Below are 57,671 nucleotides of genomic sequence, written 5' to 3' on the forward strand. Positions count from 1 at the left end.
AGATGTTTACTTACTGTATGAATCAATACACCCTCAATCTAGGGATGGTGAGTTTAAAGATTATCGAGAATATTATGCTTATATTGATAGAGTTAGAAAATATTTAATAAGAGCATCCAACTCCTATGCTTCTAATAGTAAATCGAAATCAGTAACATTTGATTACGGAAAGCACCAAGATAAAGTGATTTTATTTTTTAGAGAAATAGGGATAAAGCTTGAAAAGCAACATAAAAATGACTTTTACTTAATTGAAGAGGAGCTATTCACTTTTATTGATAGTGTTTCACTCGCTTTTACTAATATTAAAAAATCGGATAAGGGGCGTTTGCTGCGTGGCGTAGATATTCATTATCGTTAACTAATATTTGGGCCAAACCTAATAGCATCTTCTAAATGACTTGGTGCAAAGTGCGCGTAAACCATGGTTTGTTCAATCTTTGCATGACCTAATATTTGTTGCAAGACTAAAATATTACCTCCGTTCATCATAAAATGACTCGCAAAAGTATGCCGTAAAACATGGTTACACTGCCCTTTTGGCAAGTTAGTATTCGTTTTATTCACAGCCCTTTCAAACGCTTTTCTGCAACTTGTTACTAACTTTATAACAAAGATAATATGTAGATCCCTACATTTTAAACTCAACTGTACTTACCTTGCCTGATAACTCATCTTGTACTGTTTTAAATAATTTAATAAGCGTTGAAGTTAAATACACCTGAAATTTATCCAGTGCTAAGGTGCGATCAAAAACATCGGTGGGTAAGAAGCGTTTCATCTCCGCTATAAATACTGCACTTTTAATAAGTGCTGATAGGCGTTCAATTAAATTAGCAAGCAACACATCAAATTGCTCGAGTTTATAATCTGCGATCTTGCTTTTTACTAAATCCATTTGCAAGGTAGCGCCTTGCTGCTGTAACCAAGCTAGATCCCAAATATCTCGATGCCGAACATATTTTTTTGTTGCTGGTAGAGAGATAATTTTATCCGCCATCACTTCGTCTAAAGTCTCGGTTAAAATCAGTGTGTCACTATAGCCATCCGGTAAAAAGTCATAATTTGCTTGCAGAGGTAATGGCTCCTTTGTATAAGCAGGGATATTAGCAACTTCAAGTTTAATTTTTTGTTTAGGTATATCTTTTCTCTCAGGAAAAGTAACAACTGCAATCTGCCATTTATCAATGCTTAATTCGGCATATTTAGGATCTTCTCTTAACTCTTTAGGTTCTTTAACACTGACTTCAAGTCCGTATCTTCCGCCGATATATTTTTCAATACAGGCTTTCATATCAGCCAGCATTACCGAGCTGAAATCTTTGCCACCAGCAAAATCTAAATCTTCACTGAAGCGATTGCCGCCATAACATAACCGTAAACATGTACCTCCTTGAAAAGTTAACTTATCAAGCAGCCCTGCCTTTTCTAAAGCAAATAAAATATCGTAATGTAGAAGCTCTTTTTCTATAACTGCGCGCATGTGCGAAACATTGTCACTTTGCATTGCTTGATTTACTAACTTTGCGAAGTTCTGTTGGTCAATTTTCATAAAGTACGATCCTCCAATTCATCTATATTGACCAAATGCGTATTGCGGCCAACACGTTTTAAATCTCTATAAGCGACTTGTTTGGTGGCTAATCTAAGCGGTCTACCAATTAAATTTGTACCTTCCAGAATATCCATAGGAGCACGTTTTGTATGGGTAAATTCAATGGTCCCAAACGGGGTTTTATACTCTGCCGAGCGCCCTGTTGTCATTACCGTTAAGCGATCAACTAGAATTTGTGAGATAGCTCCAAACTCAGAAAGTGCCGATTCCAAACTGACGTAATTATATTCGCCACGCCTAATCGTTTTGGCAATCTGCTCTAACGTATCACTCCCCTTAGATTGCGCTAGAGTATAGAGGTACACACCATTAATAATACGTACAAGCAAACCATCATCTAACAAACGTTTGATGCCCGCTCGTAGAGTTCGCTCATTGTCTTGATGGAAAATTTTCGAAAGATCTGAATTAGTGAAGATATAACGACCTCGCTTATCGTATTCAGTAAACTTTTTAATAGCTTCAGACTTCTTCAATTCACACCTCAAGTTATCATTATAAACACATAAAAGTGTCATAATTGTAAACTTAAAAACCCGCCATTACAAGTATACAAAAAAGACAAATAATAAGGTCATAATTGTAGACTTAATTATGATAGCTAGAGAAACCTGTACTCGCAAAAGTATGCCGTAAAGCATAGCTACACTGCCCTTTTAGTAAATTAATATCGGTTTTATTTACAGCAGTTTATTTGTTCTGGATGTTAGCGGTTAACCTGCCAATACCCCGTTTTTTTAGCGCCAATTCGTTTTATCAACTCTGCTTCTTTTAGAATTTTAATGCGCCTTTCAATTGTTCTTACTGATTTACTAAGCTCATCTGACAATTGCATATGTGTAATATGCGTATTGTTAGTTATTAGCTTAATAATTTCCTTGTCTAGAGCTGTGAGCTTTAAACCGTCATTTAAACCGTCATTTAAACCGTCATTTAAACCATCATTTGATGTCGTGTTATTCGCTTCTAAGATTGCGTCATAAATCATCTGCAGCATAAACTCTATAAAAGGAGCGCTATTGGTTTGGTGAGTACTTTGGCGAATCGCTAAATAGTAGGTATCTTGATGTTGGTACACCATGCTTTCTACAGGAATATTCACAAACACCTCATGCCACTTAGACAAGATCAATGTTTGCCATAAACGCCCCATTCGTCCGTTACCATCAGAAAAGGGATGAATAAACTCAAATTCATAATGAAATACACAACTAGCAATGAGTGGGTGCACATCACTTTGTTCTAGCCATTGCAGTAAATCTGCCATTAACTTTGCTACACGTTCAGCTTGCGGTGCCATGTGGACAACTTGCTCACCGGACATCACCCCTACGCCTTCTTGACGATACATGCCAGCGTCTTTAACTAAACCTTTCATCATCAGCCTATGCGCTGCTAGTAGGTGTTTACTATTTTCAGGTTGCCATTGAGCAAGTGTATCGTAAGTGCTGATTGCATTATATGCTTCTTGTACTTCTTTAGGTGGTGCAATTACTCGTTTGCCATTGAGTATCGCGGTAATTTGCTGTTGTGTTAGGGTGCTACCTTCAATGGCTAGCGAGCCCTGTACTGTGCGCATTCGATTAACTTTACGCAACCGCAGCAGTTTCTCTTGCTCTTGTTGTATGGTTAACCTTCCTATTTGCTCGCTAATTTGCGCAACTAGGATCAATATTTTGTTGCTGAGGGTAAAAGGCGGTGTGTATTTAGACATTATTTATATTCATTACTTAGGTAGTTAAATTGACCTGCGGTTATTAAAATAGCACTTTAAAACTTTATTTGTACAGAAAACCCACTGTTTTATATAAATAAAACCCATAAAAAAACCCACCAACTTGATTGCTCAAATTGGTGGGTTTTTTAGGGTTTTTAAACAAACGAATTTAAAAACCGTTATTGGTGGAGCTGGGGGGATTTGAACCCCCGTCCGAAAAGCCTCGACCGTCGGTACTACATGTTTAGTATCGTCATTTAATTAACCTTTAAGTCCCGGACGAACACGGTAAATAAAGGCGAGGCCGCTTAGTTTTAACGCTTCAACCCCGGCCAGGGTTTCCGTCGCGATCAGGTGTTAGGGTGACACTCCAAAATCCAGTCCACAAGAATACATGGAAGGAGCGCTAGCTAGCCTAAGCTGCTAGAGAGTAGTTATCGTCGTTTGCGATTACTTTAAATTGCGGCTTTTTTACGAGGCAAACCGCACCTCGACATGCACCTTGGGCTTCATGAATTCCGTCGAATCCTAATCAGCCCCTGAATTAGTTAAACTCATTCAGAGCGTGCAAGCAGTATAACTGAGTAACACGCTGATACTCAAGGGTCTTCGTTAGTTTATTTTGTTTTTCTGTTTAACCGTACAATTATCAATCAAACAAATGTTAATTAAAAACAACACAGGCAGAAACATTTACTTAACATGCGCTGAAAGTTGTGTTCAAATAGCTGCTGTTTTGAAAATACCGAATTTAGTATTAGCTAAACAACAACCAATAAAAAAATAATAAGAACAGGCATATTACATAGGAAGTCTATAAATGTCGTTGTTTATACATGACTCTAAAACGGGTTTTGTATCACTATTTGAGCACCCTAAAAATAGTGGTTACCCTGTGACTAGTTCACAGCTCATTGAATTAATTGAACAGTCACAATTCGCAGAATTTGAAATAGTCAGTGCTAATATTGGCAAACTATTTTCACCCAACAAAAACTATCACGCCGATTCTTTGATCATTGCCCGCGCGCTTGATGCGTCTATACTCATTCACGTTGATGAAAAGAATATGGTCGTAGAAGCCACCTTAACCACTGCAAAAGGTGGAGCGCTGATGTCGATCGAAAAAGCCCGTGAAGTATTGGTTGATGCAGGTGTTTTGCAAGGGGTTAGTTGCCGTGCATTGGATAATTTTTTAGGCCAACAATTTGAAACACCCGCTGGTATTGCTTATAAAGCCATTGTTGCTCATGGCCGCAGGCCAAAAGAAGGCAGTGATGCGAAATTTGTTCGTTTATGTTCCACCGCACAAGATCGTGTTCTAAGCCCGCAAGCAAAAGAAGGCGGTAAGGTCGATATGCGAGACTTAGGTGCCATCATCACAGTCAAACCTGGGACTCCTTTAATGCAGCGCATTGCGGCTACCGCTGGCGAAGATGGCTACACAGTGTTTGGTGAAGTACTGCCTGCAATACCGGGAAAAGATTTACCCTTACAACCGTTTGAAGGCACTAAACTCGATCCTGCAAACCCTAATTTATTGATTGCTGATAGTAAAGGTGTGCCCGTTGCCCTGCCCCGAGGCATGCGTGTTGACGATGTATTGTGCTTTGATAATGTTGATATTGGCACCGGCCATGTTAATTTTGATGGTAGTGTGATCATCAGCGGTGATATCAAAGATGGCATGCGCGTGCATGCCAGCGGTGATGTTACTGTGTTAGGTTTTGTTGAATCCGGCGAAATAAACAGCGCCAGTGCCGTTACAGTCATGCTTGGTGCGATTGGTCGAAAACGTGAAAATGATGAGGCGTTCACTTGTACAATCAAAGCTGCCCGTACTATTTCTATCGGCTACGCCCAATATTGCCATATCCAAAGTGAGCAAGACTTATTTATTGAACGCCAAGCGCTGCATTGTAATTTAAGTGCACGTCGGTTAATTCGCGTCGGCAAAGCCAATGATCCGCGCGGTAAAATTATCGGTGGCAATATTTTAGATGCAATGCGAATTGAAACCGGTGAGCTAGGTGCGCCGTCTGGCACTAAAACACGCGTTTCCATCGCACAAAATTGGCATGATTTGCGCCAAAAACAATTACAAATTGCTGACTTTGAAAAACTTTTAGCCACTAAATCAGCGGCATTAAAGCAAGCTCGTAAAAAAGCGGTAAAAATTCCAGTACCAGCAAAGCGGCAGTTGTTTTTAGATAAGATAGGGGCAAGTGAGCAGCAAATTGATATACGTATCGCTAACACTAAACGTAAAAAGTATTTAGTTAAACAAAGGATCGCGCAGCTTTTAGCGACAAGTCGCTTAAAAATTAATGAGCTAATGCATCCTGGTGTGGAGCTTAAAATCGCAAAAGATTCAAAACATTTTTCACGTATTTATCCGCCCCACTCAGTGAAAATGAGCGAAGGTAAAATTACTCAGTCGTTTTAGCGGCTGAGTCTTCGCTGTCATCATTTTGGTCTATTTCTTCAGGCACTTCTTCAGCCAGCGGCCAGCCACCTAGTTGCTGCCAGCGATTAACGATTAAGCAATATAGCTCTGCGGTGCGCTCTGTATCATACAAAGCTGAATGCGCTTGTTTGTTGTCAAATTCAATTCCCGCTGCACGGCATGCCTTTGCCAGTACCGTTTGGCCAAGCGCTAAGCCCGCCAAAGAGGTGGTATCAAAGCTTACAAAAGGATGAAATGGCGTGCGCTTAATATTATTACGTTCGATAACAGCATTTAAAAACCCGTGATCAAACGCGGCATTATGAGCAACAACCACAGAACGCTGACACCCCGCTGCTTTTTGTGCCTTACGCACTACTTTGCAAATTTCTTTGATCGCTTCTTCTTCTGAAACTGCACCACGTAATGGTGAGAAAGGATCGATACCATTAAAATCGATTGCAGCTTGTTCAATGTTTGCACCCTCAAATGGCTCAACATGAAAGTGCACAGTATGATCAATACTGAGTAAGCCTTCGTCATCCATTTTTAATACTGACACCGCAATTTCTAACAGCGCGTCGGTTGCTTTATTAAAGCCCGCCGTTTCAACGTCAATAACCACCGGAAAAAAGCCACGAAAGCGTTTTGCGAAAAGAGTTTGTTCAGTATTTGCCATAGTATTCTAGGTTTGCCAGTATTAGCTGGTTATTATGACAAAATTGATGCCCTCTCGGCTAGGGGCTTTCAGGATTAATTATTTCATAAATTGTAGGCATATAAATTGCTTTAATTTAAATTAGCGTCACAATTGCAGTTGCTAGACGTGTTTGATGTTTAGCTCGCCAATTAATTGGCTCTGCTTAGTTTGATTAAAGTAAACCCTGTTGGAGAGTTCCGTGGTGAAGTTGTCATTGTTATCTATAAGCCTCACAGCAATTGGTCTATTAACTTATAATGCCAATGCCGCCATGCGTCAGTACACTGCAACAGCGGATAACTCACAATGGCAAATGGTCACAACGACTCGCTTACAATGTCAGTTAAATCATGAAGTTCCCTACTATGGCGAAGCTATTTTTAGTGCCACTGCCAGTAAAAACAAAAACGTGCTATTTAATTTAGATATGGTTGTGCGCCCCGATAATTACAGTATTGCAGGTTTAAAAGCCGTGCCACCACCATGGCGAGCAGGCTTACCTGCACGTGATATTGCTAATATGAAATTACTTCGCAAATTTGACGGTGAACTTGGTAATAATACCGCTTGGGAAATGTTGACCGAGCTTGAAAAAGGCTATCAACCCACCTTTTATTATCAAGACTGGCAAAATAGTGCCGATAAAATTGCCGTCGGATTATCTAGCATTAACTTTAAACAAGCCTATTGGGCATTTTTACAGTGCCGCGATGCATTATTACCATACAGTTTTGAAGATATCTCGTTCACAGTAATGAACTACCAGCCGAACACCAGTAAGCTAACCAAGTCATCGCAACAACGCTTAGATAAAATTGCCGAATATTTAAAATACGATACCAGTATTGCCGCGATTTCCATTGCCTCGTATACAGATAGCTACGGCGGACGTTGGAATAACTTAGAGTTATCAAAAAAACGTGCGCAAGCAATTAAAGAATATATGGTGAGCTTGGGGATTGATGAGAGCAAAGTTGAAACCGAAGGGTTTGGTGAGAAACGCCATGTAGCAACTAACGACAATATATTAGGCCGCGATAAAAACCGCCGCTTAGTGATCCAAATAGAAAAAATGTAGCCAGTACTTGCTAGCTACATTTTACCAATATTAAGGGTTAAGTTTAGTAAACTTAGCCTTTTTTTTTAACCAACCATCACCAAACTGAAATACCGCTAAACTCAGTAAGATAATACCAGCCCCTATAAACAATTGCTGATCTACGGCTTCATTATTTAGCCATGCACCTAAACCTAGCGCAAAACTTGGGGTGATCAAGGTCGTCAAAGCGACCGTACTTGCCGGTAATTTTTGTAACACATGAAAATAAGCCAATGCACCTACCAGTGAACCAAATACCCCTAAATAGCCAATTGACCATAACGATTTTGCACTCCACGCACTGCTGTTAAGCTCACCATCGACCAGCCACCAAGTAATAAAAAACAACGGCGTCACAAATACCAATGCACCGAATGTGGTTGCCATTGGATGAATGGCAATTTTTACTCGCTTGATCATGACGCCACTTAAACTAAAAAAGCACACGGCCATAAATACGTAGGCTAAGCCTTGTATCTGCATTAATGAGCCTTGCATGTGTTTTTCACTTACCAAGAATAACCCCAATAATGCAAACGCTAACGCAATTAGTTTAACAACGCTGAATTTTGGCTCGTTGAGTAGTCGCTGTGCTAATAGACCAGATAAAATAGGCGCTAAGCCAAACATCAAAGAAATAAGCCCTGAAGGGACTGTTTTAGCAGCCATATAACTCAATAACATGCCACCATACATGCCTATGCTTGAGTAACCATACAAAAAGCACGCGCGACGATGCCAAGGAACGCGGATATTAGCAATTGCTACAACCAATGCAGCCAACACTAAACCTATCGACATACGTAATAACACTGCGAGCGTTGGCGAGACCGACTCACTACTCCAGACAATGCCCAATGGGGTGGTTGACCAAATTAAAACCATTAAAAAATACGATGCTTTCACGCTCACACGCTTATTCCTTTAGCAAGGCGGCGATAACAAAGAGGAAGGAGTACAACACTAACCGCTTTGAAATCGCGGTTAGTAAAAACAACTTAACCGCAGCGCAGCAATGGACGCACAACTGATGGATTCAGCCATGGGCGCATTGTTAGGGCTCGGTTTATGTGTTGCATATAAATAGAATTTTTAATAATAAAGTGAAGTTATAGAAATAGCAGACCTGCACAATAAGTCAACACATTGCATGATTTTTATAGTAAAAACAGCCTTCACTAGCTTAGCTTGTAAATCATAAGTTACATTTATTTTCTTTGATTTATAACAAAACTATTTAAGTTTGTGCCAACTAGTTATATCTTGCCTGCCTCTCACGAAGTTTTAGGGGCAAAAAGTGCTTAAAAATAAAACAATCGGCAGCATGTTAATTGTTGCAGGTACTACTATCGGCGCAGGGATGCTAGCACTACCAATCGCATCTGCTGGGCTGGGTTTTACAACCGCATTAGCGTTAATTATTTCAACATGGGCGTTAATGACTTATACCGCGTTATTAATGCTTGAACTACATCAACATGCTGATCGCGATGCCACGCTAAATACATTAGCAAAATCATGGCTTGGTAAGCGTGGCCAATATTTGGCTAACTTTTCAGTGATGTTTTTATTCTATGCGCTTTGTGCGGCTTATATTGCAGGCGGTGGTGCGCAGCTCCAAGAAAAAATAAACACTGGCTTTAACCTCGATATCGCTCCACAAGTCGGCTCTGTCATTTTAGCTATTGTAATTGGCACCGTTGTGACATTAGGCACCAGTAAAGTCGATAAGCTAAATCGGGTGCTATTTAGCATTAAAATTGTAGTATTGGCGAGCTTATTTTATATGTTAACGCCTTATGTTCACGGTCAACACTTACTCGAAATGCCGATTGAACAAGGGCTTATTCTATCCGCTATTCCTGTGGTATTTACCTCATTTGGTTTTCATGGCTCTATTCCATCGATTGTTAAGTATGTGGGCCTTGATATTAAAACATTGCGTCGTGTGATGATCACTGGTGCTGCCCTGCCCTTAGTAATTTATATTTTTTGGCAATTAATTAGCCAAGGTATGATGAGCCAAGCCGAATTACTAACAAGTACTGGCCTACCGGGTTTTGTAGCAAGCATTGCCAATATTGCCAACAACTCAGCGGTCGCCACTGCGGTTAACTTGTTTGCTGATCTAGCACTAGCCACTTCTTTTTTAGGGGTAAGCTTAGGGTTATTTGATTTTTTTGCAGATGCCTTTAAAACAGGTGATGGCAATAAAGATAGGATCAAAACAGCGCTGATCACTTTTATTCCACCATTAGGGTTTGCACTCTTTTATCCACAAGGCTTTATAATGGCTTTAGGGTACGCAGCTATCGCCTTGGTGATACTGGCTGTATTTTTACCCGTTGCGATGGTTTATAAGCAACGTAACAGCGATAAAAGCGGCTATACAGTGCGAGGTGGCAATATTGGCTTAGCAGTTGCTGCGCTTTGTGGTGTGCTTATTATCGGCGCTCAGGGCCTACAAATGGCCGGCTTTATCCCTGCTATTGGTTAATACCAACCGACTTAAATATTTAACCATTCTAGCGAGCTAAATAAAGCGCTAACTGCGTTATAAATTTTTCCTGTAGAACAAAAAAAGGCACCCAGGTGCCTTTTTTATTGCTCAATGAACGTAATATTATGGGGAGAGTTCAACCCGATCATTGAGCTTTTCAAACAAGCTTGATAACTCACTCTCGGCAATCGGCGCACTGTAATAATAGCCTTGCACGATATAGCAATTATTGTTTTGTAAAAACTCCACTTGCTCTATGGTCTCAACACCTTCTGCAACAACATTTAATTTTAGCTTTTGTGCCATCGCTATAATTGCAGCTGTGATCTCCATGTCATTAGGATCATCAGGAATATCTTTAACAAACGAGCGATCAACTTTTAAAATATCGACAGGGAAACGCTTTAAGTAACTCAATGACGAATAACCGGTCCCAAAGTCATCAATAGAGATGGAGACCCCTAGTGCTTTGAGCTGGTGCAACTGTGCAATCGCCGCTTCTACATTGCCCATTAGCATACTTTCAGTCAATTCAAGGTGCAGGCATTTAGCTGGCACTCTGGTTTTCTTAATGATCGATGCTAATAGCGGCACAAGTTTGGCATCTTTAAATTGTCGTGCTGACAGGTTAATAGAAATATTATTCTCTCGCCCTTGCAGCGCTAATCGAGCCGCAAACTCGCAGGCTTCTTGGAGTACCCACGCACCTAACTCAACAATTAAACCCGTCGCCTCAGCGATAGGAATAAACTTGGTTGGAGGGATCATCCCCTCTGTTGGGTGGAACCAACGGATCAAGGCTTCATAGCCCACTACATGCTGAGTGCGACTATCAACTTGCGGTTGGTAGTAAAGAGCAAACTGCTGCGCCTTAATGGCTAAACGTAGCTCATTCTCAATAAACAAGCGTTCATTAGCTGCAGCGTTAAGCTCTTGGCTATAAAAGTGGTAAGTATTACGTCCTTTTGCTTTTGCCTCATACATTGCTAGATCAGCATGTTTTAGTAGCTGATCTTCTTCTTTACTATCGTACGGTGCCATAGTAATACCAATGCTGGCACTAATAATAACCTCGTTATTACCAAGCATAATGGGGGCATTTAAGGTTTGTTGGATGGTATTCGCTACATCCATGGCGTGTTCTTGGCGTTCAATTCCGCTTAGTAGCACGGCAAACTCATCACCACCTAAACGGGCAATTGTGTCTTCAGCGCGAAGTCGTTTCTTTAAGCGATCCGCAACTTCAATCAATAACTGATCACCCGCATCATGGCCTAGTGTATCGTTAATGCGTTTAAATTCGTCCAAGTCAAAATAGAATAAGGCAAACGCATAATGGCCGCGCTCCACAAGCGCCATGGATTTGCGTAACTGCATTCTAAAGAAGGTACGATTAGCAAGCCCAGTTAAGGTATCAAAATAGGCTAATTGCTCCATTTTACGTTGGCTTTCTTTTACAAACGAAATATCTTGCGCAGAAGCAACATAACTGGTGATGCTGCCACCTTCTTCACGAATAGGTGAAATACTCAACGACACCCAGATTGGTTTTTTATCTAAACCTTGGAGCAAGGTATCGCCACGCCAATAATTTCGACTACGTAAATCAATATCAATGTCATCAACTAAAATAGCCATTTCGCTGGCAATAATGCTTAATAATGGCGACTGCATAAAGTGATTTTCATCAAAGCCAGTCATTTCAAGCATTTTTGGATTGACGTATTCAATAACAAAGTGTTGATCGGTGATCACCACCCCAGTACCTGAGAAAGCCACCGCTTTTGATAATCGATTAGCGGCTTTTTCAGCAATTTCTTTTTCGGTAATACGTTGGTTTAAACCATCAATAAGCTTACGTATTTCAATCGCCATATCGCGAAAAGAGCCATTTAAAGTACCAATTTCATCTTTATTTTCTTTTGGAAACTCGATTTGCAAGTGGCCTTTACCAAAGCTAGTTACCGCATGCACAAGTGAATGAATACGACGAAGCACCAATTGATACAATGCTTGATGTAACAATAGCGCCACCAAAATAGCGTATAAAATAAACAGCCCAAAAAACTTTACTTTTAGCTCTTCAAGGGCAGAAAGTGCTGATGAGCGTTTTTTATAAATGCCAATATACCAATCTAAATGTTGAACTTTACGAATATTTATAATGTGGGTTTCACCATCTTGCACAAAAGAGTCTGCGTATTCCGGCAAGTTCATTTTTATGGTTTGCTTGATCAATTCTTGCAGATCGCCATTAACAAAATCATGGCTGCGCAGTGGCTTATTTGCTTGGCCGTAGACTTCATACAGGTTTTTAGTCAAATTTGGATGAGCAAGTAATTGCCCTTGGCTATCAAACACAAACAAGTGCTGTTCGTTATCGCCAATTGGCAATTGTGAGATCAATGAATCTAGCGCTAAATCACTGCCTGTCACCCCTAAAAATTCATTTTCAATATAAATTGGCACCAGCACGCTAACCAGCCACTTATGCCAAATTTTATCGTAATAAACTTTAGACCAGACTGCTGAGCGGGTGGGGTTAAGCGCTTCTTGCGCATAATTAAAACTTTGGTTATCGATAAATGTATGTGAACCCGCAACATTCAAGGCCCAATTAGGAGGCGCAATACGGATAAAGTTATCTTTGGTAATTAAATAGAAGTTAAAGAAATCTTGGATCAAAGTAGGCGCGACTATTTTCCAAAGCGATTCGGAATCATTAATCAGTTTTTTATAAAAAGGTGAATACTTGTCTTGTTGCATAAAAGCCGCTGATAAACCGTCTTCAGAAGCGCTACGGATACTGCCATCAGGCTCAAAACTCAGTTGCGCACTGTGATTGCTCACCAATTGCGATGAATTATGGAATAACTGACCAGAAACTACATTATTGGCTTGCTCGGCAATATTAATTTTAGTTTTCACTAAATTATTAAATTGCCGGATCAAACGCTCACTGGAATGTTTGAGCATTTCATGCTCTTCAAATACCAGCTGTTTTTCTTCTGATTTGAGCATCAACACCGCAGCGCAAATCCCAGCAATTAAACAGATAGCTGAAATCAGCAATGAGAGTTTCATACTTAACGAATTTACACCAAAACGTGATGGTGGGCGTCTATACACCACAGGACAACCTTATTTTTTAATAATTATTTTTATTTAAATTCACCTACAGAAATATACCAGATCCCTATTTAGATTTATAAATTTTTCGTTAATATTGCTGAAAAAAACCAATATCGAAAATAAACCATCTTTTCATGGTCATAAAACCCGCTAGAGTGTTGACTTTATAGCCCACTCTCCATACATTAAGGCTATGAATATAAAATTCTCGCAGTTACACTTTTCATTTTTTAGCTTCTTTAGATAGGAGAGGCTTACCTGTTTGCGAGATTAAATCAACCGAATAGCAAAGCCTCCCAACTGGGAGGCTTTTTTGTTTTTATTACCCAAAAGGTAATTTTTTGGAATGAGGAACCCAAAAATGACAAATGATGTACTAAATTCACTCAGACACGATATCAATGAAATCGACTCTGACTTATTGGTTTTATTGGCTAAGCGTCGGCGAATTAGCCATGGCGTAGTAGAGTATAAAATCGCTAATAATAAACCAATACGAGACGAAGCCCGTGAGCTCGCTTTATTAGAGAAGTTAATTGGCTACGGTAAATCACTCGGCCTAGATGCCTATTATGTGAATAATGTTTTTCAAACAATTTTAGAAGATTCAGTACTAAACCAACAAGCTATGCTACAAAAGAACTTGAACCCTGATGCAATGAGTGAAACGCATCGCGTGGCGTATTTAGGTGGTCAAGGTTCTTATAGCCAACTTGCTTGCCATAAATATTTTAGTCGTCGCCCTGGTAAACTTGTTGAAATGGGTTGCTCCAGTTTTGAGCAGATCACCGGTAAAGTTGAGAATGGCCAAGCTGACTTTGGTTTATTACCGATTGAAAACACCAGTTCCGGTAGTATTAACGAAGTATTTGATTTATTACAACACGCGCAAGTATCTATTGTCGGTGAAGTAACCCACAGTGTAGAACACTGCTTACTCGCTACACCGGATACTGAGCTGAGTCAGATCAGCAAAATTTTTGCTCACCCACAACCATTTGCACAATGTAGCCGCTTTTTACAAGGCTTAGGCGATATTCAACACGAAACCTGTGACTCAACATCAAGTGCACTGCAATCAGCGCTTGATACTCCTAACAGCGCGGCAATTGGCTCAGCACAAGCGGGTAAAAATGTCGGGTTAGAAGTGATTAAATCAGGGCTTGCCAATCAGCGCGAAAACCACAGCCGTTTTATTGTTGTCGCACGTAAGCCATTACATGTATCAAAACAAATCCCAACTAAAACGAGTTTAATCATGGCGACTAAGCAGCAAGCTGGTTCTTTAGCTGATGCATTGATGATTTTCAAAGAGCATAATATTAACTTAGTAAAACTAGAATCACGTCCTGTTCCTGGCAATCCATGGGAAGAAGTGTTTTATGTTGATTTAGAAGCGAACCTGGTTGATAACCATGTTAAGCAAGCATTGGAAGAGCTTAAAGAGCACACTCAATATGTGCGCGTGTTAGGTTGTTACCAAAGCGAATCTCTGCAGGCCGTGAGTGTAGAAAGTTAAACACTAAATAAAATATAAAAAAGGGCTAAAATTAGCCCTTTTTTATTGATACAGTTATTTTTTAATCTAGCACTTTGGCGTCATTGGCTTTATTTAATAAACTGCGGCTTTGCGTTAAAAAGTGCGCGGTAGAATCAGAGAAGTACGCTTTCGCATCTGCAAACGAATCAATCAAAGCAGCTTTATCTCCAGCCTTAAGTTTTGCTAAAGTACTTGCAAACGTATCTTGATACTGCGCTAGTAGCTCTTCGACATTATCAAATTGTGCCAGCATGATGTCTGAATAAAGCTCTGGTGATTGTGCGAATAAACGGCCAACCATCATCAACTCTAACTGATATATAGGTGATGAGCAACTGCGTAGCTCTTCAAGAGTGTGGCTTTGCTTTGCTAAAAACTGGCCATATACAAACGTGGTTAAATGGCGCATCACCTGAATAATTTGCATCGCTTCGTCGTGCTTTTTCGCATCGAGTTCAACAAGCTGACAGCCCCACACTTGCAACTGGGATAACAAGCCTTGTGCTACCTCATGGTTACGGCCTTCACAGACCACCACAGTTTGTTTTACCCAATGAGAGATATCTGGACCAAACATCGGATGCAAGCCAACTACGGGCCCCTTATGCACCGCTTTTAATACTTTTAACGGCGCTTGCTTAACCGATGTAATATCAACTAATAAGCACTCATCATCGAGCTTAGGTAAGGCAGTGACCACTGTTTCTAAGGCATTAATAGGCACACTGATCATCACCAGTTTCGCACCTGCTAATATTTCTTGCGCGTTACTTTGCTGTTCTTTGTCGAGTATTCTAACTTCATACCCTGAGCGAATAAATTGCTGAGCAAATAACTGCCCCATCGCGCCTTGACCACCCACAATAACAATAGGTGATAATTGCGGTGCACTACATGCAAGTTTCGCTTGTTGGTTTTGGTATGCTTCACGCATCATACGACGTAGGATATCTTCGACTAATTCAGGGTTAACACCTTGGTTGATTGCTTCTTGGCGACGAGCTGCTAATAACGTAGCTTCGCGATCAGGTGCATGCAGTGGCGCCCCAGTTTGTTGTTTAATTGCGCCGATCTGCTCAGTAATACTATTACGTCTAGCCAACAGAGCAACCAACTGGGCATCGCATTCATCAATGCCCTCTCTTAACTTATCTAACTCTTTTATATCCGCCACGCGACTACCACCTTGAAAACTGCAATTTCGTACATTTAAATTTACATAAAAGTAAACTAATCAATACGATAAATACTAACAGGATCAGGTAGCTGTTAAAAGGCTAAATAGTAAAGAATCAGCGTTGTGTAGTTAATAAGGCTTAGTTGAAGCTCTAGCTCGCAATATAAAGTACTCGTGGCTGTTTCAGGAAATATAATTATTCCACCTGAACTGCTATTTTATTTATGCAATCAATATTTTATGCTTAAGTTTAACTATATACTTTACTAATAAAAATTAGCTATTGGCCAACAAGATACTATATGGATATTACATTTACCCCGTTGCAAGTTATTGAACTGTTCTTTCGCTTTGCTACAGTTGGCCAGCTCAGCCTACTTATTGTTTTTTATCTAAAACCGCAGGAAAAATTCCCAGCACCTAAAATCGCTTTAATTAGCAGTATTATAGGTTATATTTTACTAACCGCTCCAATTGAAGATCACCATTATGGCGGGCTCCGACATGTATTATTACTTATTACCGATCTCACACCTTTTGTTATTTTGTGGTTTACACTAACCCAACTTGATGGCAATTTTAAAATAACCAGAACCCCTAAATGGATACTGATGCCAAGCATTGCATGGCTATTAATTTTAATTTATTTATTCTTAGTGCTGGGTGGGGCAGGCATACTTCACGATTTTAATCACGGCCTTGGGATAATCGTGTTACTTACTGTTATGTATTTATGCCTGTCTGAATTTATTGATGATTTAGATAATCGCAGACGCAATGTAAGGTTACTTTTAGTGACCCTTTGCTCATTTTATATGCTAACACTCGTCTCCTTTGAATTTGTATATCAAGGAATTCGTAATACTTGGCAATTTAGCTTCTTTAATGCTGTTATTATTTTTATGTTGGCCGCATCCATTACAACTCATATTATTTTCAAACAAAATAAACCAATCACAAACGCTCAAGCTGGTAATGAGCAACTTAGTACTTTAAATAGCACGCAAATTAACGCACTCAATGAATTAATGACTCAAGGTGTGTATTTACAACCGGAGCTAACAATTGGTAAGTTAGCAACCTTAGTATCTATGCCCGCGCATCAACTCAGACAGCTTATTAACCAACAGCTCGGATTTAGTAATTTCTCCCACTATCTCAATAGTTATCGAATTCCATGGGTGTGTGAACAATTACGTGATCCCACAAAACAAAAGCTCCCTATCTTAACCATAGCGTTAGAAGCTGGTTATGGCTCCATAGCGCCTTTCAATCGAGCATTTAAAGCGCAAATGGCACAAACACCGAAGGAATACCGTAGTCAATTTCAAAAATGATCCGTTTTTTTCAATATCAATAAGCAATTAAAAATCTATTAGGTTGCAATGACCTTTCACTTTTAATTGGAACTTAATAATGAAAAAAATAGCTACGTTACTCTTGGTACTCATTCTGTCTTACCTTTGCTGGCCGCTGTATCAAGGGTTAGCTTATAAGGATATGCTACCTTTAATTGGCTTCAACTTTGTGGCTTGGCCGACAGAGCAACCCAGCTCTAGTCAACTTTTTGCTATGCAATTTGAACACGCTGAACATAAAGCCATTACAGCACTAAAAAAACAACAAGCTAAAGTTGCCGCCCCAGGATATACCGCGGCAGTCGCCATTGATGGAGCAATGATATGGGCTGGCAGCGTTGGTTGGGCGGACATTTCACAACATAAAAAAATGACAACCGACACTCAACTAAGGATTGGCAGTACATCAAAAGCTCTCACAGCAACTGGATTAGCACGATTAGTAGCAGATGATAAACTAGATTTAGATGCACCTCTGTCTTCTTACTTTAAGGTATTACCAAATCAGGCTTGGGCAAATATCACCGCCCGTCAACTAGCTTCACACATGGCAGGCATTCCTCACTACCAAGACAACACCGAACTTTTAGGTGTTTTAGAAACAATCACGGCACAAACTTACTACCCAGATGTAATGGAAGCAATTACATTATTTGATGAAAGTGAGACATTATTTAAACCTGGTGAGCAGTTTAGTTATTCTAGTTTGGGGAGCGTATTATTAAGTGCACTAATGCAAGTTAAAGCCCAACAAACATACCAAGATTATATGCAGCAAGCCGTTTTCAAGCCCCTTAAGATGACTGCAACATTTACAGAAACACCGACAAGCAATCGTGATAACTTGGCCACTTTTTACTGGCAAAATAGTAAACAATTAACCGAGCTTAAAGCTTGGTATAAAGTAGACCTAAGTCACCGTTTGGCTGGTGGAGGCTGGGTTTCCACCTCAACAGACTTAGCGAAATTGGGGCAAGGCTTTATGGATGACACTTATATTCCCCAGTCCGTTAGAGAGGAGTTTTGGACGCCGCAAGTGTTAAGTAATGGGGATATAAATGCACAGAAATACGGCTTAGGTTGGCGCGTACATAACTTAGAGTTAGGGGAAAGCTTTACCAGCATGAAATATATGCACCATGGCGGTGTATCAGCAGGCGCACAGAGCTTCCTAATGGTGATACCAGAATACAAACTTTCGATTGCGGTTAATGCCAATGTCAGAACTGCAGTCTTTTCAGATTTTGCAAACGTATCCTTTGATTTAGCTCGGATATTTATACAAGAAATAGAAACGCAATGAGGACTGTGGCGTTAAAGTAACTTGCGATGAACGCTTGAACGGCGAGTAACTCTTAATCTTTTAACTTTACTCTTTAAGCTCACTAACTCGCTCACTTTACTCAAGTTAATCTACTCGCTATAAAAACCAAAACGGGTTGCAACCCGAAGGCTGCAACCCGTTTTTTTTGCGTTGCTAAACAGCGCGTATTAGTTAAGTTTTTCTCTAATACGTGCAGATTTACCAGAACGCTCACGTAGATAGTAAAGTTTCGCACGGCGAACTGCACCGCGACGCTTAACTGCTACGCTATCGATAAGAGGGCTGTGCGTTTGGAATACACGCTCAACACCTTCACCGTTCGAAATTTTACGAACTGTGAATGCTGAGTGAAGACCACGATTACGCTTAGCGATTACAACACCTTCAAAGGCCTGTAGACGCTCTTTAGCACCTTCTTTTACTTTTACCTGTACAACCACTGTATCACCAGGGCCAAATGCAGGTACGTCTGTTTTAAGCTGCTCATCTTCAAGCGCTTTAATAATATTTTGGTTTACTTTTGCCATTATGTTTCTCACTTTCCTAGGTGTAACTGTCTTCTAGCCACAAGCTTTTTGGTACTCTTGCTGAAATTTCGCGAGTAATACCGCTTGCTCCTCAGTCAGAGCTAGGTTATGCAACAAGTCAGGACGTCGTAACCAAGTTCTGCCTAATGACTGCATTTGCCGCCATTTTGCTATCTCTTGGTGGTTACCACTGAGTAATACAGCAGGCACCTGTTTGTCGTCCAATGTTTCTGGCCGTGTATAGTGAGGACAATCTAGCAAGCCATCCGAAAATGAATCTTGCTCCGCTGATTGATTGTGTCCTAACACGCCTGGCACTAATCGCGCTACTGCGTCAATTAGTGTCATGGCAGGTAGTTCACCACCACTCAAAATAAAATCACCAATTGACCATTCTTCGTCAACGTATGATTCTATTATTCTCTCGTCTATACCTTCATAGCGACCGGCAATCAAAATCAGTTTTTTAGAGCTGGCGAGTTCGCTTGCCCCTTGCTGATCTAATTTGCGCCCTTGCGGGGACATATAAATTACTTTTGCACCATCACCTGCCGCCTGTTTGGCGTCAAGAATGGCTTGTTTCAATGGTTCAACCATCATTAACATACCTGGACCGCCCCCGTAAGGACGATCATCCACGGTTCTATGCTTATCAGTAGCATAGTCACGTGGGTTCCAGCAGTTAAAATCGATTAAACCATTTTTTACTGCGCGACCAGTTACACCTTGCGTTGTAATTGCATCAAACATGTCCGGGAAAAGGCTAATCACCCCTACCCACAACGAACTCGTTTGACTCATTAAAAGCCAGGATCCCAGTCTACGGTAATTTCTCTCGCATCGTGTTTAACTTCTTTAATAACTGAATCAGTTAAAAATGGAATTAAACGCTCTGCTTGGCCAAATGCATCTTTATTATTTGCTTTCACAACTAATACGTCATTTGAGCCTGTCTCCATCAGGTCATCAACTATGCCTAAGTTATAACCTTTATCAGTTACAACCGACATACCAATGAGATCTCGCCAATAGAACTCGCCTTGCGGCAGTTCTGGTAATTGCGCTGCATCCACAGAAATTTCTGCATGGGTATAAGCCATTGCTTCGTCTCGGTCGTTTACTTGCGCAATTTTAGCGATAAAGCCTTTGTTGTGGCGACGCCAGTCGACCACTTCTAAGGTCTGCCATTTACCTTGTTGCCCTATCAACCACGGGCTGAAATCGAAGATCCCTTGGGGATCATCAGTAAATGAATGTACCTTAAGCCAGCCCTTTATACCATACGGGGCACCGAGCTTTCCTACGACAATTATTGATGAGGTGTTCTCTTGACTCATGGTTACACTTACGCCTATTAAGCCGCTTTACGAGCGTCTTTTACTAACTTACTTACGCGATCTGAAAGAGATGCGCCCTGACCTACCCAGTGTTCTACACGAGATAAATCTAAACGTACTTTTTCTTCTTGACCACTAGCAATTGGGTTAAAAAAGCCTACTTTCTCGATGAAGCGACCGTCACGCGAGAAACGGCTATCCGCAACCACAATTTGATAGAAAGGGCGTTTTTTAGCGCCACCACGTTGCAAACGAATAGTTACCATACCGTCCTCTAAATAGATTGACTGTTTTCATTAATAAGATTTACTCCCCAGTATGGGGAGCTGGGGAATTGTACGAGTTTTTAGCAACAATGCAAGTAAGAAGTGACTCGAAATGAGTGTTAAGTTGATTAAACTATGATCTACGCGTTAATTCAGACTATATCGCGCTTTCACTGCATAATTTATCCACAAAAAAAGAGGCTATTTACCTCTTTTTCATTAACTAAATGACGCTTTCATCGAATGTTAGCCAAAAACTTAGAATTTAGAGCCACCGCCACCCATCATTCCTGGCGGTAACATGCCTTTCATGCCACGCATCATTTTTTGCATACCGCCTTTGCCTTTCATTTTTTTCATCATCTTTTGCATTTGCGTAAACTGTTTTAGCAATTTATTGATCTCTTGTACTTGCGTACCAGAGCCTGCTGCAATACGTTTTTTACGCGAGCCTTTAATGATCTCTGGACGCGCACGTTCTTTTTTGGTCATTGAACTGATGATCGCTTCCATTTGAATAAAGGTTTTATCACCCATTTGCCCTTTTACTGCATCAGGCAAGTTGGCCATACCTGGAAGTTTATCAAGCATTGACATCATGCCACCCATGTTTTTCATTTGCTTTAGCTGCTCGGCAAAATCATCTAGGGTAAAGCCATCACCTTTAAATACTTTTTCAGCAACTTTTGCAGCTTGCTCTTTATCGACTTTCATTTCGACTTCTTCGATCAATGAAAGTACATCACCCATGCCAAGTATGCGCGATGCGATACGATCGGGGTGGAAAGGTTCTAACGCATCAGTGCGCTCACCCACACCCATAAACTTAATTGGCTTGCCGGTAATATGGCGAATAGATAAGGCAGCACCACCACGAGCATCACCATCTGTCTTGGTGAGGATCACACCTGTGAGCGGTAATGCTTCATCGAATGCTTTGGCTGTATTCGCCGCATCTTGACCTGTCATTGCATCAACGACAAATAAGGTTTCGATTGGGTTGATTGCATGATGCAGATTTTTTATTTCGTCCATCATGTCACTATCAACATGTAAACGACCTGCGGTATCAACTAATACAACGTCGATAAATTTCTTTTTGGCATGAGAAATAGCCGCTGTTGCAATATCAACAGGCTGTTGTGAAATATCACTTGGGAAAAACTCAACGCCAACTTCATCGGCCAGTGTTTCTAACTGTTTGATCGCTGCAGGGCGATAAACGTCGGCACTAACAACTAGTACTGATTTCTTTTTGCGCTCTTTTAAAAACTTAGCAAGCTTAGCTACACTGGTCGTTTTACCCGCGCCTTGCAGGCCCGCCATCATTACAACGGCTGGCGGTTGTGCATTTAAGCTCAGCTCTTCATTTGCTTCGCCCATGGCCTTTTCAAGTTCTTCGCGAACAATTTTTATGAATACTTGCCCTGGGCTTAGGCTTTTAGTGACTTCAATACCTACTGCGCGCTCTTTAACTTGTTTAACAAACTCGCGAACAACAGGCAAAGCAACGTCGGCTTCTAAAAAGGCCATACGCACTTCGCGTAGCGTGTCTTTTATATTGTCTTCTGTAAGGCGCCCACGGCCGCTAATATTTTTTAAGGTTTTACCTAATCGTTCTTGGAGGTTCTCAAACATGTAAAGGTTCCGATCAAACGTGATATACCAATTTTCCCATCAAGGTTATTACTGCAAGTTTACCACTTGGCGTAAATAGCGCGATTTCTAGAATCAGTATTATTAAAATTTTAATTAAAAACAGTATACCGTAAATGGTGGCGCACAATACAGTGTTCAAGTGCGCTGTTTGAGTTTCTTTTTACAAACTCTATGCAATTGCCTTGCTATAAAATACAATGTCCTTACTCTAACAAGGAATATTTGACTCAAATTGAGTGGCCCAAGCACTATGCTGATTATTAGTTTAACTATTATTGCCAGTTTATTTTATATCTTAGCAACGTCTCACGTGTTGTCTCGGTTATTTCACCAACAAGGGCCGAGCCAAAAGCTGACGATTATTCTCAGTACAGTGGCGATCTTAGCGCACATGTTATTATTGGTGAATTCAGTATTTCGCACCGATGGCCAAGATTTAAGTATTGTTAATGTGGCACTACTAACCTGCTGGGTAATTGTAGTGTCGGTCACTACTGTGTCATTAAAGTTTCCTGCAACCTTACTCCTGCCTGTGGTGTATGGCTTTGCAGCCTTACTTACTATAGCCAGCTTATTTATTCCACATCATATTTTATTGCAAAGTATTAATGTCGAAATCGGCTTAGTCACTCATATTTCACTTTCATTACTTGCCTACTGCGTATTAATTATTGCTACTTTATATGGCGTGCAATTTTACTTTATCGACAAACGTTTAAAGCGCAAAGATTTAGCCATAGTACACAGCCACCTGCCACCTTTAATGGTAGTTGAGCGTCAGCTTTATCACTTATTAACGTTAGGCACCGTGTTATTGACGATGGCGCTGTTATCTGGGTTTGTGTTCCTAGATGGCATGTTTGCAACAGAGTTTATTCATAAAACCGTTTTATCACTGATTGCTTGGGCCATGTTCGCAACTGTAACTGTAGGTCACTTAACGCAAGGCTGGCGTGGTAAACCCGTTGTACTGGCTATCATGGCTGCTGCTTTTGTTTTAACGTTGGCTTATTTTGGTAGCCGTTTTGTGCAAGAGGTGATCCTGAATAAGTTTTAACTTGACTCAGGCAGCTCACTCCCGCTTAATACACATTGGTTAAATAAAAAAGGATCCTTCTTTGGACAGCATCTCTACAAGTGTTTTGTTTATAATACTTGGAATACTTATACTTTGTTCTGCATATTTTTCTGGTTCTGAAACAGGCATTATGTCAATTAACAGAATCCGCTTACGTCACCTTGCTAAAGAAAACCATCGCGCAGCAAAGCGTGTCAACAAACTGTTGAGCCGCCCTGATAGACTGATAGGCCTTATCCTAATCGGTAATAACTTGGTAAACATTGCTGCCGCACAGGTTGCAACCATCATAGGTATTCGCTTATACGGTGATTTAGGTATCGCTATTGCTACCGGTGCATTGACCCTAGTAGTATTAATTTTTGCTGAAGTAACGCCAAAAACGTTAGCCGCCCTTTACCCTGAGCGAGTTGCCTTTCCAAGTTCGATAGTACTTAAAGGATTACTCAAAATTCTGTTTCCATTTGTCGTCATTGTAAACTGGATGACCAACGGGATATTACGGTTATTTGGTATTAGTGCTGCACAAATTGAAGAGCACAGCATGAGTAAAGAAGAATTAAAAACCGTGCTGAATGAATCTGGTGCACTGATCCCCGCTCGCCACCAAAGTATGTTGACCTCTATTTTAGATTTAGAACAAGTCACCGTCGAAGATATTATGATCCCACGTAATGAAATAGTGGCGATTGATATTAACGATGACTGGAAGCTGATCAGTAAGCAGTTAACTCACGCACAACATACACGTGTATTACTTTACCGTGATCAAATTGATGATGCGGTTGGTTTTATTCATTCGCGTGATGCGCTGCGGTTATTAACGAAAGAGCAGTTTGATAAGCCATCACTACTTCGCGCAGTGCGTGAGATTTATTTTATCCCTGAAGGCACGTCATTAAATACCCAGCTATTTAAATTTCAACAATCGAAAGAACGTATTGGTCTAGTAGTTGATGAATATGGTGATATTCAAGGGCTTGTAACCTTAGAAGATATCCTAGAGGAAGTGGTCGGTGACTTTACTACCACACAAACTCGTACGCCAAGCGAAGAAGTCGTTCCACAAGATGATGGTTCATTTTTAGTTGATGGCGGCGCGAACGTACGTGATCTGAATAAAGAAATGGATTGGGAATTCCCACTTGATGGGCCAAAAACATTAAGCGGTTTGATTGTCGAATACTTAGAAGATATTCCAGATGCGAATTTAAGTTTACGTATTGCAGGTTACCCTATAGAAGTAGTTGAAGTGAAAGAAAACATGATCAAACTAGTTCGTATCCAAGCCAATAAACGTAGAATATAAATCTTTAAGTAGAGTAGTACTTCACTACTCTACTACTACCCCTCATCATTTACTTTCTGCAATTGTCTGCTGCTATTACTCATTTAATCTTAAATATTAAGTTATTATATACCCTACTAACTTTATAGTTTATAAGAAAAGTTTTATTACTGAACTCAGTCGCCCCTATAAAAGAAAATATCACCACCCCATTTCCACAACGCGATATGCATATACATCAATTTCCTGGAAAATAAACCGAATACTAAAAAGCCCGCAATGCGGGCTGTTCAAATAATCAAAGTTCAGGTTAACTAAATAACCTTTCTAGCCAACTTTTATCTAGATCTGCTTCGCACTTTTTAAGTTGTGCACCATAGCGACTGGCGCGGTATTTAACTTTATTTGCCACCGCCATTAGCCATTGTTTCTTTTTATAGGTGCCACGTTTGTAGCCGCCCCAACCCTCATGATAATTAAGGTATTGCGCATAAGCATCCCACTTCGACACACCATTTACTTTATGGGTTTTATAGACAAACCACCCCATAAAGTCGATCGCATCATCAAAATCATCTCGATCTGCACCGCTGTTACCCGTCTCACGAATGTAATCAGCCCAAGTGGGAGTTTTCGCTTGTGAGTAACCATAGGCTGAACTTGCTCTGCCAGTGGGAATGATCCATAAAAAATATTCCATAGGTGGCGCAGCATCATGTCTAAAAGAACTTTCTTGGTACATCATGCTCATTAGTACATGTTTAGGCGATCCCCACTTTTCTTGAGCATCTCTTGCGTCATAATACCAATCATTTTTTTCTTCAAAAATCTTACATATATCATTAGGTTGCTTTGGAGGAGCAGTTGCGCAGCCTGTTAACGCAGCCCCCAGCGATAAAATAATTAAATTTTTTTTCATTTTTTTTGATTCTCGCTGAACTTTTTATAAAAGCGTAAGTCCTACTTTATGAATGCGCAGTTTAGCATTGTTTATCCCTGAAGAATCTTTACGCAGCCAACTTGGGCTGCGTTTTTTTTGCCTGTTTAGTTTGCGTTAAAATACGCATCTAAAAACGCATTAAATGTCACATTATCAGCTGCTTTCAAGGTTTGCTCAGCAACAAAGGATTGCTCGGCCTGCTGCTTTAAGTAACTATCTGAGTACACATGATAAGGTGTATCCACGTGACTTTGCTGATAGTTTCTTGCAAGTGCTAATGCAAAATGACCATTATCAAGACCCGACTCTTTAAGTTGCTTAACATACCGCCCAGAATACGTTAACTCAGGATCTGCAACCCATTGGCTTAATCGCGTGATGGTTTCACTGTAGTAACTCACCCCATACGCTTCATCCATATATGCTGCAACATGGTTTAACTGGCTAAAAATATCTGAGCCCCACGTAGCTAAGCTACATGCTTCTCCAGAACGATTTAACATCACCTGCACGGCACGGCCATCACTGACTACGGTATCTAAATTCTCAGTGCTGCGTTGTTGCGAATCCCAATCCATCGTTGGTGAGTCTTTTAATAAGCAATAAGTTAAAAACACATCTAAAAAGTGAATTTGCTCAATATCGATTCCTGTCGCTGTAAATGGGTTTACATCCAAAGCACGAATTTCGATGTACTCAATGCCCCCACGTAGTAATGCATCTGTTGGCGTTTCGCCACTGTTCGCATTACGTTTCGGGCGAATTGGCGAGTAAAATTCATTTTCAATCTGTAACACATTCTTATTCAGTTGCTTTGGCTGGGCATCTCTATAATCCGCAAGCTGACCATAAATATCAGACGGTGAATTGATTGCCGCTTTTAGCCCCGCAATGTACTCTTCTAATGAGTTATACATTACTTTTAATGAAGACTGGGCGCTATTAGTGTAGCCTAAATTACCTAAGCGTAACGCGGTGCCAGTTTCAAGATACAGTGTGCCTTTACCAAGTTTCTTAAAAGGAAGGTCGGTACTGCGGCCTTGTAAAAAAGAATTACATAATGCCGGTGAAGCGCCAAATAAATAGCTGATCAGCCACAGTTCACGCTTAAAGTTACGGATCAAACCTAAATAGCCTGACGAAATAAAATCTTGTAATGGCCCTGTATCGCCTTTAATCGTTTGTAGGCTTTGCCAAAAAGTAGTTGGAAATGAAATATTAAAATGCACGCCAGCGATTGCTTGCATCATACTACCATAACGGTTTTTAAGGCCTTCACGGTACAGTGTTTTCATACGACCAATATTAGAGTCGCCAAACTGAGCTAATGCGATGTCATCTTGATGCTCGATAAAACACGGCATACTAATAGGCCATAATAATTCATCACCCATTTGCGAAAGGGTGAACTTTTGCAAATCATGTAGCTGATTTAACGTTTCTTCAGCTGAGCCGCTAACAGGCGTAATAAACTCTAATAATGACTCTGAAAAATCAGTGGTGATATGCCCATTCGTTAATGCACAACCAACCCCTTTTGGATGCGGCTGTTGTGAAATCGTACCATTGGGTTGGATCCTTAACGCTTCCCTTTCAATACCACGTTGAATGCCTTTAATTGCGAATTTATGCTGTTCTGGGGCGAGCGCTGTTAACGCTTTAGTTAAATCATGTGTTGTCAAAAATGCTTCCTCGAGCCACGTGGCTTAATCCTAAGTCAATGGGGGCAAATTGATAATACTCAAGGTTTAATAATGGCATAACTGAAATTTCCACTATTTACCATGAAGGTCACCGTGTATTTATTAAGCACACTCGCTGCGGGCAGCTTAGTCCATACCCATATGTTTACTAATCTTGCCATTGTGAGCGCTAATATACAATTGCTTTAATTGCACTACAGTGATGCAATTTAATAGGATTCGCCTGCAGCCAACAATAATCAATTCATAGCACTAGACCGATGATAGCAATTTATATATTCAGTTATTAAAAGATTGTTCATTAGCATTTTTATATTTCTTTGTTTTAGATCATAAAAAAGTAAATTAACAATCGTTTTATAGCCGATAGCACTGAAGCTGCTATCTTTACATTGGTATGAACTTTATAATTATCACTAATAATAAAGCATGTTTAAGGACTACCTATGCGTCGGGGTCAGCAACTACTAAACGAAGAAGTTACTTTTTCACAGCAACAAGAACTTGTCTCTACCACGGACTTACGCGGTGTTATCACTTATGCAAATAAGGAATTTTGTACCATCGCAGGCTACAGTTTAGAAGAGCTGGTTGGCAAAAATCATAATATTGTCCGTCACCCTGATATGCCTAAAGCGGCATTTAAAGAATTGTGGGAAAAACTTAAACAAGGGCACTCGTGGCGCGGCATGGTTAAAAACCGTTGTAAAGATGGCCGTTACTATTGGGTTGATGCATTTGTTACGCCTATTTTTGAACATGGTCAACTGGTTGGCTATCAGTCCGTACGGACAAAACCCAGCGAACAACAAAAACGCCAAGCACAACAGCTATACGCTAAAATAAATGCAGGAAAATCCCTGTCATCTTGGCGTGAATGGGTGACGATACGCCAAACTCTGGCACTACTGATAGCTCTACTTGGTTTAGGACTGTTGGCCGCGTTTGTATCTGTTACTGCTGCACTGATCGCGGCGTTATTTTGCTTAGCTGTTGTTGCCTTAAATTACGACGAATTAATCGTAACGCCAAGTGCCTTAAAACAGCAAAAGTTACTCCATGATTCAGTGTCTCGCTATGTCTATGTTGGCCATCATCCGTTTAGCATCAGTGAATATAATATACAGATGCTGAACGCTAAATTACGGACAGTATTGGGGCGAGTAAAAGACACCACGAGCACTTTTACGGGTATAGCGGCTGATTTAGATGAACAATCCACCCTAACCGAACAAGGGATTGCATCACAAGGACAGCGTCTTAGCCAAATAGCCACTGCCATGTCACAAATGAGCGCAACTATCGGTGAGATATCGGGCAATACTCACGATACCGCTGGGAAAGTGAACCTTACTTATCAAAGTTGTACCGATATAAAACTTCACATTGCTGATAATAGCGCGATGGTCTCTGATCTTGCGCTGCAAGTTGAGCAAGCTGCAAGTACAGCTAACTCACTTGCCACCGAGGCTGATAAAATTGGCCAAGTAATGACTGAAATTGAAGGTATAGCTGAACAAACCAATTTGCTGGCTTTAAATGCCGCGATTGAAGCCGCGCGAGCAGGAGAACACGGTCGTGGTTTTGCCGTGGTTGCTGATGAAGTACGTGCATTATCATCTCGGACACAGCGTGCTACTGCACAAATCCATAGTTCTATTAAAGAAATTCAAGATACCCTGTTTAGCTGGTCTACGGTGATGAAAAACACTAAAGCGCAAGCCGACGAGTGTGTAAATACCACAGGTCATACGCAAACTGAACTGGATAGTATTTTCGCGCAAATCAGTGAAATATCGCAACTTGCCACACAAATATCTTCGGCTGCAGAGCAGCAGCAAGCGGTCAGCCTTGATATTAGCGATAACATTACGCAAATAAAAAGTTACAGTGATGAAAACTTAACATTGAGTTTTAATGTCGCTAGTGGCGCTGCACAACTAGTTGAAGGCTCTCGAAAAGTAAACGATATCCTGCTTACTTTTAAAGTGTAACGACTTTAGCCCATAAAAAAACCGCTAAGTTATGAACACTAGCGGTTTTTTTATAGGCATAAATTGATTAGCGACAGCTAAATATTAAGCCACTTTCATCAGCATCGATGACTATCATGTCACCACTTTGATATTCACCAGCGAGTAACTTCTGCGATAATGGGTTTTCAATGGTATGTTGAATAGCCCGTTTGAGTGGTCGTGCACCATAAACCGGGTCAAAACCACTGGCTGCAATTCGATCAAGAGCTGCATCACTTATTTGTAACAAGTAACCCATTGCTGTTAAACGCTCACGTAACTTGCTTAACTGAATATCTGCAATCTCTTTGATATGTTCATTAGCAAGTGGGTGGAATACTACGGTTTCATCAATACGGTTAATAAATTCAGGTCTAAACTCATTAACCAAAACGCCCATCACTTTTTCTTTCAACGCTGCGTAATCGTTATTACCTGTTTGCTCTTGAATAATATCCGAGCCTAAATTTGAGGTCATAATGATCACCGTATTTTTAAAATCAACGGTGCGACCTTGGCCATCGGTTAAGCGGCCATCATCCAATACTTGCAGTAGAATATTAAACACATCAGGGTGCGCTTTTTCAATTTCATCAAGTAAAATGACTGAATAAGGACGACGACGTACGGCTTCGGTTAAATAGCCACCTTCTTCGTAGCCAACATAGCCCGGCGGTGCGCCGACTAAGCGCGCAACTGAGTGTTTCTCCATAAACTCAGACATATCAATGCGCACCATCGCGCTTTCAGTGTCAAACATATAGCCCGCGAGCGCTTTCGTCAGCTCAGTTTTACCCACCCCAGTTGGGCCTAAGAATAAAAACGAGCCAATTGGACGGTTAGGATCTGCAAGTCCTGCGCGCGAGCGACGGATCGCATTGGCCACTGCCACTACAGCTTCGTCTTGACCAATGACTTTATGATGTAGTTGTTCTTCCATTTGCAGCAGTTTTTCTCGCTCACCTTGCAGCATTTTCGACACCGGAATACCGGTCCAACGAGAAAGTATCTCGGCGATTTCGTCTTCACCGACTTGGTTTTTCAATAAACTCATTTCTTGCATTTCGGCTTGTGAGGCCAAATCAAGTTTACGCTCCAAATCAGGAATACGACCATATTGCAATTCTGACATCCGCTGTAAGTCAGTGGCACGACGGGCAACATCTAAATCTAAGCGCGCTTGCTCAAGCTCCGCTTTGATCACTTGCGTGCCTTGTAAAGATGCTTTTTCAGCAGTCCATACTTCATCAAGCTCACGATATTGTGCTTCAAGTTCAGTGATCAGCTCTTGCATTTCGCTGCGGCGCTTTTGACTAGCGTCATCTTTTTCTTTAGCTAGCGCATTATCTTCAAGTTTTAGCTGAATAATACGGCGCTCTAATTTATCTAGCGACTCTGGCTTTGAATCAATTTGCAGGCGAATAGACGAGCCCGCTTCATCAATTAGATCAATTGCTTTATCTGGCAGCTGCCGGTCGCTAATATAACGGTGTGACAAGTGCGCAGCTGCTACAATTGCCGGATCGGTAATTTCAACACTGTGATGTAGCTCATAACGCTCTTTTAAGCCACGTAAAATAGCAATGGTGTCTTCAACCGACGGCTCTTCCACCAGCACCTTTTGGAAACGACGCTCTAGAGCGGCATCTTTTTCGATGTATTTACGGTACTCATCTAAGGTAGTTGCGCCGACACAATGCAGCTCACCACGTGCTAATGCGGGTTTGAGCATATTGCCCGCATCCATCGCACCATCGCTCTTACCAGCGCCAACCATAGTATGAATTTCATCAATAAATAAAATCACTTGGCCTTCTTCTTTGGCCAGCTCATTGAGCACCGATTTTAACCGCTCTTCAAACTCACCACGGTATTTAGCACCGGCTACCAAGGCACCTAAATCAAGCGATAACACACGTTTGTTTTTCAAGCCTTCAGGCACTTCACCATTAATAATTCGCTGCGCGAGCCCTTCTGCAATCGCGGTTTTACCCACACCAGGTTCGCCAATTAATACTGGGTTATTTTTGGTGCGTCGCTGCAGAACTTGAATTGTACGGCGAATTTCGTCATCACGACCGATAACTGGATCAAGTTTGCCTTGCTCTGCACGTTCCGTTAAATCGATGGTGAATTTTTTTAGTGCTTGACGAGTATCCTCCGCATTTGGGTCATCCACCTTTTGACCACCACGAATGGCTTTGATAGCGGCTTCTATTTTTGTGCTGGTCATATTTAGCGCGCGAAAAATATCACCTAGCGGGCCTTTATCTTCACAGGCAGCTAATACAAACAGTTCGCTGGAGATATATTTATCTTTACGTTTTTGTGCGTATTTATCGCATAAGTTGATCAGTGAAACCATATTGTTTGACAACTGCACGTCGCCACCAACACCTTCCACTTTAAATAGCTTTTCTATCTCTTGCGATAACTTGGTATTGAGTTCATCGGCACTTACACTGGCTTGAGCCAATAACGCACGCACACTTGAGCCACTTTGTTGCAAGAGTGAATACATTAAATGTACCGGTTCAATAAATTGATGATCACGACCAAGCGCTAATGACTGTGCATCAGAGAGCGCAGATTGAAATTTACTGGTAAATCGATCTAAACGCATAAGGGGTTACCTATTAAAAAAACTAATTACTTAATTAATGGGTATGCTCGGCACTTTGATCAAGGCTTAGGAGAAAATATACTCACTGAATAGACTATTACTTGCGCCAGATCAAAGAAGCCATACGCCCTGTTTGACCATCGCGACGATATGAAAAGAATTGTTCACTATTGCTAACTGTACAGTACTCACCACCACTAATATTTCTTATTCCTAGGTTAATAAGCTCTGTGGTTGCAAGCAGATAAATATCTGCTAAATATTTACCATCCGCTTGTGCCACAAATGCAGTGTGATGAGTTGCTGATTGCTCACAGAAAAGTGCTTTTACTTCACTGCCGACCTCAAACTTTGCAGCACCTATGGCAGGACCTAACCACGCTCTGATCTGTGCTGGAGGGCAGCTAAAGTGACGCAAAGTATTGGCGATAATACCCGCATGCAAACCGCGCCAGCCACCATGAATAGCAGCCACCTCTTCACCACTTTCACTGGTAAGCAAAATCGGCAGGCAATCTGCTGTCATAATTGCCAGCGGTTGATTTTTTAATCGGGTATATAGTGCATCCGCATCATAATTAGCATGTGGGTCAAAATACTCATCCACAACAACAACTTCACTACTATGGACTTGATTAAGCCACACAGGTGCTTGAGGAAGCTGAGCAGCTAAAAGCGCGCGATTCGTTAATACCGCGTGCTGATCATCGCCCACATGTAGGCCTAAGTTTAAACTCGCAAAAGGCGCATCAGATACACCGCCCTGACGAGTTGTACTGAGAGCCCCAACATTGGGTGGCGCTGTCCAATTAGGATAAAGCATTATTAAAGCAGCTTAAAAATCGATATTTGGGTTAGCTTTAGTATCTTCACGCAGTACATGCGTCATGGCAACCATATCATCTGGAATTGGCGCTTGCCATGTCATCATTTCACCCGTAATTGGGTGAGCTATACTTAGCTTTACTGCGTGCAATGCTTGACGATTAAATTCACGTAACATTTGGAACAATTCAGGTGTTGCACCTTTTGGTGGACGTGGACGACCGCCATAGGCTTTATCACCAATCAATGGGTGATTGATAAATGCCATATGCACACGAATTTGGTGAGTTCGGCCAGTTTCTAAACGAAGACGTAATCGCGTATGCGCACGGAATTTTTCAGCGACACGGTAATGCGTAATCGCGGGTTTACCCTGCTCATGCACAGCCATGTGTGTTCGCTGCGTAGGATGGCGGCCAATTGGTTTTTCAACCATGCCACCCGCTGTCATTGTGCCATTACAAATTGCTTCATATTCACGCGTGAAGTTTTCACGCTTTTGTAATGCTTTAACTAAATGTGTTTGCGCCTGAATTGTTTTAGCTACCACCATCAAACCGGTAGTATCTTTATCTAGACGATGCACAATCCCTGCGCGCGGTACATTAATGATATCTGGATAATGATGCAACAATGCATTGAGCACTGTGCCATCAGGATTACCTGCACCTGGGTGTACAACTAACCCCATAGGTTTGTTAATAACCAAAATATCATCATCTTCATAAACGATGTTTAATTTGATATCTTGTGCTAGGTATTCACGTGGTGCTTCAATACTTGTTTCAACATTTACAACTTCACCACCAAAGAGTTTTTCTCTTGGCGTGTTGAAAATTTCACCATCTACGGTGATTTTATCATCCAAAATCCACGTTTTTATACGTGAACGCGAATAATCCGGGAACAATTGTGCTAATACTTGGTCTAGACGTTTACCGCCTAACTCAGTTGGCACATCGGCTTGAAGAGAAATTTGCTCTGTCATTAGTAACTTTACCCAATTTACCAGTGCAAGCTGTGCTCGACTGGGTTAGAATCGCTTTTAATAAAAGCATTATATAATAAGCATAGTTTACTCGGTTTTACCCACTTGGCCTAGCCGAAGACATCGAAGGTAACAAATAAAATGATAAATAGAATAGGGAAACGTGCATTTGCCATTGTTTTTACAGTTTCATTACTTGGTTTAGGTGCATGTTCGTCAGCGCCAGATGAAGAAGATATCCAACGCGTTCCTAATAAATCTGCGCAAGCATTGTATGACGATGCTAAACAAACGCTTGATTCAGGCTTATATGCGCGAGCAATTGAGCTTTTAAGTGCAATAGATTCACGCTACCCATTTGGCCCTATGTCAAAACAAGTACAAATGGACTTGGTTTACGCACATTACCAAGCAGGTAATACTGAGCAAGCATTAGCAACTATTGATCGTTTTATACGCTTAAATCCAAATCACAAAGATTTAGACTATATGTACTACATGCGTGGTTTAGTAAATATTAAAGCCGATGAAAATGCATTTCAGGAATATTTTGGTGTTGACCGCGCCGACCGCGATGCAAATCGTACGCGTGTTGCCTTTACTGATTTATCAACCTTAGTAAATCGCTTTCCTGACAGTGGCTATGCCCCTGAAGCAAAAAGACGCTTAGTTTGGTTGCTCAATAAAATGGCTCGTTACGAATTAAAAGTAGCTGATTATTACTATGAGCGTGAAGCTTATTTAGCTGCAGCAAATCGCGGTAAGTACGTTGTTGAACATTATTCGCAAAGTAGTTATTTAGATGCAGCACTCGAAATGATGGAAAAAAGCTATACTAAGCTTGGGCTACCTGAATTGAGTGAACACGCTAAAATGACGCGTGAGCTAAATAAACAGAAGTAAATTTCAAATATAAAAAAAGGCGCTGCTTATAAGTAGCGCCTTTTTTATATACCTGACTTTTTAATTTCAGATAAAAATTAAATTGCTTCTTCGTCCTCTTCCGCAGTACGAATACGCACAACGCGCTCAACGTCAGTGACAAAAATCTTACCATCGCCAATTTTGCCAGTTTGTGCTGTTTTAACAATCACTTCAATAGCACGATCAACATCTTCGTCGCTAAGAACGATATCTAGTTTCACTTTTGGTAAAAAATCAACCATGTATTCAGCACCACGGTATAACTCTGTATGGCCTTTTTGACGGCCAAACCCTTTCACTTCACTGACGGTCATCCCAGTGATACCAACTTCTGATAACGCTTCACGAACATCATCAAGTTTAAATGGTTTAATTATTGCTTCTATTTTTTTCATTAATTGTTGCTACTTTTAAATTCTGTTTGAGTCGATTTTAGACAATCCTGCAGTTCATAGCAAACAAAGCAATTGAATTACGGTGATTTAATCAACAACAATGGTATGATTATTAAAAACCTAGCAACTATAGTTAAAATATAAGTCGTTAGCATCACGTTTGAGTGAGTCCCTGAGTATTTAGAGGTAGATATGAAAAAAATACAACGTGGTTTTACGCTATTAGAGCTAATGGTCACCATTGCAATAGTCGGTATTGTGGCTACGATAGCTTTATGGGATAGCAGTGATATGCTAGAGAATAACCGCGCTGAAAACTATTTACTTGAGTTAAAGCGAAACATCAACTTTGCCCGTGCAAAAGCAACCAGCACAGATTCACTCATCGTGGTATGTAGTGGCGAAACTTCTAGAGTTGAAAATGACCAAAGAGTGACATGTTTAAATGATTGGAGTGAAGGCTCTATCATCGTCTTTTATGATAATAATGGTAATGGCATTCATAACCCGCGTATAGGGGACAAAATACTCAGGGTGATGTCTGAAATACCCGATAATAGTCAATTTACGTTTACCGGTGATAATTCATTAATATTTGATGCCAGCGGCCGTGTCACCACAAACCCCGGCATTTTTACCTACTGCCCTAATAAAGATAATAAAAACAATAAAGCAATGGAAGTAAGTGTCTCTGGCACAGCTTTATACTATGGAGATACTAAAAACACTTGCGATTAAATGCCAATCAACCTTGCATCTAATTTAGGGTCAACTAATCTTAAGTAATTAGCTATTACTGAGTGCTTCATGGATGAACAGCATACAAAGCGCAGTTATCTTAAAGGGAACAACGTTAGTTGAAACTATGGTGGCATTGAGCATTATGTCTGTGATGTGTCATTTTATTTTATTTAATTATCAGCCTTTACTAATAAACAACCGCTTAGATAATCACATCGCTAAAGTAAACCGAGCTATTAACTTGTCCCGTTTAAATGCAATATCTTATAGTGCCAATGTGACGCTTTGTGCGCTGAAAAACAATCAATGTTATAACGATAATTGGCACAAGCAACTAACCGTATTTACTGATACAAATGAGTTAGGTGTATTTGATGGTAACGATCAAACTTTATTTTATATCGAGCCTACGCACCCACAAGACATGTTGACCTACCCACGACCTTTTATCACTTTTCGTTATGATGGAACCCCAATGGGGCTTCATAACGGTACCTTTACTTACTGCCCTGCCTATAAAGAAGCAAGCTTTGCAGGGCTGGCAATATCAATTAGTTACACAGGAAGAACAAAAGTTAAAAGTACTTCTAAGTGCCAGGAGTAGCTATTTTATATTTAACTTAGGATTATTTCCCCCAGCACATTGCAGAATTCGCTTTCGGCGTTGCAGTTTTTAACCCTGCATCATCGATTGTAAACGTCTTACAATCTTCATCCTGCAGTGGCGGCCCCGCAACTGGTGTTGCAGTGAAACTAAACGTTCCTGCATCATTATCAACGTCAGCCTTAATTGTGTAAAAACCGTGCTCTGTTGGTGTTACAACGCCGATGTTATCTAAATTAGTCGTATATTGACGATTATCTACAAAAAACTGTTCTTGTCTATTCGCGGCATCAAGAAGCGATGTTATCGCTTCTGTACGCGCAGTACGTTTAACATGCTCAAAGTAGCTTGGTAACGCAATTGACGCAATAATTCCTAATATTGCGACGGTGATCATCAGCTCAATTAACGTAAATCCTAGTTGTTTTAGTTGTTTAATTGTTGTCATTTACTTCTCGCTTATAAATAAAGGTTTGTTGTGTTTTAAAACCAAAACCAATTGGCACAGCATCATTAACTAACTTGATATTGCCATCTTTATCAAATGAAATACCAGGCCCAAGAATCTCTTTTGGGATGAATGGGTTCTGTGCACTAAGATCATTACTATCTGTGGCTTTTATCCCTGGCCCTATCATTAAAAACTGACTGATAGTCTCTACATCGCTACCATCATCGCAAGTACCATTGCTATTACTATCAACACAACTATCAGCACTACCAAAATAAAGTTGCGGCGTATCTGGTACATCATTGCTGGTCACAAAACTTAGTTGATCGTATACTTTTGTGCCATAGTGTAAATGGAACGCATATAAAGAGCCTGACCCACCAGTTAGTGAGCACTGATTTACAGTTTCAGTAGCTGATGCTGGTGTATAGCTTGTGAAATAAGCGACGCCTCCAACAACAGTGGCCGCTGCAAGCGATTTTTCACCGTTGGCTGGTAAGTCGTAATACCAACCACTCTCACGGCTTAATTCAATTTCTTTTTTAGTAAACTCATCAATATCATCCAGCGCATTACCAAAAGGATCCTCATTTACATTCATTAAATCATCCACTGTAATAGTTGCAGGTATATCAGTGCCTTTAAATGACTTAGTTAAGGTATTTGTATCTCGCACCATATACAATTGATCAAGTGTTGTTGTGCCTACTGGGTTTGAACGGTTTCCGCTACCAAGTAACACTGCATCAAAAGGGGTATCTTTTCGTGTAACAATATTTGTCCCATTAACCCGTGTATTCGTCACTTTACTATACATAGTACGAGCAACCATTGGTTTATAGAAGAAGCGTCTATCTAACGCGTTAGTTAAACCACTTAACTTAGCCAATTCAAAATGAGTCCAATCACTTTTTGTATCGCTTGGCATATCGACACGCCAAACACTGCCACCTGTATCTGCCGCATAAATACGATCAACATAGCCATCATAATCAGAATCAAGGGTAGTGACAGTTGCTGCAATACTATTTTTACCTTTAAAACCTTTTGTTGGCGTTAATTCCCACAATAAATTACCATTCGATGCGTTAACGATATAAATACCACGACCCTTGCTATCTTCACCAAGTATGACTGTATCTTTATTAGTGTCATAGCCTGCACCAAATATAAGTACAGGATCATTACCAAAAGCTTTCACAAAAGAGACTGTTGGTGCCGACCATGTTTGCGCTAATTCCTTAAAATCACCACTTCCACCTTGAATTATCCACTTTAAGCTCGGTGCATTAGGGTTAGTAATGTCTAAGCCATAATAGTTATTACCACCTCGACGCATCCCAAAGAATGCCCATACGCGATCACTGCCATTGACAACACCATCACGATTCGCGTCATCAAAATAAATTGTGATTGGACCATCAATACCATACTTTTTAGTATCGGCTTGATTTTTACGAATTGGGTCAATAATTTTATAAACACTACTAGGTATAAATGCCCAACTTTCACTTACGGTACTGCCTGCATCTTTAAACATGTGTAAGAAGCCAGCATTTGTACCTATTAAAATACGCACATCATCGTTACCGTAATCGATTGTGACAGGCTTTGAGTGCAATGGATCACCAAAAATATCTACCCGCTGATCACTTGATGAAGAGTCATTGTCTTCATTATCAACATCAATACCACGAGCCCAATCAATGGTGCTTTGAAGCTCATTTTGACTCACCCCAAATGCACTTGCCGCATTGGCATCACTGCCGTAAGCTGCTGACACCTTTGCTTTAGTGAATTCAACAAGACCACCGGTTCCTGCATCAGTAAGTAGCTTTCGACCACTGTTTGCAGTGGTTGAGAGCATTAAATTTACGCCGCCATTTTCTACCGAGTTACCGTCTGGGCTAGCCGTTGTTGGTAACCAAAATGTACGTGCATCTTTATCTATTAGCCCATCTGAATTCAACGCTTGCTTATCTGCTGAATCCACAATTTGTGTGCCAGAAACTTTAAGCTTTTTTAGATTTCCGCGCCAACGCGCTCCACCATCCGGATAAAACATCGCGTAATAAATAGAGTCACGACTTCGAGTTTGATCAACGTTATTACTGGCAACTGATGGAGAAGTAAACGTATCGTTCACTTCCCTAATACGTGTGATGGTATTTTTTAATGCTTCCGAGAGCTGCTCAGCAGTATCAGCATGCAGATATTGCCCACCACCATATGTCGCAGCTTGAGCCAATAGGTTCTTTCCTGAATCACTCATTCCTGTACCAAAGCCAATTGGGAAAATTCGGCCAAATTCACGTATTTCGGTCGTTTTAGTGTATAAGTCAACTTCAATATCTTTTGTACCGCTAATCACTTTTGCTAGTACAGTTAAGTAACTGTTGCTGACCACTGGGGGATCGTCTTTAAAGTACTCGTTGTGTAAATTTTTAATGCTGGTATTGCGGTTAGTGTCATTACTTGGATCACCATCAGTCATCAAAATAATATTGACACTGTTATCACAACGTAATGGCTCTCCGCTTATAGGAGCAAAAAGTGATTTATACACTCCATTGCTATCAGCGCTTTTATCACGGCTGTTAATATTTCTAGCGTAATCAACATTCTTTCCTGAAATATATAAATACGCTTCCCACAGCGTTTCAGTGAGAGGAGTTGAACCACTGGCAGGTAGTGCCGCTATTTCATCAAGCAGAGTTTTTTTGGTTGAGCCAACCTTGGCTAAAATATACCCACCATCACTGCCATTAAAACGCATTAAACCAAATTCAATATCATCATTGTCGCTAACTAATTGAGTAATCGCATTTCTAGCAACATTTAAACGGCTATCTTGGCAATTAGCAACATATCCAACACCTGGTCTCCAACGGTAGCATTGTTTAGTTAAACTATAATTAGGTTTACTTTCAAAACAGTCAGCTTCGTAAGCGTAGCCTCTGTTATCAGCCTGGTAACACTGCCCACCATCGGTCACATCCCACGCCATGCTTCCAGAGGTATCAAAAACGAATAAAACGCGAGGTTTTTCTTCAATTTCAACATTATGATTTACATATAGCTCGATATCTTCAGCATGGATATAGTTACTTCCAGATGCAGAAATAACGAGCAACAGTTTAATCAATAAGTATTTAATTTTCATAATGTATCTCGCTTAACCGCCAGTATTAAGGCTTGCCATTTGCTGAGCAATCCCAGTGGTAACTGTTAATGTATGCTTACTTTTAGAGCCATAGGTAATCGTTGAATTGATTTGCACCATATTGCAAGAAACGCCTGCGGTATACTTGTAGTCTCGTGGGCAGGGCAAATCGAGCGCGCCATCATTAAGATTACTTAATTCACTTTCTGTATCACCTATCGTGGTCAAGGCAATTGTTCCGTCAGGTAACTGAGCTTGGGTGTAAAGTAATTTACTTGCTCCATCTGCTGCAGCCTCTGTCGCAATTACCTTTTGTACATTGCCCATCAAGATATTTTCGGCTTCTTCACGTTCAAACGCTGCATTGGTAATTTTAATATCCACACTTGCACTGCTCATTAACGTTACTGCTATTCCTGTAACTGCCACCACCATAATTAATGCAACAATTAAGACTACGCCTTGTTGCTTTGAGGCTAATTTTAAATACGCCATTGACTAGCCCCTATGTTATTTAAGCGGATCGTGGTGGTAAATAATGCGCGACGAAATTGATCATTAAACTCTAAAACACGTTGGTTGGCATCTTCACCTAATGTATATGTTTGATTCAGTTGATTTAAACTCGCATCAGGCTGCAGTGCCCGCACTAAAATAAACACTTGTACGGTTAAGATACCACGGCGATCTTCCCAATTAGCCGCGGTCATACTATTTACATCTCTATATGTATCCACTCGAGCGTCGGCATTAGTATCTAAACCGAATAAAAAGCGCATATTCTCGACTCCTTCCATTATAGTCTCTGTGACCATTCCTCCATTTGGGGTCAGTCGTTTGCGTCTCAAAACGGGAATTGTTAAATCTCTGCCGTTTAACTGGTAAGTTTGTTCGTCGATGTAATAGGCATGGTGACGATATCGCCAAACAGTCGCATTTGGATTATCTGGATTTGCAGGGCCTCGCGTAAATTCTCCCCACTCTTGCTCTGCAATAAAATAATAATTATCATTATTATTGTTATTACCTGCTGGGTCTATTTCCAACCCTTCTAAAAATTTAATCTGTAGAATATCTGAATTTTCGTTTGAATTAGGGATGCAGTTTAATTGCGATCCCCCCGTTGATTCGATTGCATACACTAAACGGAAGTTACTGTTTACTGTATTATCTGGGAAGCTATTATTATTAAGCCCTTGTGTACAATCTCCGGCTGGATTACCCGCACTTTTAGCAATCACAGTATTATCAACTGAAAATGAATCTTCGTAAAACGTACCCCAAAAACCTATTTGTTCTATATCACGCTGCATAATACTCAAAGCTAAGCGGCCAGTTTCTTGTAGCTCACCAATCGTCATAGTGTCACGTGTTGTTACTTTCATACTAATGTAAGTGAACATCACCCCACCTAGCACAAGTCCACCGATAAACAATGCCACCATCATCTCAACTAAAGTAAAGCCTTGCTGTTTCATTTCACGAGGTCCTTAGATACAAAAAGCTATTTAATACGACTACCCTGCGCTTATTATTTGCCGCACCGCACTTTATAACTGCTGTATCGCCAATAGCGGTAAACTCTTGACGTCCTTCCCAGCTGATCACCACTTGGAGGGTGTATGCGTTACTACCACTTGCGGCATCGCGTTGATTATTGATACACACTGTTGCATCATCCAAAGCTCCCGTATTTTCACGTGCCTGAATTGCACGGATCCATTGCTGGCGATCGAGTGCAGCAATTTGCCCTGAGTTACAAGTGTTGGTATAGCAAGTTCGTGATTGTTGCAGCGGCGTATCACTGTTAAATGTGCCATTGTACTGAGTGATCACTCCAACTCTGTCATTCGCTCGCATTCGTTGAATCATATCATTACCCAAAGCCACAGCAGCAGCACGTTGCATAGAGTCGAAGCTGGCTTGTTTTGCTTTTGCTTGTAGTGCTACCGCACCGAGCAAGCCAAAGCTTAAAATCACAAATGCGATTAATACTTCAACCAAAGTGAAGCCTCGTTGTGATGACGAATTGGTGACTCTCATAACACACCTAATATAAAACTATCTGACTATAAGCATATGCGAACACAGTGTAGATACAAGATGGGTAACGATGAACGGCTATATTTGTTGATGAATGGTGGGAATAAGTGCGACAGACAGCACAATCGATCACTTAATGAAGCTAAAGGTGTGCTTTTATCTGCTTATATAAGCGTCTACTGACCGGTAATAAACACGCGCAGTCTTTTAACTCAACCACATGGCTACCATCTACTGCTTTTTTTAGTGCGACTAAGCGCGACTGGTTAATCAGTATTTTTCTGTGAATACGTAACAACTCGGTTGGGTATTGTTGCTCCAACTGCTTTAAGCTTTGATCCAATATTGCTTCAGCGTTAGTAGATATTAAACGTGTGTATTTATCTTCCGCCATGACATAGAAAACATCATCTAACGCCACACATTTGGTAACACCTGCTAGTTGATAACTGATCACTGCTGGTCGTTGCTTGTGTACATGCGCTCTTGTAAGGCGCCCTAGTTGCTCGATGGTATTTGCCAGGTTTTGCTCTGTCACCGGTTTAACTAAATATCCAGCGGCGCTAAGCTGTAATGCATCTAAAGCATGCTCTGGGTGAGCGGTGACGAATATAATTGCAGGTGGTACAGGCAACTTATTCAATTGTGTCGCGACTTCTAAACCGTTCATCGCTGGCATATCAATATCGAGAAAGACAATATCTGCACCAAGCAATTTCATTTGTTGCAAAGCCTCATTGCCATTACTTGCTTGAGTTGCATGCTGATAATCGGGGTAATGAGCAAGTAAACGCTGTAGGCGCGCTCGCGCTAATGGCTCGTCGTCAACGATTAATACTTTCATGCTTGCTCCTGCATATTATCGATACTCAAAGGCAGCACTAATTTAACTCGAAATACATCACCACGGGTTGTTACCGTCAGCTTTGCACAGCCTTGATAATAAAGGTCTAAACGCTGACGAATATTATTCAGTGCCATACCATTTCCAGGGCGTTTTTGTTGCTGCGTCGAGATTGGGTTCTCAACTAAAATAACTAATGAACGTTTACTGATATGCAACTCAACGTAAATTGTCGCGCCAGCCAACGCAGGCTCCACCCCGTGGCAAACCGCATTTTCTAGCAATGGTTGTAATGTTAAGCAAGGAATCGTGATCGCTGGTAACTGCTCTGGTAACTGCCAATTAACTTGCAAACGCTCAGCAAAGCGCCAGCTTTCTAACTTTATATATTGCTGAGTGAGTGTGATTTCATCGGCTAATGCGGTTTCTTTGCCAACCCGCATGGCCGCTTGTGACAGTGCTGCAAGCGCTAAAATTGCTTGCTCTGCGGCTTGTGGATCATAATGGGTCAGTTCAGCGGCGGTATTGAGGCTATTATATAAAAAGTGTGGCCGAATACGTGCCTGTAAGGCATCTAATTCAGCGCGCGCTAATGCGTTGGTTTGTTGTTCTTTTTCAAAATAGATGGTTAAAAATTGAATGAATAATGCGGTGACTAAAAACACCACTAGCAGGTTTCTTAAGATAAACTCATAGCTGTTTTGTTGTACAAAATAATCACCAGCAAACTCAATTAACAAACCACTAAAAACAGCTGTTGTAAGTAGTAATGAGAGTATTAAGGCAGTCAATTGCAGTGCTTGTCTTAGCTGCTGGAGTTGTGTTCGCAGTAAATAAAGCCAGGTTAGGCTAGATAAAAAAGTAAGATGTAAAAACAAGCTTATCGCACCAAGACGGATCCATGTATCACCGGCTGTGGTAGGGGCAAAAGCAAGAACGGTAGCAATAACTTGCGCAACCACTAAAGTGGCAAGTACGCCGCGCTCTTTAAAAAGAGCAGCAAAAAGCAAAGTATTGGTTTGCACCGACTTGCTCATTGCGCTCTCCTTCAATTACCCATTAAATACACTAAAGGTTAGCGCAGCTCAACAGGTACAGCAAATACGATATTTTCTTCTTCGCCTGGGTTTTCAATAACCTGTTTACCGCCTAGTTCTTTAAGACGATTTATAACCTGTTGTACCAATACTTCTGGTGCCGATGCACCGGCAGTAACACCAACCGCTTTAGCATCATTAAACCAGTTATCTTCTACATTGCTTGCATCATCAATTAAATAAGCCACAGTGCCCATTTTATCTGCAAGTTCACGTAAACGATTAGAGTTTGAACTATTTTTAGCTCCAACCACTAATAACACATCAACTTTATCTGCTAAATCACGTACTGCATCTTGACGGTTTTGTGTCGCGTAGCAAATATCATCTTTACGCGGACCATCTATCGATGGAAATTTCACTCTCAGTGCATCAATTACATCAGCGGTATCATCTACCGACAAAGTGGTTTGACTACAATAAAATAAGTTATTAGGGTTTTTAACGCTCAGTTTCATAACGTCTTCTGGGGTTTCTACTAAGTAGATACCACCGGCATCGTTATCATACTGACCCATCGTACCTTCAACCTCAGGGTGACCATGATGACCAATTAAGATACATTCAGTGCCTTTACGGCTTGCTCGAGTTACTTCCATATGCACTTTAGTCACTAACGGGCACGTAGCATCAAAGACTTTTAAATCTCTACGTTTTGCTTCACTACGCACCGCTTGCGATACACCATGGGCGCTAAAAATAACAATGCTGTCATCTGGTACTTGATCCAGCTCTTCAACAAATACCGCACCACGATTTTTTAAACCATCTACAACATAACGGTTATGTACTACTTCATGGCGCACATAAATTGGCTTTTCAAAGATATCTAAAGCACGCTCTACAATGCTAATTGCACGGTCTACGCCCGCACAAAATCCACGTGGGTTTGCTAGTAAAATATCCATTAGCCATTCACCTCTAAAATATCAACTTCAAAGGTTAAACGTTGGCCTGCCAGCGGATGATTAAAATCAATCGTTACAGACTCCCCTTGCACTTCACGTACAACACCCGGTAACTCAGTACCATCTGGTTGTGTAAAAGCAATGATAGAACCAACGGTAGCCGGTGTTTCAGGGCCAAATTTACTGCGGTCAACATAATATATGTTATCCGGATTTGGTTGCCCAAACGCATCTTCTGGTTCAAGCTCAAATGACTTACTGTCGCCAGCCGCTAGGCCAAACAAACACTTTTCAAAGTTTGCCGTTAGACTTCCGTCACCCATCGTTAATTTGGCGGGTTTATTATGCACTTTGGTAGAGTCAGCCGCTGAGCCATCTGAAAGCTTAATTGAGAAGTGAAAAATTACTTCTGACTTTTCACCAATAACTAGTTGGCTCATGCTTTTTGCTCCTTAGGACTTTCGCCAGTAAAGGCATCGAATAATAATAATGCAGCGCCAACACAAATTGCACTGTCAGCAATATTAAATGCTGGGAAGTTCCAGTTTTGATAGTAGAAGTGCAAAAAGTCAATGACATAACCATATGTTAAACGATCATATAAATTACCAATTGCGCCAGCTAATACTAACGAATACGCACCGCATAATACTTTATTGCTCGCTGGTAAGCGTTTTAGCCACCAAATTAATAAGCCACTGATGCTAATTGCTATCAAGCTTAAAAACCAACGTTGCCAACCGCTTTCATCACTTAAAAAGCTAAAAGCGGCGCCGTAGTTATGTACGTAAGTAAGATTAAAAAACGGCAAAATATCAATTGAATCACGTAAATTCATGGTGTTAACAACCAGTGTTTTAGTAGCAAAGTCTACAACTAAAAGTAGTAGACTTAACCATAGCCACACTAAACCACTTTTTTGGGCTAGTTTGCTCACTTAATACTCCTATGCGAACTGACGTGTTTCGCCTTCGCCATCAATATTGCTAACACAGCGACCACAAATTTCTTCATGAGCAGGGTTTGCACCTACATCATCACAGTAATGCCAACAACGTTCACACTTTTGAGCATCAGTTGCTGATACAGCGATATACAAGCCTTCAATCTCTGTCGCTTGAGTGCCTTCAGGCTGTGCATCAACTGCTGTAACAGTGACTTTTGAGGTTAACAATACAAAGCGTAATTCATCACCCAATGCCGCTAATTTAGCAGCAAGCTCAGCACTTGCATAAAGATCGACATTGGCTTGTAATGTTGCACCAATCACATCTTCTTTACGCGCGCCTTCAAGGACACGGTTTACTTCATCACGCACATTTAAAATCGTTAACCAATCATCGTTGCTAAACTGGCCTTCACCTATAGCTTTTAAGCCTTCATACCAAACTGATGTAAATACATATTGGTCGCGCTCACCTGGCAGTGCTTGCCAAATTTCTTGTGCAGTGAAGCTCATGATTGGCGCCATCCAACGCGTCATCGCTTCAGCAATATGGTACAGCGCTGTTTGACACGAACGACGAGCATGACTATCACTTTTCGCTGTGTATTGACGGTCTTTGATCACGTCTAGGTAGAATGAACCTAACTCACCAGTACAGAAGTTCATTAGCTTTTGCGTTACTTGCAGCATTTGATAGCTTTCGTAAGCCGCTAAAATTTCATCTTGTAACTGTGCAGCACGGCCAACAATCCAACGATCTAATTCAACCATATCGTCGATAGCCACTTGATCCGTTTTTGGATCAAAACCACTTAAGTTAGCTAGCAAGTAACGGCTAGTGTTACGAATACGACGGTAACGATCCGCTGAACGGTTGAAGATTTCATCTGATACAGTCATTTCTGCAGTGTAATCAGTTGAGGCAACCCATAAACGCAAGATATCTGCGCCCAATTTATTCATCACATTTTGTGGCGAAATTACGTTACCTAATGATTTTGACATCTTACGGCCGTTTTCATCCACAGTGAAACCATGAGTTAGCACTTGACGATAAGGCGCATGACCATTAATTGCCACAGAGGTCATCATTGATGACATAAACCAACCACGGTGTTGATCTGAACCTTCAAGGTATAAATCAGCTGGGCCGACTAAATCTTCACGAGCATCAACCACACAGGCATGCGATACACCCGAATCAAACCATACGTCTAACGTATCTTGTACTTTCATGTATTGCTGAGCGTCAGTTTCACCTAGTAAAGTCGCAGGTTCTAAATCGTACCATGCTTGAATACCTGACTTTTCTACAAGTAGTGCCGCTTTTTCAATCAATGCTTGTGTATCTGGGTGAAGCGCACCGGTGTCTTTATCAACAAATAAAGCAATTGGTACACCCCAAGTACGTTGACGCGAAATACACCAATCAGGACGACCTTCAACCATGTTCGCAATACGGCTTTCGCCCCATTCTGGCAACCATTGAGTGTTTTTAATCTCAGCCAATGAATCTTGACGCAAATTAGCTTGATCCATACTCACAAACCACTGCGGCGTAGCACGGAAGATAATTGGCGTTTTATGACGCCAGCAATGCGGGTAGCTGTGTGTAAGGGCATGATGATGCATTAACGCATTACGTTCAGTCAGGACTTCTACTACACTGGCGTTTGCTTTAAATACGTGTTGCCCGGCAAAAAGCTCAGTGTCAGGTAAATACACACCGTTTGCGCCAACTGGGTTAGCCACTTCTAAACCATATTGTAGACCCGCCACGAAATCTTCTTGACCGTGTCCTGGTGCTGTATGCACGATACCGGTACCTGAGTCAGTGGTAACGTGATCAGCAACAATCACTGGCACATTAAAGTCATAAAACGGATGCGCTACTTGTAAATTCTCAAGTGCTGAACCGGTTACATAACCTAATACGTGGTAATGATTAAAGCCATAACGATCCATGGCATCTTTAACCAGCTCTGAACCTAAGATTAAACGCTGTTGTGCGCCTTCATCATCCACTTGCACAAGTGCATATTCTAAATCAGCATGTACAGCAACTGCGCGGTTAGCAGGCAGGGTCCACGGTGTGGTTGTCCATATCACAGTGCTAACGGTGCCTGTGCCTTCATGATCCGCTTTTAAATCAAACGCGCTTACAACAGCCGCTTGATCAATAAACTGAAAACGTACATCAATTGCTGGCGATTGCTTATCTTGGTATTCAACTTCAGCTTCTGCTAATGCTGAGCCACAATCTGTACACCAATGCACAGGTTTTGCGCCTTTGTGCAAATGACCTTTTTCAATGATACGCCCCAGTACACGAATTGCATTGGCTTCAAAATCAAAGTTCATGGTTAGATAAGGCTTATCCCAATCAGCAAACACACCTAAGCGTTTAAAATCAACTTTTTGACCTTCAACTTGTTTTTTAGCATAGGCACGGCATTTTTCACGGAATTCTGCAGCCGTAACTTTCACGCCTGGCTTGCCTACTTTTTTCTCTACCATTAATTCAATTGGTAGACCATGACAATCCCAGCCCGGTACGTACGGTGCATCAAAATCAGATAAAGTTTTTGATTTTACGATAATGTCTTTTAGAATTTTATTTACTGAATGGCCTAAATGGATATCGCCATTTGCATACGGAGGGCCGTCATGCAAAATAAAGGTCTTTTTACCTTTTTTAGCGTTGCGAATTTGACCATATAGGTCGTCTTCATACCATGTTTTAAGCATTTTTGGCTCACGTTGTGCCAAATTGCCGCGCATTGGAAATTCTGTTTCCGGTAAATTCAAAGTATGCTTGTAGTCGCTCATTAATCCTAGTTTCCGTATCGGCTACCTAATTTAAACCAAAACACTGTTTAGCGGCAGCAACATCAGTTGCTATTTGTGCCGTCAATTGTGTTAATGTCTCGAATTTTTTCTCATCGCGAAGTTTTTTAATTAACTCCACGTGCATAAACTGTCCATAAATATCTTGCGCAAAGTCGAACAAATGAACTTCTAATAATGCGCGTGTTCCATTAAATGTGGGTTTGTTGCCAATATTTGCAACCCCATACACTGTTTTATCGTTTAACGTAACTTGTACAGCAAATACCCCATTGACTGGGCATACTTGCCGTTTTAATGCGATATTAGCGGTACGAAAGCCAAGTTCTCGGCCGCGCTTCCAGCCATGGATCACTCGCCCTGATATTGCATAATCATGACCGAGCATCGCTTTGGCTTGCACTAATTGACCGTCAGCGAGTGCTTGGCGGATCAAAGTGCTACTCACTCTAGCATTTAATTGCCGAAAACTCGCGGTGCTTTTTACATCCAGATGCGCCGCTTGGCCCATTTTTGTCAGTAAATTAAAATCTCCCTGACGCCTTTTGCCAAAACGAAAATCATCACCCACTGTTAACGCTTTTACGCCAAGTTTATTAATCAGTATTTCTGTTACAAACTGCTCAGCTTGCATGTTGGCAAATTGCTGATTAAAACTAATACAAATAACGCGTTCTATGCCCAATTTTGCTAATAGACGCAGCTTGTCACGTAATCGTGTTAGTCGAGCTGGCGCATTGTCTTTAGCAAAAAACTCCTGCGGTTGCGGCTCAAATAACATTACGGTGCTGGGTAAGTTATATTTTTTAGCATCATTAAGTAACCCATTGAGCACTTCTGCATGACCTAGATGCACGCCATCAAAATTACCAATGGTCAACACACAGCCATAATGCTGCGCACGAATATTGTGAATACCTCTAATTAACTCCATGCCACCTAATGCCTTAATGCGCGTTATGTACCGAGTAAAATTTCACTTGGGTTACAGAACCACCGATTATACCCAAACCACCTCAAGATGCGAGTTTCAGTTAGTTTTTTTAACCAATTATGTGGTAACAACGTTTTTTATGGTATTTAGCCGCACACCAAGTAAAAACAAAACAAAAAAGTACACAACCCCTGCCAGCGCAAGTAAGCCTGTGAGTAAAGCAACCTGCTCACTAAAATGCCATTGACGCCATAAGAATTGTGCTGCGCAATACCAGACTATGCCTCCCATAACTGTGGAAGCTGCAACACATTTGCAAGTAAACAGTAAACTAAACCGCGAAAATTGATAAACCTGCTCTTTGCTTAACTGACGATACAATAAATAGGCATTACAACTGGCCGACATTGAAGTGGCAAGCGCCAAACCTAAATAACCAATAAACGGCGCCAGCATAATGTTAAACACCATATTAAGTATCAAGGTAATAATACCAATACGCACCGGTGTTTTAGTATCTTGGCGAGCATAAAAGCCTGGCGCTAAAACTTTGATCAGCATAAAGCTGACTAATCCTACCGAATAAGCCATAACCCCCATACTGACAGCTTGTACATGGTCGATATCGCCATCTTTGAATGCGCCATGGTCAAATAACACCGAGATAATTAACGGGCTAATAATCATTAGACCTACCATTGCCGGTAGGCCTAAAAAAATAACAAAGCGCACCCCCCAATCTAAGGTATGCTGAAAATCACTGCTTTTTTTGCTGCTGTGTAATTTTGATAATGCCGGCAAAATCACCGTAGCAATACCAATACCAAATAACCCCAGTGGAAATTCGATTAACCGATCAGAGTAATATAACCAAGCAATCGACCCGGTCATTAACAATGAGGCGATCATCGTATCGAGGAGTAGGTTAATTTGACTGATCGATACCCCAAACAGCGCCGGTAACATTAACTTGCGGACTTTTTTTACATTGTCGTCCTGCCAAGCCCAGCGCGGACGGCTTAGCATCTTTGCGCGATATAAAAACGGTAATTGAAACAATAACTGCACGACACCACCGACAAATACACCGATAGCGAGTGCATAGGCACCGACTGAAAATTTATCATGTAAGAATATGGCACAGGTTATAATCGAAATATTAAGTAAAACTGGCGTAAATGCAGCCACAGCAAAACGATTATAAACATTCATCACCGCCCCACTGAGCGCAACAAGGCTTACAAAAAATAAATAAGGGAAAGTGAGCTTAAGTAAACTACTGGCTAAAACAAATTTTTCACCATCGGCCCCTCCTTGCCACCACTCAATAAACCAACCGGTCCCAAACAATGCAGCAATAACTGGCGATGCAATAACACCAAACAGGGTGACAACCAGTAAGATAGTTCCTAATGTGCCTGCAGCTTGAGCAACAAACAGCCTGACCTTATCGTCACCTTGCTGCTCTTTAATTTCCGATAACACGGGGACAAACGCCTGAGCAAACGCGCCTTCGGCAAATAAACGACGTAAAAAATTGGGAATTCGGTTAGCGAATAAAAAAACGTCTGCCGCAGCACCTGCGCCGAGTAAATTCGCAACAACGGCATCTCTTACTAAGCCTAAAACACGCGATATCATTGTCATACAACTTACAATCATACCGGAACGAAATAATCCTTTAGCCACTTTAAACCTGCTTTAAAACCAACGATAAAGCCGATTATGCCACAGACTTTTTTATAAATCGCTCTAAAGCACTAGGCTGAACTCACCGCCTTTGTTACAATAGCGTCATTAACTGCTAGAGCGGCAAATTGATGTTCGTTATATAGGAGCAGTTTTTCTTGTTATGTCAAATTTTTATTGACATTCATGATTAAAAAAGGCATATTCCACGGCCTTTAAATTAAGCTTATTTTAAGATTGTTAGGAGCAAACCTTGGCTAACATCAAGTCTGCAAAAAAACGCGCTATCACTAGCGAAAAAAACCGTCAGCATAACGCAAGCCGTCGTTCAATGATGCGTACATACTTCAAAAAAGTAGTTGTTGCTATTGAAGCGGGCGACAAGGAAGCTGCACAGCAAGCTTTCGCAGTTGCTACACCTATTTTAGACCGTTATGCAACTAAAGGTCTAATCCACAAAAACAAAGCAGCTCGTCATAAGAGCCGTTTAGCAGCTAAGATCAAAGCGCTATAATTTGTTTTTGTTAGAATATAAAAAACCGGCCTAGGCCGGTTTTTTTATATCTGTTATTCAGCCCATCACACGACTTCTAATTCTGGATAGAACTTTTTCAACATAGCAGCAATTTTTTTAGGTGTAAACGGCTTCACAACAAACCCTTTAGCGCCTTTCTCAATCGCATCTTTAACGTTCTCTACGGTTGAATGCGCTGAGACCATGACCACGTTAGTTTCAGGGTTTATCTCATTGATCTGTGCAATAATCTCTTTTCCGTCGCCGTCTGGCAATTCTATATCTAAAAAAATGATATTATAATTGGCCGCCTGACATGCACTTATGCATTGTGCAGCTGTTGATGCTTCTTTAACATTTTCAATGCCTAAGTGCATGAGTGTCTGATTAAGAAAGCTACGCACTGTTCCCACATCATCCACTATTAAAATTGAAAGCTGCGTATTCATGGTTGATCCCCGTAGGTTATGAACTAGGTTTAAGTTATTATGTGCAGTATATTTAATAACTTTTCTAATTTAATAATCTCATTATAGAGAGCTCTGCTTAAAAGGCCAGATTTGCTTTATGTCGAACAATATAAAAAAACAATCCTTGTTAGGAAAAACGCCCCAACGAAAAAAACCAACGGCATCAACTAACAAGCGTAAAGCCCCCACTCAAACACGCGCTGTAAAAGAGACAAGCGTTAGTTCTGAGGTAATTGCAACCAAAAAAAGCCGTACAGGCCTTATCGCTGCTGCGATTGTGGTCGCCGTTATATTAATTATCCCCAAACCACAGTTATTAACCTATGAAAAACTAGGGCTAGTCACGCAAAGTGTGTATTGGCCGGGGTTATTTGGTCACGGTGCCATGTTATTTGATTCACATTTGCAGCCAAATGCAGATTTATCACGTAACAGCCTGTATTTATGTCAAAACAATAAACAACCTGATACCTGTCAGAAATATCGAATAACCGAGCAAGGAGGCTTTTTTTCAGCTTTAAATAAATTAATTTTGGATTAAAAAAACTAATCTGAAAATATAAAATTACTTGGTTGAAAGGTGCGCAAATTATCACCATAATGGCGCTCCTTTTTTCAACACATGAACAATGATATTACCATGCTAAACGAGCTAGATTGGCTTTTAAATTTTATACTGTTAGCCCTAGGATTAGGGGCGTTTTTTATCAATCAATTAACAATATTGCGTGTAGCGGCGATCAGCGCCTGCGTACTGCTGTTTTTATCATTTAGCTTGGATTTAATGTCATCGAGTGTTATTTCAAACATGAGTTTAGTGTTGATCAACACCTTTTACCTGTTCAAAGTTTATACTTTTGGCCAGTTAAATGTGCCGCAGAATTAATATCTCTCCCAAGATAATTTTATATACCCTACTGAGTTTTGCTCAGTAGGGTATTTTTTTGCGCAGGAAGAACTTGGGCAGAAAAATGAACTAAGTTAAAATCATTCTCGTACGATACTACTTTGGATTTTACTGTGAGTTCCACTATGCCTTTATCTGACTTTGATTTATTTTTAACGTCTATGGAAGACGTAGTCCGCCTAGATCACGATACCATCCAGCCAATACCCCACGCTGCGCAGCCTTCGTTAGCCCAACAAGAAAAGCGTAAATCTGCAGAGCTAGATTTAAACAGTGATGAAAACTATTTACGCAGTGAGTTAGTTGAACTACTCGCTCCTGATGCACTATTAAGTTATAAAAATGCTGGCGTGCAAGCAGGTGTATTTAAAAACCTTCGATTAGCAAAATACCAGCTTGATGCGACACTTGATTTACATGGCAGAACGCTGAAAACGGCACGTCATGCCCTATTTGAATTTATCAGCGATTGTCAAACGCGTAATATCCGTGTGGTATTGATCCGCCACGGTATTGGCTTAAAAAATAAAAAGACTCCAGGAGTTTTAAAAAGTTATACCAACAAATGGTTACAGGAAATTGACTGTGTGTTGGCATTTCATAGTGCGCTAAGGCAGCATGGTGGCAGTGGCGCAACCTATGTGTTAATAAAGAAAAGTGATGAGAAAAAAAGTGAAAACCGAGAGCGTCATTGCAAACACTGACCCGGTTTAGGTTATCAGTTTAAGTTATTATTCGGCTTGCTGTTGCAGAACGTCAGCTTGTTCGGCTGCACTGGCTTGGTTAAACCACGCAGACACTCCCATTAAAATAATCGAGATCACAATAATGCTGAGTTTTACACCACCTTGTTGCTGTTTCATGAGAGACCTTATTGTTATTTTTATTATAAAGATACCCAGCTAGGTTAACCAAAATAACATATGTTAACAACATGTACTGCACAATTATTCCCCTAATATTAATAACCTTTTGTTCTATCAACCTTATTATTTAGCTTATCGCCCGCTTGCAAGCGCAGTACATTGTCAGCTATTTGTTGAGTTACGCTGTCAACATCAGATAATGCTGCGCAATGTGGTGTAATAGTAATTGCTGGGTGCTGCCAAAAAGGGTGATCAGAAACTAATGGCTCATGCTCGAATACATCTAATGTTGCTGCACGAATAACTTGATTATCTAGTGCCCAAAGTAAGTCCTCAGCAACAACATGCTGCCCGCGCGCAACATTGATAAGTACTGCATGAGCTGGCAATTGCACTAATAAATCACGATTAATAACCCCTTTCGTTTGGGCTGTCAGTGGTAACAAGCATACCAAGTAATCAGCTTGGGCGAGCACATTATCCAAATCGTTCTGTTTATGAATACAATTTACATCAGCTATATTTTTAGGACTTTGCGAAAATGCACTCACGCTAAAATGATTAGCAACTAAGCGTTGAGCGCAACGTTGCCCCAACTCACCAAAACCAAGGATCACCACATGTTGATGTTTAAAAGCGCGCTTAGGCTGCCACAACTGGTTTTGCTGTTTAATAAAGTACTCTTTAAGCCTGAGTTTGTGCGCTAAAATATGGGTGAGCACATATTCCGCCATATCATCTGCTAAATTTTCATCCACTATTCGTGTTACAGCAACGTTCTCAGGTATCAAATTCATATCAATACTATCAACTCCGGCGCCAAATGATGATACTGCTTTTAAATTAGGTAACTGTGCCCACATATCTGCTGGCGCAAGCCAAGCAATAACAAACTCAACATCAGTTAAATTTTCACAATCAGGCCACTGTGAAATGGTTACATTAGGTAATTTAGCGGTCAGTGTTGCGATAATTTTACTGCAATCTCGGCCACTTATTGCTACAAGAACATGCATACGAATACCTTAATCGTTGTTGATTTTCCCTAGTATAACCTTAATCAAGACCGTTTATCTAAGGACTATTACTCTTCAAACAGTCACACAACTGCAACCTAACTGTCATAGCAAACTTCTATGCTGAACACAGATTGATCGCTAGATGACGATGAGGTAATTATGATCAGTGTTGATAAAGTAATCGCAGCAAACCTACCACAGTTAGAAAATTCACCCAAAGTTAAAGGTTTAGTGAAAAAAGGCTTAGGTTATTTACTTCATGAGCAAGAATTTGTTGCCTTTGGTGATGCTTACCCACACCTGCAAGGAATAGAGTTTGTGGAGCAAGTACTTGATGAACTCGATTTTGATACTCGTTATAAGCCAAAACAAATAGAGCATATTCCCAGTGAAGGTAAACTCGTCATTGTTGCCAATCACCCCATCGGTTCGTTAGATGCGCTAGCACTGATAAAAGTATTATCAAGTGTGCGAAAAGATTTAAAAGTCGTCGCCAATCGTATGCTGATGTCAGTCACCCCAATGCATTCATTGCTTTTACCGGTGGATAACTTATCTGGTACCAGTAAAAAACAAGAATTAACCAATATTCATCAACATTTAAGAGAAGAAGGGGCAATCTTAATTTTTCCAGCAGGGGAGGTATCACGCCTGAGTCCTACAGGCATTAAAGACTGTAAATGGAACAGCGGTTTTTTACGGATCGCTAAAAAAGCCAACTGCCCTATTCTGCCCATTTTTATCAAAGCCAAAAATAGCCCATTATTTTACGGTACCTCTATGATCTATAAACCTTTAGCGAGCTTACTATTGGTTAAAGAGATGTTTAAGCAACGACAAAAGTCATTAGAGTTTGAAATTGGCGCGTCTATCCCTCCCGAATCTTATTTAATTGAAAACCTAAAAGACAAAGAAGTGGTCAACCTCATTCGTAAGCAGCTGTATATGCTTACTTCAAAAAAGACCTTGCCACTGAAAACTCAAACCCCTATTGCCACTCCTGAGTGTAGAAAAGAGCTTAAAAAAGCCATAGAGCAATGCGAGCGCTTAGGCACTACACAAGATGGCATGCAGATATATCTATATCAATATCAGGGCAGCTCCCCGATTTTTCGAGAGTTAGGGCGGCTAAGAGAGATCTCTTTTCGAACTGTCGGCGAAGGAAGTGGCAAACGCCGCGATATCGACAAATACGATATGGATTACCAACATTTAGTATTATGGGATAGCAGTCAATTAGAATTAGTGGGTGCTTATCGATTAGCCTGCGCGCAAGAGATCATCAACAAACATGGCCGTAAAGGTTTATACACCGACAGTTTATTTTCCTACAGCGATGAAATGGCCCCCTATTTCGAAGCCGGTATCGAGCTTGGCCGCAGCTTTGTGCAACCTAAATACTGGGGCCGTAAAAGCCTTGATTATTTATGGTATGGCATCGGTGCATTTGTAAAAAACTATCCGCAATATCGCTACCTTTACGGTGCCGTGAGTGTGTCAAACGCCCTGCCAGAACAAGCTAAAGCACTGTTGGTACATTATTATCAACATTATTACGGCACTAAGGAGACTATCGCGACACCGAATAATGAGTTTAAGCTCACTGAGCAGCAGTTTAAACAATGCCAGAACCTCTTTTGTGGCGATGATGTGAAAGAAGACTTTGTCGAATTAAAGCATATCCTTGCCAATATAGGGGCACAAGTACCCACTTTATTCAAACAATATACAGAGCTGTGTGAACCTGGCGGCGTGAAGTTTTTAAGTTTTAGTGTCGATCCAGATTTCAATAATTGTATTGATGGCCTAGTGCTAGTTGATCTTGAAAAAGTAAAAGAAGGCAAAGCAAAGCGCTACCTGAAGTAGCGCTTAACTTACTGGAAGCGATTAATAACCAATAATGTAGCGACTGTGCTTAGGAATAATCTTTTTCATTAACTTAGCTATAAGTGCACATATTAAAGCGACTGATAGTACAAATAGCGCTAATACTAGCCAAGAATTAAGGTGTAAAAAATCAAATTTAGAACGACTTAAAGCCCATATTATAAATGGGTGAATAAAAAATGCTGTAAAGCTAGTTAAGGCAATGTAATTAATAATTTTGCTATCATAATTTTCAAATCTATTTAGCCAAATCATAAAGAAAAAACACAATAAAAATTTTTGGAAATACATAAGATCAATACCGCCATACTCAAAAGTAGGTTTATGGTAATTGCCTTGGTAACCTAAACTAGCTTGAAAATAAGCAATTAACAGTGCGGCTCCGAGTAAGTATAACTCCTTACCTCTAAGTTTTTCATAAATAAACTCTTTATGTATGGAGGCCGTGATCCCAATTAAATATACCGGACTGAAATATAAAACACTCTGTAAAACATGGATGTTAGCAACTGGCCTATGCATAAATATAGCGACCACACTCAAACCAAAAATCAGAACCAGCTGA

53 protein-coding genes, 1 other RNA gene and 1 pseudogene (1 of these 55 running past the window's edge) are annotated in these 57,671 nt (G+C 40.8%); 18 read left to right on the top strand and 37 right to left on the bottom strand.

Going from position 1 to position 57,671, the window contains the following annotated elements; translation table 11 throughout:
* On the top strand, positions 1-361 hold a 361-nt coding region (locus V7783_RS10070), incomplete at its 5' end, for a retron Ec48 family effector membrane protein (RefSeq protein ID WP_335678602.1).
* Here the strand turns inward: V7783_RS10070 and V7783_RS10075 are convergent.
* The 5 genes and pseudogenes from V7783_RS10075 to ssrA form a co-directional block, all read right to left on the bottom strand.
* Positions 358-603, bottom strand: a pseudogene (locus V7783_RS10075) (tyrosine-type recombinase/integrase); the annotation flags it as partial. The gene V7783_RS10070 and the pseudogene V7783_RS10075 overlap by 4 nt on opposite strands.
* A gap of 28 nt (positions 604-631) precedes the next feature.
* Entirely contained in the window at positions 632-1,552 is a 921-nt protein-coding gene (locus V7783_RS10080) for a nucleotidyl transferase AbiEii/AbiGii toxin family protein (RefSeq protein ID WP_335678603.1), read from the bottom strand.
* Entirely contained in the window at positions 1,549-2,091 is a 543-nt protein-coding gene (abiEi, locus tag V7783_RS10085; protein ID WP_335678604.1) for a type IV toxin-antitoxin system AbiEi family antitoxin, read from the bottom strand. The genes V7783_RS10080 and abiEi overlap by 4 nt, the downstream gene beginning before the upstream one ends.
* 230 nt (positions 2,092-2,321) lie before the next feature.
* Positions 2,322-3,329 carry a Fic family protein gene (locus V7783_RS10090; RefSeq protein ID WP_335678605.1) on the bottom strand — a complete coding sequence of 336 codons (1,008 nt, stop codon included), beginning with the start codon at positions 3,327-3,329 and terminating at the stop codon, positions 2,322-2,324.
* Between the two features lie 186 nt (positions 3,330-3,515).
* Positions 3,516-3,872, bottom strand: a transfer-messenger RNA (tmRNA) gene (gene ssrA, locus V7783_RS10095).
* A gap of 280 nt (positions 3,873-4,152) precedes the next feature.
* On the opposite strand from ssrA, the gene V7783_RS10100 reads away from it, so the two are divergent.
* A complete protein-coding gene (locus V7783_RS10100) occupies positions 4,153-5,778 on the top strand; it encodes a DUF342 domain-containing protein (protein WP_064665867.1) in 1,626 nt (541 codons plus the stop codon).
* On the opposite strand, the gene rnt is transcribed toward V7783_RS10100, so the two are convergent.
* Complete coding sequence (rnt, locus tag V7783_RS10105; RefSeq protein WP_335678606.1) at positions 5,762-6,457, bottom strand: ribonuclease T; 696 nt, start codon at positions 6,455-6,457, stop codon at positions 5,762-5,764. The genes V7783_RS10100 and rnt overlap by 17 nt on opposite strands.
* Before the next feature lie 223 nt (positions 6,458-6,680).
* Here rnt and V7783_RS10110 point away from each other — a divergent pair, with 223 nt between their 5' ends.
* Positions 6,681-7,556: a flagellar protein MotY gene (locus V7783_RS10110; protein ID WP_335678699.1), complete on the top strand. Its 876-nt coding sequence runs from the start codon at positions 6,681-6,683 to the stop codon at positions 7,554-7,556.
* 30 nt (positions 7,557-7,586) lie between these two features.
* Here V7783_RS10110 and V7783_RS10115 read toward each other — a convergent pair whose 3' ends face one another.
* Positions 7,587-8,489 carry a DMT family transporter gene (locus V7783_RS10115; protein ID WP_335678607.1) on the bottom strand — a complete coding sequence of 301 codons (903 nt, stop codon included), beginning with the start codon at positions 8,487-8,489 and terminating at the stop codon, positions 7,587-7,589.
* Positions 8,490-8,874: 385 nt separating this feature from the next.
* Here V7783_RS10115 and V7783_RS10120 point away from each other — a divergent pair, with 385 nt between their 5' ends.
* Complete coding sequence (locus tag V7783_RS10120) at positions 8,875-10,074, top strand: aromatic amino acid transport family protein (RefSeq protein ID WP_335678608.1); 1,200 nt, start codon at positions 8,875-8,877, stop codon at positions 10,072-10,074.
* A 126-nt stretch (positions 10,075-10,200) separates the two neighbouring features.
* Here V7783_RS10120 and V7783_RS10125 read toward each other — a convergent pair whose 3' ends face one another.
* Entirely contained in the window at positions 10,201-13,209 is a 3,009-nt protein-coding gene (locus V7783_RS10125) for a bifunctional diguanylate cyclase/phosphodiesterase (RefSeq protein WP_335678609.1), read from the bottom strand.
* 361 nt (positions 13,210-13,570) lie between these two features.
* Between V7783_RS10125 and V7783_RS10130 the strand changes: the two genes are divergently transcribed.
* Positions 13,571-14,728: a chorismate mutase gene (locus V7783_RS10130; RefSeq protein WP_064665864.1), complete on the top strand. Its 1,158-nt coding sequence runs from the start codon at positions 13,571-13,573 to the stop codon at positions 14,726-14,728.
* Positions 14,729-14,789: 61 nt separating this feature from the next.
* Here V7783_RS10130 and tyrA read toward each other — a convergent pair whose 3' ends face one another.
* Positions 14,790-15,923 carry a bifunctional chorismate mutase/prephenate dehydrogenase gene (gene tyrA, locus V7783_RS10135; RefSeq protein WP_335678610.1) on the bottom strand — a complete coding sequence of 378 codons (1,134 nt, stop codon included), beginning with the start codon at positions 15,921-15,923 and terminating at the stop codon, positions 14,790-14,792.
* A gap of 305 nt (positions 15,924-16,228) precedes the next feature.
* On the opposite strand from tyrA, the gene V7783_RS10140 reads away from it, so the two are divergent.
* Positions 16,229-17,263 (top strand): helix-turn-helix domain-containing protein, encoded by a 1,035-nt coding sequence (locus V7783_RS10140; RefSeq protein ID WP_335678611.1) that lies wholly within the window; start codon positions 16,229-16,231, stop codon positions 17,261-17,263.
* A 79-nt stretch (positions 17,264-17,342) separates the two neighbouring features.
* Complete coding sequence (locus V7783_RS10145) at positions 17,343-18,587, top strand: serine hydrolase domain-containing protein (protein ID WP_335678612.1); 1,245 nt, start codon at positions 17,343-17,345, stop codon at positions 18,585-18,587.
* A 188-nt stretch (positions 18,588-18,775) separates the two neighbouring features.
* Here the strand turns inward: V7783_RS10145 and rplS are convergent, their stop codons facing one another.
* From rplS to ffh, 5 genes are all read right to left on the bottom strand, one after another.
* Entirely contained in the window at positions 18,776-19,135 is a 360-nt protein-coding gene (rplS, locus tag V7783_RS10150) for a 50S ribosomal protein L19 (RefSeq protein WP_002962189.1), read from the bottom strand.
* A gap of 33 nt (positions 19,136-19,168) precedes the next feature.
* Positions 19,169-19,936: a tRNA (guanosine(37)-N1)-methyltransferase TrmD gene (gene trmD / locus V7783_RS10155; protein ID WP_335678613.1), complete on the bottom strand. Its 768-nt coding sequence runs from the start codon at positions 19,934-19,936 to the stop codon at positions 19,169-19,171.
* Complete coding sequence (gene rimM / locus V7783_RS10160) at positions 19,936-20,472, bottom strand: ribosome maturation factor RimM (protein ID WP_192540390.1); 537 nt, start codon at positions 20,470-20,472, stop codon at positions 19,936-19,938. Before rimM ends, trmD begins: the two co-directional genes overlap by 1 nt.
* 17 nt (positions 20,473-20,489) lie before the next feature.
* On the bottom strand, positions 20,490-20,738 hold the full coding sequence (gene rpsP / locus V7783_RS10165; protein WP_016708927.1) for a 30S ribosomal protein S16: 249 nt from the start codon (positions 20,736-20,738) through the stop codon (positions 20,490-20,492).
* A gap of 258 nt (positions 20,739-20,996) precedes the next feature.
* Positions 20,997-22,376: a signal recognition particle protein gene (gene ffh / locus V7783_RS10170; protein ID WP_335678614.1), complete on the bottom strand. Its 1,380-nt coding sequence runs from the start codon at positions 22,374-22,376 to the stop codon at positions 20,997-20,999.
* A 271-nt stretch (positions 22,377-22,647) separates the two neighbouring features.
* Between ffh and V7783_RS10175 the strand changes: the two genes are divergently transcribed.
* Positions 22,648-23,454: a cytochrome C assembly family protein gene (locus V7783_RS10175; RefSeq protein WP_064665859.1), complete on the top strand. Its 807-nt coding sequence runs from the start codon at positions 22,648-22,650 to the stop codon at positions 23,452-23,454.
* Between the two features lie 61 nt (positions 23,455-23,515).
* Complete coding sequence (locus tag V7783_RS10180; protein ID WP_157586670.1) at positions 23,516-24,784, top strand: HlyC/CorC family transporter; 1,269 nt, start codon at positions 23,516-23,518, stop codon at positions 24,782-24,784.
* Positions 24,785-25,073: 289 nt separating this feature from the next.
* Here the strand turns inward: V7783_RS10180 and V7783_RS10185 are convergent, their stop codons facing one another.
* Both V7783_RS10185 and gshA read right to left on the bottom strand, forming a co-directional pair.
* Positions 25,074-25,682: a transglycosylase SLT domain-containing protein gene (locus V7783_RS10185; protein ID WP_192540395.1), complete on the bottom strand. Its 609-nt coding sequence runs from the start codon at positions 25,680-25,682 to the stop codon at positions 25,074-25,076.
* Between the two features lie 125 nt (positions 25,683-25,807).
* Entirely contained in the window at positions 25,808-27,385 is a 1,578-nt protein-coding gene (gene gshA, locus V7783_RS10190; RefSeq protein WP_064665856.1) for a glutamate--cysteine ligase, read from the bottom strand.
* Between the two features lie 467 nt (positions 27,386-27,852).
* Here gshA and V7783_RS10195 point away from each other — a divergent pair, with 467 nt between their 5' ends.
* Complete coding sequence (locus tag V7783_RS10195) at positions 27,853-29,400, top strand: methyl-accepting chemotaxis protein (protein ID WP_064665855.1); 1,548 nt, start codon at positions 27,853-27,855, stop codon at positions 29,398-29,400.
* 67 nt (positions 29,401-29,467) lie between these two features.
* On the opposite strand, the gene clpB is transcribed toward V7783_RS10195, so the two are convergent.
* The 3 genes from clpB to rluD all read right to left on the bottom strand — a co-directional run bounded on the left by clpB (position 29,468) and on the right by rluD (position 33,857).
* The gene (clpB, locus tag V7783_RS10200) at positions 29,468-32,044 is read right to left on the bottom strand and encodes an ATP-dependent chaperone ClpB (protein ID WP_335678615.1); all 2,577 of its coding nucleotides are present in this window, start codon (positions 32,042-32,044) and stop codon (positions 29,468-29,470) included.
* Positions 32,045-32,141: 97 nt separating this feature from the next.
* A complete protein-coding gene (gene pgeF, locus V7783_RS10205; protein ID WP_064665853.1) occupies positions 32,142-32,867 on the bottom strand; it encodes a peptidoglycan editing factor PgeF in 726 nt (241 codons plus the stop codon).
* 12 nt (positions 32,868-32,879) lie between these two features.
* Entirely contained in the window at positions 32,880-33,857 is a 978-nt protein-coding gene (gene rluD, locus V7783_RS10210) for a 23S rRNA pseudouridine(1911/1915/1917) synthase RluD (RefSeq protein WP_064665852.1), read from the bottom strand.
* 141 nt (positions 33,858-33,998) lie between these two features.
* Here rluD and V7783_RS10215 point away from each other — a divergent pair, with 141 nt between their 5' ends.
* Positions 33,999-34,760, top strand: coding sequence for an outer membrane protein assembly factor BamD (locus V7783_RS10215; protein WP_335678616.1), 762 nt, complete (start codon positions 33,999-34,001; stop codon positions 34,758-34,760).
* Between the two features lie 77 nt (positions 34,761-34,837).
* Here V7783_RS10215 and glnB read toward each other — a convergent pair whose 3' ends face one another.
* Positions 34,838-35,176 carry a nitrogen regulatory protein P-II gene (glnB, locus tag V7783_RS10220; protein ID WP_335678617.1) on the bottom strand — a complete coding sequence of 113 codons (339 nt, stop codon included), beginning with the start codon at positions 35,174-35,176 and terminating at the stop codon, positions 34,838-34,840.
* A 192-nt stretch (positions 35,177-35,368) separates the two neighbouring features.
* Here glnB and V7783_RS10225 point away from each other — a divergent pair, with 192 nt between their 5' ends.
* Both V7783_RS10225 and V7783_RS10230 read left to right on the top strand, forming a co-directional pair.
* Positions 35,369-35,914 carry a GspH/FimT family pseudopilin gene (locus V7783_RS10225; protein ID WP_335678618.1) on the top strand — a complete coding sequence of 182 codons (546 nt, stop codon included), beginning with the start codon at positions 35,369-35,371 and terminating at the stop codon, positions 35,912-35,914.
* A gap of 73 nt (positions 35,915-35,987) precedes the next feature.
* Positions 35,988-36,521: a GspH/FimT family pseudopilin gene (locus V7783_RS10230; protein WP_182717090.1), complete on the top strand. Its 534-nt coding sequence runs from the start codon at positions 35,988-35,990 to the stop codon at positions 36,519-36,521.
* Positions 36,522-36,543: 22 nt separating this feature from the next.
* Here V7783_RS10230 and V7783_RS10235 read toward each other — a convergent pair whose 3' ends face one another.
* The 13 genes from V7783_RS10235 to murJ all read right to left on the bottom strand — a co-directional run bounded on the left by V7783_RS10235 (position 36,544) and on the right by murJ (position 51,401).
* Entirely contained in the window at positions 36,544-36,969 is a 426-nt protein-coding gene (locus tag V7783_RS10235; RefSeq protein WP_335678619.1) for a type IV pilin protein, read from the bottom strand.
* The gene (locus tag V7783_RS10240; protein ID WP_335678620.1) at positions 36,956-40,135 is read right to left on the bottom strand and encodes a pilus assembly protein; all 3,180 of its coding nucleotides are present in this window, start codon (positions 40,133-40,135) and stop codon (positions 36,956-36,958) included. Before V7783_RS10240 ends, V7783_RS10235 begins: the two co-directional genes overlap by 14 nt.
* A 12-nt stretch (positions 40,136-40,147) precedes the next feature.
* A complete protein-coding gene (locus tag V7783_RS10245; RefSeq protein ID WP_182717088.1) occupies positions 40,148-40,630 on the bottom strand; it encodes a pilus assembly PilX family protein in 483 nt (160 codons plus the stop codon).
* Complete coding sequence (locus V7783_RS10250) at positions 40,618-41,613, bottom strand: PilW family protein (RefSeq protein ID WP_182717087.1); 996 nt, start codon at positions 41,611-41,613, stop codon at positions 40,618-40,620. The genes V7783_RS10245 and V7783_RS10250 overlap by 13 nt, the downstream gene beginning before the upstream one ends.
* 1 nt (position 41,614) lies before the next feature.
* Positions 41,615-42,178, bottom strand: coding sequence for a type IV pilus modification protein PilV (gene pilV / locus V7783_RS10255; protein ID WP_335678621.1), 564 nt, complete (start codon positions 42,176-42,178; stop codon positions 41,615-41,617).
* A 142-nt stretch (positions 42,179-42,320) separates the two neighbouring features.
* Positions 42,321-43,022, bottom strand: coding sequence for a LytR/AlgR family response regulator transcription factor (locus tag V7783_RS10260; protein WP_335678622.1), 702 nt, complete (start codon positions 43,020-43,022; stop codon positions 42,321-42,323).
* Positions 43,019-44,059, bottom strand: coding sequence for a sensor histidine kinase (locus tag V7783_RS10265; protein WP_335678623.1), 1,041 nt, complete (start codon positions 44,057-44,059; stop codon positions 43,019-43,021). The genes V7783_RS10260 and V7783_RS10265 overlap by 4 nt, the downstream gene beginning before the upstream one ends.
* Before the next feature lie 38 nt (positions 44,060-44,097).
* The gene (gene ispH, locus V7783_RS10270) at positions 44,098-45,027 is read right to left on the bottom strand and encodes a 4-hydroxy-3-methylbut-2-enyl diphosphate reductase (RefSeq protein WP_335678624.1); all 930 of its coding nucleotides are present in this window, start codon (positions 45,025-45,027) and stop codon (positions 44,098-44,100) included.
* Positions 45,027-45,467 (bottom strand): FKBP-type peptidyl-prolyl cis-trans isomerase, encoded by a 441-nt coding sequence (fkpB, locus tag V7783_RS10275; RefSeq protein WP_335678625.1) that lies wholly within the window; start codon positions 45,465-45,467, stop codon positions 45,027-45,029. The genes ispH and fkpB overlap by 1 nt, the downstream gene beginning before the upstream one ends.
* A complete protein-coding gene (gene lspA / locus V7783_RS10280; RefSeq protein WP_335678626.1) occupies positions 45,464-45,964 on the bottom strand; it encodes a signal peptidase II in 501 nt (166 codons plus the stop codon). Before lspA ends, fkpB begins: the two co-directional genes overlap by 4 nt.
* Positions 45,965-45,973: 9 nt before the next feature.
* Entirely contained in the window at positions 45,974-48,802 is a 2,829-nt protein-coding gene (gene ileS / locus V7783_RS10285) for an isoleucine--tRNA ligase (RefSeq protein ID WP_335678627.1), read from the bottom strand.
* Between the two features lie 25 nt (positions 48,803-48,827).
* Entirely contained in the window at positions 48,828-49,754 is a 927-nt protein-coding gene (gene ribF, locus V7783_RS10290; protein ID WP_335678628.1) for a bifunctional riboflavin kinase/FAD synthetase, read from the bottom strand.
* Positions 49,755-49,871: 117 nt separating this feature from the next.
* Positions 49,872-51,401, bottom strand: a complete 1,530-nt coding sequence (gene murJ, locus V7783_RS10295) for a murein biosynthesis integral membrane protein MurJ (RefSeq protein WP_442961362.1) — start codon at positions 51,399-51,401, stop codon at positions 49,872-49,874.
* 295 nt (positions 51,402-51,696) lie between these two features.
* Here murJ and rpsT point away from each other — a divergent pair, with 295 nt between their 5' ends.
* On the top strand, positions 51,697-51,957 hold the full coding sequence (gene rpsT, locus V7783_RS10300) for a 30S ribosomal protein S20 (RefSeq protein WP_016708897.1): 261 nt from the start codon (positions 51,697-51,699) through the stop codon (positions 51,955-51,957).
* Positions 51,958-52,022: 65 nt separating this feature from the next.
* Here rpsT and V7783_RS10305 read toward each other — a convergent pair whose 3' ends face one another.
* A complete protein-coding gene (locus V7783_RS10305) occupies positions 52,023-52,406 on the bottom strand; it encodes a response regulator (protein ID WP_335678630.1) in 384 nt (127 codons plus the stop codon).
* 118 nt (positions 52,407-52,524) lie between these two features.
* Between V7783_RS10305 and V7783_RS10310 the strand changes: the two genes are divergently transcribed.
* The 3 genes from V7783_RS10310 (at position 52,525) to smrA (ending at position 54,038) form a co-directional block, all read left to right on the top strand.
* Entirely contained in the window at positions 52,525-52,968 is a 444-nt protein-coding gene (locus tag V7783_RS10310) for a hypothetical protein (RefSeq protein WP_335678631.1), read from the top strand.
* Between the two features lie 99 nt (positions 52,969-53,067).
* Positions 53,068-53,313 (top strand): hypothetical protein, encoded by a 246-nt coding sequence (locus V7783_RS10315; protein WP_064665936.1) that lies wholly within the window; start codon positions 53,068-53,070, stop codon positions 53,311-53,313.
* A 146-nt stretch (positions 53,314-53,459) separates the two neighbouring features.
* Complete coding sequence (smrA, locus tag V7783_RS10320; protein ID WP_335678700.1) at positions 53,460-54,038, top strand: DNA endonuclease SmrA; 579 nt, start codon at positions 53,460-53,462, stop codon at positions 54,036-54,038.
* Between the two features lie 27 nt (positions 54,039-54,065).
* Here smrA and V7783_RS10325 read toward each other — a convergent pair whose 3' ends face one another.
* Together V7783_RS10325 and V7783_RS10330 are read right to left on the bottom strand one after the other, a co-directional pair.
* The gene (locus V7783_RS10325; protein ID WP_335678632.1) at positions 54,066-54,197 is read right to left on the bottom strand and encodes a hypothetical protein; all 132 of its coding nucleotides are present in this window, start codon (positions 54,195-54,197) and stop codon (positions 54,066-54,068) included.
* 98 nt (positions 54,198-54,295) lie between these two features.
* Positions 54,296-55,216 carry a 2-hydroxyacid dehydrogenase gene (locus tag V7783_RS10330; protein WP_335678633.1) on the bottom strand — a complete coding sequence of 307 codons (921 nt, stop codon included), beginning with the start codon at positions 55,214-55,216 and terminating at the stop codon, positions 54,296-54,298.
* Positions 55,217-55,378: 162 nt separating this feature from the next.
* Between V7783_RS10330 and V7783_RS10335 the strand changes: the two genes are divergently transcribed.
* Entirely contained in the window at positions 55,379-57,085 is a 1,707-nt protein-coding gene (locus tag V7783_RS10335; RefSeq protein ID WP_335678634.1) for a lysophospholipid acyltransferase family protein, read from the top strand.
* 21 nt (positions 57,086-57,106) lie between these two features.
* Here the strand turns inward: V7783_RS10335 and V7783_RS10340 are convergent, their stop codons facing one another.
* Positions 57,107-57,671, bottom strand: the 3' portion of a protein-coding gene (locus V7783_RS10340) for an acyltransferase family protein (protein ID WP_335678635.1). 476 nt of this gene lie beyond the right edge of the window; 565 of the gene's 1,041 nt are visible here — the last part of the coding sequence; its start codon lies beyond the right edge, outside the window; the stop codon is at positions 57,107-57,109.

Source organism: Pseudoalteromonas sp., from assembly GCF_036960685.1.
GTDB lineage: Bacteria > Pseudomonadota > Gammaproteobacteria > Enterobacterales > Alteromonadaceae > Pseudoalteromonas.

Bases quoted from the DNA above. Each gene is read 5' to 3' on its own strand.
- ribF (WP_335678628.1), bottom strand. From the start codon at position 49,754: ATGGAGTTAATTAGAGGTATTCACAATATTCGTGCGCAGCATTATGGC.
- V7783_RS10230 (WP_182717090.1), top strand. From the start codon at position 35,988: ATGAACAGCATACAAAGCGCAGTTATCTTAAAGGGAACAACGTTAGTT.
- rplS (WP_002962189.1), bottom strand. From the start codon at position 19,135: ATGGCAAAAGTAAACCAAAATATTATTAAAGCGCTTGAAGATGAGCAG.
- smrA (WP_335678700.1), top strand. From the start codon at position 53,460: ATGCCTTTATCTGACTTTGATTTATTTTTAACGTCTATGGAAGACGTA.
- V7783_RS10240 (WP_335678620.1), bottom strand. From the start codon at position 40,135: ATGAAAATTAAATACTTATTGATTAAACTGTTGCTCGTTATTTCTGCA.
- ispH (WP_335678624.1), bottom strand. From the start codon at position 45,027: ATGGATATTTTACTAGCAAACCCACGTGGATTTTGTGCGGGCGTAGAC.
- V7783_RS10325 (WP_335678632.1), bottom strand. From the start codon at position 54,197: ATGAAACAGCAACAAGGTGGTGTAAAACTCAGCATTATTGTGATCTCG.
- trmD (WP_335678613.1), bottom strand. From the start codon at position 19,936: ATGAGTCAAACGAGTTCGTTGTGGGTAGGGGTGATTAGCCTTTTCCCG.
- V7783_RS10335 (WP_335678634.1), top strand. From the start codon at position 55,379: ATGATCAGTGTTGATAAAGTAATCGCAGCAAACCTACCACAGTTAGAA.
- V7783_RS10305 (WP_335678630.1), bottom strand. From the start codon at position 52,406: ATGAATACGCAGCTTTCAATTTTAATAGTGGATGATGTGGGAACAGTG.
- glnB (WP_335678617.1), bottom strand. From the start codon at position 35,176: ATGAAAAAAATAGAAGCAATAATTAAACCATTTAAACTTGATGATGTT.
- V7783_RS10310 (WP_335678631.1), top strand. From the start codon at position 52,525: ATGTCGAACAATATAAAAAAACAATCCTTGTTAGGAAAAACGCCCCAA.
- V7783_RS10225 (WP_335678618.1), top strand. From the start codon at position 35,369: ATGAAAAAAATACAACGTGGTTTTACGCTATTAGAGCTAATGGTCACC.
- V7783_RS10315 (WP_064665936.1), top strand. From the start codon at position 53,068: ATGCTAAACGAGCTAGATTGGCTTTTAAATTTTATACTGTTAGCCCTA.
- ileS (WP_335678627.1), bottom strand. From the start codon at position 48,802: ATGAGCGACTACAAGCATACTTTGAATTTACCGGAAACAGAATTTCCA.
- murJ (WP_442961362.1), bottom strand. From the start codon at position 51,401: ATGACAATGATATCGCGTGTTTTAGGCTTAGTAAGAGATGCCGTTGTT.
- V7783_RS10130 (WP_064665864.1), top strand. From the start codon at position 13,571: ATGACAAATGATGTACTAAATTCACTCAGACACGATATCAATGAAATC.
- V7783_RS10100 (WP_064665867.1), top strand. From the start codon at position 4,153: ATGTCGTTGTTTATACATGACTCTAAAACGGGTTTTGTATCACTATTT.
- V7783_RS10235 (WP_335678619.1), bottom strand. From the start codon at position 36,969: ATGACAACAATTAAACAACTAAAACAACTAGGATTTACGTTAATTGAG.
- ffh (WP_335678614.1), bottom strand. From the start codon at position 22,376: ATGTTTGAGAACCTCCAAGAACGATTAGGTAAAACCTTAAAAAATATT.
- pgeF (WP_064665853.1), bottom strand. From the start codon at position 32,867: ATGCTTTATCCTAATTGGACAGCGCCACCCAATGTTGGGGCTCTCAGT.
- V7783_RS10145 (WP_335678612.1), top strand. From the start codon at position 17,343: ATGAAAAAAATAGCTACGTTACTCTTGGTACTCATTCTGTCTTACCTT.
- V7783_RS10090 (WP_335678605.1), bottom strand. From the start codon at position 3,329: ATGTCTAAATACACACCGCCTTTTACCCTCAGCAACAAAATATTGATC.
- V7783_RS10215 (WP_335678616.1), top strand. From the start codon at position 33,999: ATGATAAATAGAATAGGGAAACGTGCATTTGCCATTGTTTTTACAGTT.
- V7783_RS10185 (WP_192540395.1), bottom strand. From the start codon at position 25,682: ATGAAAAAAAATTTAATTATTTTATCGCTGGGGGCTGCGTTAACAGGC.
- V7783_RS10140 (WP_335678611.1), top strand. From the start codon at position 16,229: ATGGATATTACATTTACCCCGTTGCAAGTTATTGAACTGTTCTTTCGC.
- V7783_RS10265 (WP_335678623.1), bottom strand. From the start codon at position 44,059: ATGAGCAAGTCGGTGCAAACCAATACTTTGCTTTTTGCTGCTCTTTTT.
- rluD (WP_064665852.1), bottom strand. From the start codon at position 33,857: ATGACAGAGCAAATTTCTCTTCAAGCCGATGTGCCAACTGAGTTAGGC.
- clpB (WP_335678615.1), bottom strand. From the start codon at position 32,044: ATGCGTTTAGATCGATTTACCAGTAAATTTCAATCTGCGCTCTCTGAT.
- V7783_RS10175 (WP_064665859.1), top strand. From the start codon at position 22,648: ATGCTGATTATTAGTTTAACTATTATTGCCAGTTTATTTTATATCTTA.
- V7783_RS10330 (WP_335678633.1), bottom strand. From the start codon at position 55,216: ATGCATGTTCTTGTAGCAATAAGTGGCCGAGATTGCAGTAAAATTATC.
- pilV (WP_335678621.1), bottom strand. From the start codon at position 42,178: ATGAGAGTCACCAATTCGTCATCACAACGAGGCTTCACTTTGGTTGAA.
- fkpB (WP_335678625.1), bottom strand. From the start codon at position 45,467: ATGAGCCAACTAGTTATTGGTGAAAAGTCAGAAGTAATTTTTCACTTC.
- V7783_RS10250 (WP_182717087.1), bottom strand. From the start codon at position 41,613: ATGAAACAGCAAGGCTTTACTTTAGTTGAGATGATGGTGGCATTGTTT.
- V7783_RS10080 (WP_335678603.1), bottom strand. From the start codon at position 1,552: ATGAAAATTGACCAACAGAACTTCGCAAAGTTAGTAAATCAAGCAATG.
- V7783_RS10260 (WP_335678622.1), bottom strand. From the start codon at position 43,022: ATGAAAGTATTAATCGTTGACGACGAGCCATTAGCGCGAGCGCGCCTA.
- rnt (WP_335678606.1), bottom strand. From the start codon at position 6,457: ATGGCAAATACTGAACAAACTCTTTTCGCAAAACGCTTTCGTGGCTTT.
- V7783_RS10195 (WP_064665855.1), top strand. From the start codon at position 27,853: ATGCGTCGGGGTCAGCAACTACTAAACGAAGAAGTTACTTTTTCACAG.
- V7783_RS10245 (WP_182717088.1), bottom strand. From the start codon at position 40,630: ATGGCGTATTTAAAATTAGCCTCAAAGCAACAAGGCGTAGTCTTAATT.
- rimM (WP_192540390.1), bottom strand. From the start codon at position 20,472: ATGAGTCAAGAGAACACCTCATCAATAATTGTCGTAGGAAAGCTCGGT.
- rpsP (WP_016708927.1), bottom strand. From the start codon at position 20,738: ATGGTAACTATTCGTTTGCAACGTGGTGGCGCTAAAAAACGCCCTTTC.